This is a genomic window from Streptomyces sp. H27-D2 (genome assembly GCF_035828615.1).
Classification (GTDB): Bacteria; Actinomycetota; Actinomycetes; order Streptomycetales; family Streptomycetaceae; genus Streptomyces.
In genome coordinates this window covers 14,233-71,903 of record NZ_JAYMZR010000022.1, presented here as the reverse complement: position 1 = coordinate 71,903, position 57,671 = coordinate 14,233, and the positions used below count along the sequence as shown (strand labels likewise).

Annotated in this window: 45 protein-coding genes and 3 pseudogenes (1 of these 48 running past the window's edge); 21 read left to right on the top strand and 27 right to left on the bottom strand. The window is 72.8% G+C overall.

Annotated elements, in window-relative coordinates; genetic code table 11:
- From QMK28_RS11740 to QMK28_RS11725, 4 genes are all read left to right on the top strand, one after another.
- A protein-coding gene (locus tag QMK28_RS11740) for a CBS domain-containing protein (protein WP_326437026.1) crosses the window boundary here: on the top strand, positions 1-275 show its 3' portion. It extends 175 nt beyond the left edge of the window; the window shows 275 of its 450 coding nt (coding positions 176-450); the start codon falls outside the window, past its left edge; it ends in the stop codon at positions 273-275.
- A 393-nt stretch (positions 276-668) separates the two neighbouring features.
- On the top strand, positions 669-2,189 hold the full coding sequence (locus tag QMK28_RS11735) for a bifunctional phosphatase PAP2/diacylglycerol kinase family protein (protein ID WP_326437025.1): 1,521 nt from the start codon (positions 669-671) through the stop codon (positions 2,187-2,189).
- A gap of 111 nt (positions 2,190-2,300) precedes the next feature.
- Positions 2,301-3,110: a class I SAM-dependent methyltransferase gene (locus QMK28_RS11730; RefSeq protein ID WP_326437024.1), complete on the top strand. Its 810-nt coding sequence runs from the start codon at positions 2,301-2,303 to the stop codon at positions 3,108-3,110.
- 24 nt (positions 3,111-3,134) lie between these two features.
- Entirely contained in the window at positions 3,135-3,488 is a 354-nt protein-coding gene (locus QMK28_RS11725) for a VOC family protein (RefSeq protein ID WP_326437023.1), read from the top strand.
- Positions 3,489-3,535: 47 nt separating this feature from the next.
- Here the strand turns inward: QMK28_RS11725 and QMK28_RS11720 are convergent, their stop codons facing one another.
- Positions 3,536-5,671, bottom strand: a complete 2,136-nt coding sequence (locus QMK28_RS11720; protein WP_326437022.1) for a DUF5107 domain-containing protein — start codon at positions 5,669-5,671, stop codon at positions 3,536-3,538.
- A 100-nt stretch (positions 5,672-5,771) separates the two neighbouring features.
- On the opposite strand from QMK28_RS11720, the gene QMK28_RS11715 reads away from it, so the two are divergent.
- Both QMK28_RS11715 and fes read left to right on the top strand, forming a co-directional pair.
- Entirely contained in the window at positions 5,772-5,903 is a 132-nt protein-coding gene (locus QMK28_RS11715) for a hypothetical protein (RefSeq protein ID WP_326437021.1), read from the top strand.
- Positions 5,904-5,956: 53 nt separating this feature from the next.
- Positions 5,957-7,264 (top strand): enterochelin esterase, encoded by a 1,308-nt coding sequence (gene fes, locus QMK28_RS11710; protein WP_326437020.1) that lies wholly within the window; start codon positions 5,957-5,959, stop codon positions 7,262-7,264.
- Between the two features lie 42 nt (positions 7,265-7,306).
- Here fes and QMK28_RS11705 read toward each other — a convergent pair whose 3' ends face one another.
- The 12 genes from QMK28_RS11705 to QMK28_RS11650 all read right to left on the bottom strand — a co-directional run bounded on the left by QMK28_RS11705 (position 7,307) and on the right by QMK28_RS11650 (position 22,455).
- The gene (locus tag QMK28_RS11705) at positions 7,307-7,891 is read right to left on the bottom strand and encodes a GNAT family N-acetyltransferase (RefSeq protein WP_326437019.1); all 585 of its coding nucleotides are present in this window, start codon (positions 7,889-7,891) and stop codon (positions 7,307-7,309) included.
- 17 nt (positions 7,892-7,908) lie between these two features.
- Positions 7,909-9,609 (bottom strand): CoA transferase, encoded by a 1,701-nt coding sequence (locus tag QMK28_RS11700; RefSeq protein WP_326437038.1) that lies wholly within the window; start codon positions 9,607-9,609, stop codon positions 7,909-7,911.
- Positions 9,610-9,749: 140 nt separating this feature from the next.
- A complete protein-coding gene (locus tag QMK28_RS11695) occupies positions 9,750-10,739 on the bottom strand; it encodes a sigma-70 family RNA polymerase sigma factor (protein ID WP_326437018.1) in 990 nt (329 codons plus the stop codon).
- A gap of 102 nt (positions 10,740-10,841) precedes the next feature.
- On the bottom strand, positions 10,842-11,660 hold the full coding sequence (locus tag QMK28_RS11690) for a 4'-phosphopantetheinyl transferase family protein (RefSeq protein ID WP_326437017.1): 819 nt from the start codon (positions 11,658-11,660) through the stop codon (positions 10,842-10,844).
- Positions 11,661-11,713: 53 nt separating this feature from the next.
- Positions 11,714-11,902, bottom strand: coding sequence for an MbtH family NRPS accessory protein (locus QMK28_RS11685; protein WP_326437016.1), 189 nt, complete (start codon positions 11,900-11,902; stop codon positions 11,714-11,716).
- A complete protein-coding gene (locus tag QMK28_RS11680; protein ID WP_326437015.1) occupies positions 11,899-16,161 on the bottom strand; it encodes an amino acid adenylation domain-containing protein in 4,263 nt (1,420 codons plus the stop codon). Before QMK28_RS11680 ends, QMK28_RS11685 begins: the two co-directional genes overlap by 4 nt.
- Positions 16,158-16,388 (bottom strand): phosphopantetheine-binding protein, encoded by a 231-nt coding sequence (locus QMK28_RS11675; protein ID WP_326437014.1) that lies wholly within the window; start codon positions 16,386-16,388, stop codon positions 16,158-16,160. Before QMK28_RS11675 ends, QMK28_RS11680 begins: the two co-directional genes overlap by 4 nt.
- 5 nt (positions 16,389-16,393) lie before the next feature.
- On the bottom strand, positions 16,394-17,026 hold the full coding sequence (locus tag QMK28_RS11670; RefSeq protein ID WP_326437013.1) for an isochorismatase family protein: 633 nt from the start codon (positions 17,024-17,026) through the stop codon (positions 16,394-16,396).
- A 187-nt stretch (positions 17,027-17,213) separates the two neighbouring features.
- Positions 17,214-18,971 carry a (2,3-dihydroxybenzoyl)adenylate synthase gene (locus QMK28_RS11665; RefSeq protein WP_326437012.1) on the bottom strand — a complete coding sequence of 586 codons (1,758 nt, stop codon included), beginning with the start codon at positions 18,969-18,971 and terminating at the stop codon, positions 17,214-17,216.
- Entirely contained in the window at positions 18,968-20,176 is a 1,209-nt protein-coding gene (gene dhbC, locus QMK28_RS11660; RefSeq protein WP_326437011.1) for an isochorismate synthase DhbC, read from the bottom strand. The genes QMK28_RS11665 and dhbC overlap by 4 nt, the downstream gene beginning before the upstream one ends.
- A gap of 341 nt (positions 20,177-20,517) precedes the next feature.
- On the bottom strand, positions 20,518-21,318 hold the full coding sequence (locus tag QMK28_RS11655) for a 2,3-dihydro-2,3-dihydroxybenzoate dehydrogenase (protein ID WP_326437010.1): 801 nt from the start codon (positions 21,316-21,318) through the stop codon (positions 20,518-20,520).
- A gap of 156 nt (positions 21,319-21,474) precedes the next feature.
- Positions 21,475-22,455 carry an ABC transporter substrate-binding protein gene (locus tag QMK28_RS11650; RefSeq protein ID WP_326437009.1) on the bottom strand — a complete coding sequence of 327 codons (981 nt, stop codon included), beginning with the start codon at positions 22,453-22,455 and terminating at the stop codon, positions 21,475-21,477.
- A gap of 144 nt (positions 22,456-22,599) precedes the next feature.
- On the opposite strand from QMK28_RS11650, the gene QMK28_RS11645 reads away from it, so the two are divergent.
- Genes QMK28_RS11645 through QMK28_RS11635 form a run of 3 tightly spaced genes read left to right on the top strand, consistent with a single transcriptional unit; the run spans position 22,600 to position 25,939 of the window.
- Positions 22,600-23,727 (top strand): FecCD family ABC transporter permease, encoded by a 1,128-nt coding sequence (locus QMK28_RS11645; RefSeq protein WP_326437008.1) that lies wholly within the window; start codon positions 22,600-22,602, stop codon positions 23,725-23,727.
- Positions 23,724-25,091, top strand: a complete 1,368-nt coding sequence (locus tag QMK28_RS11640; RefSeq protein ID WP_443050680.1) for a FecCD family ABC transporter permease — start codon at positions 23,724-23,726, stop codon at positions 25,089-25,091. The genes QMK28_RS11645 and QMK28_RS11640 overlap by 4 nt, the downstream gene beginning before the upstream one ends.
- A gap of 5 nt (positions 25,092-25,096) precedes the next feature.
- Positions 25,097-25,939, top strand: coding sequence for an ABC transporter ATP-binding protein (locus QMK28_RS11635; RefSeq protein ID WP_326437007.1), 843 nt, complete (start codon positions 25,097-25,099; stop codon positions 25,937-25,939).
- Here the strand turns inward: QMK28_RS11635 and QMK28_RS11630 are convergent.
- The 8 genes from QMK28_RS11630 to QMK28_RS11595 all read right to left on the bottom strand — a co-directional run bounded on the left by QMK28_RS11630 (position 25,915) and on the right by QMK28_RS11595 (position 38,610).
- Positions 25,915-26,847, bottom strand: coding sequence for a S66 peptidase family protein (locus QMK28_RS11630; protein WP_326437006.1), 933 nt, complete (start codon positions 26,845-26,847; stop codon positions 25,915-25,917). The genes QMK28_RS11635 and QMK28_RS11630 overlap by 25 nt on opposite strands.
- Positions 26,844-28,841 carry a S9 family peptidase gene (locus tag QMK28_RS11625; protein WP_326437005.1) on the bottom strand — a complete coding sequence of 666 codons (1,998 nt, stop codon included), beginning with the start codon at positions 28,839-28,841 and terminating at the stop codon, positions 26,844-26,846. The genes QMK28_RS11630 and QMK28_RS11625 overlap by 4 nt, the downstream gene beginning before the upstream one ends.
- A 13-nt stretch (positions 28,842-28,854) precedes the next feature.
- Complete coding sequence (locus tag QMK28_RS11620) at positions 28,855-30,213, bottom strand: M20/M25/M40 family metallo-hydrolase (RefSeq protein WP_326437004.1); 1,359 nt, start codon at positions 30,211-30,213, stop codon at positions 28,855-28,857.
- Complete coding sequence (locus tag QMK28_RS11615) at positions 30,206-31,042, bottom strand: M55 family metallopeptidase (protein WP_326437003.1); 837 nt, start codon at positions 31,040-31,042, stop codon at positions 30,206-30,208. Before QMK28_RS11615 ends, QMK28_RS11620 begins: the two co-directional genes overlap by 8 nt.
- A 257-nt stretch (positions 31,043-31,299) precedes the next feature.
- Positions 31,300-32,022, bottom strand: a complete 723-nt coding sequence (locus QMK28_RS11610) for a class I SAM-dependent methyltransferase (RefSeq protein WP_326437002.1) — start codon at positions 32,020-32,022, stop codon at positions 31,300-31,302.
- A gap of 177 nt (positions 32,023-32,199) precedes the next feature.
- A complete protein-coding gene (locus tag QMK28_RS11605) occupies positions 32,200-34,914 on the bottom strand; it encodes a SpoIIE family protein phosphatase (protein WP_326437036.1) in 2,715 nt (904 codons plus the stop codon).
- 314 nt (positions 34,915-35,228) lie between these two features.
- Positions 35,229-37,823, bottom strand: a complete 2,595-nt coding sequence (locus QMK28_RS11600; protein WP_326437001.1) for a DHA2 family efflux MFS transporter permease subunit — start codon at positions 37,821-37,823, stop codon at positions 35,229-35,231.
- A 334-nt stretch (positions 37,824-38,157) separates the two neighbouring features.
- The gene (locus QMK28_RS11595) at positions 38,158-38,610 is read right to left on the bottom strand and encodes an SRPBCC family protein (RefSeq protein WP_326437000.1); all 453 of its coding nucleotides are present in this window, start codon (positions 38,608-38,610) and stop codon (positions 38,158-38,160) included.
- A gap of 606 nt (positions 38,611-39,216) precedes the next feature.
- Here QMK28_RS11595 and QMK28_RS11590 point away from each other — a divergent pair.
- Positions 39,217-39,660: pseudogene (locus tag QMK28_RS11590) on the top strand (GNAT family N-acetyltransferase); the annotation flags it as partial.
- Between the two features lie 92 nt (positions 39,661-39,752).
- Here the strand turns inward: QMK28_RS11590 and QMK28_RS11585 are convergent.
- The gene (locus tag QMK28_RS11585) at positions 39,753-40,334 is read right to left on the bottom strand and encodes a HEAT repeat domain-containing protein (RefSeq protein WP_443050683.1); all 582 of its coding nucleotides are present in this window, start codon (positions 40,332-40,334) and stop codon (positions 39,753-39,755) included.
- Between the two features lie 813 nt (positions 40,335-41,147).
- On the opposite strand from QMK28_RS11585, the gene QMK28_RS11580 reads away from it, so the two are divergent.
- From QMK28_RS11580 to pssA, 9 genes are all read left to right on the top strand, one after another.
- A complete protein-coding gene (locus QMK28_RS11580; protein ID WP_326436999.1) occupies positions 41,148-43,010 on the top strand; it encodes a 3-hydroxyacyl-CoA dehydrogenase family protein in 1,863 nt (620 codons plus the stop codon).
- A gap of 160 nt (positions 43,011-43,170) precedes the next feature.
- Positions 43,171-44,016 (top strand): TetR family transcriptional regulator, encoded by an 846-nt coding sequence (locus QMK28_RS11575; protein ID WP_326436998.1) that lies wholly within the window; start codon positions 43,171-43,173, stop codon positions 44,014-44,016.
- Positions 44,017-44,371: 355 nt separating this feature from the next.
- On the top strand, positions 44,372-45,745 hold the full coding sequence (gene ccrA, locus QMK28_RS11570; protein ID WP_326436997.1) for a crotonyl-CoA carboxylase/reductase: 1,374 nt from the start codon (positions 44,372-44,374) through the stop codon (positions 45,743-45,745).
- A gap of 12 nt (positions 45,746-45,757) precedes the next feature.
- A complete protein-coding gene (locus tag QMK28_RS11565; protein WP_326436996.1) occupies positions 45,758-47,770 on the top strand; it encodes a protein meaA in 2,013 nt (670 codons plus the stop codon).
- Positions 47,767-48,759, top strand: coding sequence for an HpcH/HpaI aldolase/citrate lyase family protein (locus tag QMK28_RS11560; RefSeq protein WP_326436995.1), 993 nt, complete (start codon positions 47,767-47,769; stop codon positions 48,757-48,759). The genes QMK28_RS11565 and QMK28_RS11560 overlap by 4 nt, the downstream gene beginning before the upstream one ends.
- A 5-nt stretch (positions 48,760-48,764) precedes the next feature.
- Positions 48,765-49,277 (top strand): MaoC family dehydratase, encoded by a 513-nt coding sequence (locus QMK28_RS11555; RefSeq protein ID WP_326436994.1) that lies wholly within the window; start codon positions 48,765-48,767, stop codon positions 49,275-49,277.
- Positions 49,277-50,482 carry an acyl-CoA dehydrogenase family protein gene (locus QMK28_RS11550; protein ID WP_326436993.1) on the top strand — a complete coding sequence of 402 codons (1,206 nt, stop codon included), beginning with the start codon at positions 49,277-49,279 and terminating at the stop codon, positions 50,480-50,482. Before QMK28_RS11555 ends, QMK28_RS11550 begins: the two co-directional genes overlap by 1 nt.
- A gap of 168 nt (positions 50,483-50,650) precedes the next feature.
- Entirely contained in the window at positions 50,651-51,301 is a 651-nt protein-coding gene (locus QMK28_RS11545) for a phosphatidylserine decarboxylase (protein WP_326436992.1), read from the top strand.
- A complete protein-coding gene (pssA, locus tag QMK28_RS11540; protein WP_326436991.1) occupies positions 51,288-52,142 on the top strand; it encodes a CDP-diacylglycerol--serine O-phosphatidyltransferase in 855 nt (284 codons plus the stop codon). The genes QMK28_RS11545 and pssA overlap by 14 nt, the downstream gene beginning before the upstream one ends.
- 281 nt (positions 52,143-52,423) lie before the next feature.
- On the opposite strand, the gene QMK28_RS11535 is transcribed toward pssA, so the two are convergent.
- Complete coding sequence (locus QMK28_RS11535) at positions 52,424-53,566, bottom strand: glycerate kinase (RefSeq protein WP_326436990.1); 1,143 nt, start codon at positions 53,564-53,566, stop codon at positions 52,424-52,426.
- 383 nt (positions 53,567-53,949) lie between these two features.
- On the opposite strand from QMK28_RS11535, the gene QMK28_RS11530 reads away from it, so the two are divergent.
- Together QMK28_RS11530 and tnpA are read left to right on the top strand one after the other, a co-directional pair.
- Positions 53,950-54,204, top strand: coding sequence for a hypothetical protein (locus tag QMK28_RS11530; RefSeq protein WP_326436989.1), 255 nt, complete (start codon positions 53,950-53,952; stop codon positions 54,202-54,204).
- 112 nt (positions 54,205-54,316) lie between these two features.
- Positions 54,317-54,734, top strand: a pseudogene (gene tnpA, locus QMK28_RS11525) (IS200/IS605 family transposase).
- A 70-nt stretch (positions 54,735-54,804) separates the two neighbouring features.
- On the opposite strand, the pseudogene QMK28_RS11520 reads toward tnpA, so the two are convergent.
- From QMK28_RS11520 to QMK28_RS11505, 4 genes and pseudogenes are all read right to left on the bottom strand, one after another.
- A pseudogene (locus tag QMK28_RS11520) lies at positions 54,805-55,203 on the bottom strand (O-acetyl-ADP-ribose deacetylase); the annotation flags it as partial.
- Entirely contained in the window at positions 55,200-56,621 is a 1,422-nt protein-coding gene (locus QMK28_RS11515) for a phytoene desaturase family protein (protein ID WP_326436988.1), read from the bottom strand. The pseudogene QMK28_RS11520 and the gene QMK28_RS11515, both read right to left, overlap by 4 nt.
- Positions 56,622-56,660: 39 nt before the next feature.
- On the bottom strand, positions 56,661-57,488 hold the full coding sequence (locus tag QMK28_RS11510) for an inositol monophosphatase family protein (protein ID WP_326436987.1): 828 nt from the start codon (positions 57,486-57,488) through the stop codon (positions 56,661-56,663).
- Positions 57,485-57,671, bottom strand: a 187-nt coding sequence (locus QMK28_RS11505) for a hypothetical protein (protein WP_326436986.1), incomplete at its 5' end; no start/stop codon positions are given. The genes QMK28_RS11505 and QMK28_RS11510, both read right to left, overlap by 4 nt.

Sequence of the window (57,671 nt, the reverse complement as noted above, 5' to 3'; positions counted from 1 at the left end):
TCGCCGACGGAGCGGACCCGCTGACGGTCAGCTGCCAGTCGGTGTGCACCCCGGAACCGGTCTGCGTCGGACCGGACGACGACCTCGCCACGGCGGCCACGCTGATGCGGCTGAACGCCGTGCGACGGCTGCCGGTCGTCGAGGGCGGCCATCCAGTGGGGGTGGTGAGCATCAGCGATGTGGCGCAGGCGCAGGACCCCGACTCGGTGCCGGCCCGGATCGGCGAGGCCGCGCCGGACGGCTGGCCGGAGGCCGACGACGGCTCGCGGCGGTGACGGCTCGCGGCGGTGACGCGGTACGGAGGATGCGCGGTACGGAGGCGGCGCGGCGGTGACAAAGCCGGTGCTGTACGGAGCCGCCGGAGCCGTACGGAAGTGACGCGGCCCGGAGGTGACGCCGTACGGAGGTGACGCGGCCCGGCCCTCGACGACCGGGCCCGGACGCGCGGAATCCCGCACCCCGAGCCGGGTCCGAGGCTCATGACCAGGGCGAAGACCGGGCCCCCGGGCACCCGCCCACGGACCGGAGCCCCTCCTCCCGCAGGGGCCTCGGCCGACAGCGCCGGCACGGCCGCACCCCCCGTGCCCGGGGCCCGGCGGACCCCCGCCGCCCGCAGCGCGCCGCATCGGCTCGCAGCCGCCGGGTAGGTGGTTGGCATGATGACCGACATGAGACAACAGCTCAGCAATTGGGACCGGACGATTTTCCAGCAAGTGGCATCCCGCCGATGGCCCGGAGCCGAACGGGTACTGCCGAGGCTCAGCCACAGCGCCAACCACGGCCTGCTGTGGTTCGGCGTGGCAGCCGGCGCGGCGGCGCTCGGCGGCCGGCCGGCGCGGCGCGCGGCCCTGCGCGGTGTGGCTTCCCTCGCGGTGGCGTCCGCGACGGTGAACACGCTCGGCAAGCGCTCGGTGCGGCGCGCCAGGCCGCTGCTCGACGCGGTGCCGGCCATCCGGCAGGTGAAGCGGCAGCCTTTCACCACCTCCTTCCCGTCCGGGCACGCCGCCTCGGCCGCGGCCTTCACCGCCGGGGTCGCCTTCGAGAACCGCTGGTGGGGCCTGGCGCTGCTGCCGCTGGCCGGATCGGTCGCGTTCTCCCGGATCTATACGGGCGTGCACTACCCGGGCGACGTCCTCGCCGGGGCCGCTCTCGGGGTGGGCGCGGCGCTCGCGGTGCGCGGCCTCGCGCCGACCCGCTCGCAGCTCGCGCCCCCGGCGCGCCCGCAGGCCGACGCGCCCGCGCTGCCGGGTGGGCGCGGGCTGGTGCTGGTGGCGAACGCGTCGTCCGGCCAGCGGACCTCGGCGCGCGCCGAACCGGCCGCGGAGGTGCGCAGGGCGCTGCCGATGGCGGAGATCGTGGAGTGCGGCACGGAGGGCTGCGAGCCGCTGGACAAGGCGCTGGAGACAGCGGCGGCGCGGGCCGTGGAACTCGGCGGCGCGCTCGGCGTGCTGGGCGGCGACGGCACGGTCAACGCCGCCGCTTCGGTCGCCGTCCGCCACGGCCTGCCGCTCGCGGTGCTGCCCGGCGGGACGCACAACCACTTCGCGTACGACCTGGACATCGAGTCGATCGCCGACGCCTGCCGGGCGGTGGAGAGCGGCGAAGCCGTCTCGGTCGACATGGCCCGCTTCCAGCCGTGGTCGGGCGGCGCTGCCGGGGCCGGCACCGCGACCGAGTCGGGTGAGAGCGGCGCTTCCTACTTTCTGAACACCTTCAGCCTCGGTTCCTACCCCGAACTGGTGCGGGTGCGGGAGCGGTGGGCCGGCCGGATCGGCGCGTGGCCCGCCGGGCTGCTCGCCGCCGTGCAGGTGCTGCGCACCTCCGAGCCGGTCAATGTCATGGTCAACGGCCGGCGGCGCTCGCTGTGGCTGCTCTTCGTCGGCAACTGCACCTACCGGGGCGTGGGTCTCGCGCCGGTGCGCCGGCACGATCTGGCCGACGGGGTGCTGGACGTCCGCGTCGTGCACGGTGGCCGGCTGGCCCGTACCCGGCTGCTGACAGCGGCCCTGACCGGAGCCCTGCGGCACTCCCCCGTGCACGGCAGGGCGCGACTGCGCAGGCTCACCATCGCCGGCATAGAGCCCGGGACGCATCTCGCCTTCGACGGGGAAGTGGCTCTGTCCGACGGCGAGTTGGTTATCGACAAGCTGAACGAGGCGTTGACCGTGTACCGCCTGCTGCCCGAATAATGAGATGGAACTCTCGCCATCCGAGACAAGCGCGTACCGTCGGCGGCACGTCCCGAGTGCCCCCGCACTCCCGACGTGCTCGCCGCTCGCTCCGGATCGAGGGAATCTCCCGTGCCCGAACACCCTGCCGTCTACACCCACGGACACCATGAGTCCGTCCTGCGCTCGCACCGCTGGCGCACCGCCGCGAACTCCGCGGCCTACCTGCTGGACGAGCTGCGGCCGGGCCACTCGCTCCTCGATGTGGGCTGCGGGCCCGGCACCGTCACCGCCGACCTCGCCGAACTCGTCGCGCCGGGCCCGGTGACGGCCGTCGACGCCGCGCCGGACGTCCTGGAGACGGCCCGCGCGAGCGCGGACCGGCGCGGCCTGGACACCGTCCGCTTCGCGGTCGCGGACGCGCAGGACCTGGACTTCCCGGACGACTCCTTCGACGTCGTCCACGCCCACCAGGTGCTCCAGCACCTCGGCGACCCGGTCAGAGCGCTGGCCGAGATGCGGCGGGTGTGCAAGCCGGGCGGAATCGTCGCCGCCCGCGACGCGGACTACAGCGCCATGGCCTGGTACCCGGAGCCCCCCGCACTCGAGGAATGGCTGGAGCTCTACGGACGGGTCGCCCGGTCCAACGGAGGCCAGCCCGACGCCGGGCGCCGGATGCTGGCCTGGGCGCGGGAAGCGGGCTTCACCGACATCACCCCGACGGCCGGGGTCTGGTGCTACGCGACCCCCGAGGACCGCGCCTGGTGGAGCGGCCTGTGGGCGGACCGTACGACCAAATCGGCCTACGCCGCACTCGCGGTCGACGGCGGCCACGCCACCGGCGACACGCTGCGCCGCATCGCCGACGCGTGGCGGGAGTGGGGCGACGAGCCGTCAGGATGGTTCAGCGTGCTGCACGGCGAGATCCTCTGCCGCGCCTGAGTTGGTCCAACTAGGCTGCTCCGTATGGACATCTTGGGGACTTCGCTACGGGTGTGCGTCGACGATCTGGACGCCGCGATCAGTGTCTACGAACGGCTGACCGGGACCGAGGCGCTGCGCTTCCAGCGGGGCAGCGTCTCGGTCGCGGCGGTCTGCTGCTTCTTCCTCATGAGCGGTCCGGAACGTGAACTGTCCGTCCTGCGCAGGATCGTGGCGACCCTCGCGGTGAAGGACGTGGACGAGGCCGCGGCCGATCTGCGGGCCGTCGGCGCGCAGATCATCGCCGGGCCGCTGCCCACCCCCATCGGCCGCAATCTGGTCGCCCGGCACCCGGACGGCGCGGTCTTCGAATACGTCGACCGGCGCCAGGAGGTGTAGCGGCGGCACGGGCGCGACGCGGCGGCGCTCCACCTCGCCACCCCTCGTCAGCTCTGCCGGCCGATCGCGGGCCGTATCCGGTACTCGTACCGCGCGGGCAGCGGGTGTTCGGCGCGCGCCCTGGCCCGTACGTCCTCGGTGAGCGGCCCGTCGCCCGCCGTCAGCCGCTCGGCGATGGCGTGCCAGGTCGCGTCGAGCGACTCGTCGCCCTCGCGCAGGTCGTCCACCTCGAAGCCGCGGTCGAAGACCGCGCGGGCACTCGCCGCATCGCCCTGCGCCAACAGCACTTGCGCGTGCAGGAGTTGGAATCGGCCGCGCTCACGGACGTCCGGGCGCAGCCGCGCGAGCACCGCCGCCGCGTCCTCGGTGCGCCCGTCGGCGAGCAGCGCGGGGACCGCTTCGCGGGCGAGGGCGATGCGCAGGAGTTCCCACGCGCCGCCGACCGCTCCCCCGTCGCCGGTCTGCTCGCCGCGCCCATCCCCGGCTCCCTCCCCGCCCGCTCCGGACTCCGTACCCGGCCCGGTTCCGGCCGGACAGCCGAGCGCCTCCAGATAGCGGTCCGCCGCGCGGCTCGTCTCGCCCGCTTCGGTCTCGGCCACCGCGAGGCAGCGCAGCGCCCAGGGCGTCGGGCCCACCCGCAGCGACCGTTCCCAGCTGCGGACCGCCTGCGCTCGGTCGCCCGCGTGCCATTGGGCCACGCCCAAGTGGTAGTCGACGTCCCCGTCCCCGCCGCCCTGAACGTCCGACGGCGCGGCCTCCAGCAGGTCCCGCCAGTGCGGACCGACCAGCGACGGACCGGCCGGGGGCGGGGTCGCGGGCAGCGCTCCGGTATGCAGCAGGTTCAGCCACGGTTGCTGCTCCGCGCCCAGCGTCGCCGCTTCGAAGGGCGTGCCCGGCAGTTCGTAGCCGCCGCGCTCGACCTCCAGCGCGCCCCAGCCGGAGCCGGTCGCGAGGCTTTCCTTGGGTTCGGCGTCGGCGTACGGGCGCCAGGCGGCGTAGACGGCGTCCAGGCCGGCGCGCGGCAGCGCCGTTTCGAGCCGGCCGGCGGCCTCGGCGCACGCCGCCGTCCAGTCGTCGCCGTGCACGGCCGCCGGGTCGGCCGCGAGCGGGCCGTACGCCTCCAGCCAGGCGAACTCCTCGCCCGCCGCGAGCGGTACGTGTTCCAGCTGAGTGCGGGCGAGTCCGGCCTGAATCTCGGCGTAGCCGCCGGTGCCGGGCTCGGTGAGCCACTCCTGCCAGCGCCGGCCGCCCGCGCCGCTGCCCCACAGGAACAGCTTGCGCCCGCGCAGCAGATCGGTCGAGGTCTGGACGAGCCCCTGGCCGTCCTCGTCGAGCGAGGCGATCCAGCGGCGCTCGCCGTCGGGTACGTCGTAGAAGTAGTCGGCCGGGAAGTCGCCGCGCAGCGGGTAGCTGCGGTCGACGCCGTCGGACTCGGGGACGGGGACGCGGCGCAGGCTGCGCTCGTAGCCGTAGTGCCAGGCCGCGTCGGCGGGCGCGAGGACGCGGGTGCGCTCGCCCTCCGGGACGGCGATGTTGGACCACCAGTAGACCGGCACGGTGCGGTCGTGCGGATTGCGCACGCGGACGCCGACGTACAGGAAGTCGGAGCCGTCGGGCAGCCACAGGTCGACCTGGAAGGGCAGGTCGCGCAGCCGTTCCCACTCCCACAGGCGCAGCATCTCGCCGCCGTCGGGGGCGGGCACCCGGGCGGCGTGCATCGGGGCGCAGGAGAGTGTGGTGTGGCCGGTCGCGCCGATGTTCCACTCGATGCCGCCGGAGAACCAGGCGCCGTTGAGGGCGAAGGCGGCGGGCTGGAGGACGGGGTTGCGGTAGAGGAGTTCGCGGCCGGTGGGCTTGTGCAGCAGGGAGTGCACGCGACCGCCGAGGCCGGGCAGCACGGTGGCGCGCAGCCGGTCGTTCTCGATCACGATGGCGTCGAGGTCGGTCGGGGTGCGCTCGCGCCGGTAGCCGTCGCGCAGCCGGACGGGCAGCACGGAGCGCAGCGGCTCGTAGCCGATCTGCCGGGCCATGGCGGAGGGGAGTCCGGCGCGGGCCCGGTCGTCGATGCTGTGCGTCTCGTCCAGCGGGCACAGCGCCGGCAGCGGGTTGTCCGGGCCGATCTGCGCGGCGGGAAGGGTGAGGGTGGTGCGTCGCACGCTCGTGGCCACGGTGTCCTCGCTCATTCGTTTACCTGGGCCACCTCGGCTGCGGTGACCGCCCGATGACCATGGAACAGCGTCGGGTGGCCGCTGAACAGGGGGTCTTCCGGTCAGCCTGTTCGGGGTGGCGCCGGGACTGCTGTTCGGGCTGCTGCTCGGGTCGCTGCCGGGGCTGCTGGTCGGGTCGCTGGTCGGGTCGCTGGTGGGCCGTGCGCGGCCGTGCGCGGAGACGCTTCGCGGGCAGCAGGTAAGGTAGCCCTAACCTTAAGTTGATCTTTGCCTGTAGCCGCCAACCGGAAGCTGTGCCGCATGCCCGTGTCCGCCCTGCCGACCGCCACCGCCAACCGGCCGCCGAGCGTGCCGCGTCCCGCCCCGGTCGAGCGCGCCGAAAGCCCCGTGATCACCGCGCTCGCGGCCAGGCCCCAGAGAGCCGGCGACTTCTGGCGGACGGCCGAGGCGCAGGGCGCCCCCCTTGTCGAGCCGGACCCGGACGGCGACCCCGCGTACGCGGTCGTCACCTTCCTCTGGCGGGGTACGGACGCGACGCGCGCCGTCCTCGCGATGCCCAACAAGGTCTTCGACCCGCGCGATCCAGCGGCGAATCTGCTGACCCGGCTGCCGGGCACCGATGTGTGGCACTGGTCGCTGCGGATGCGGACCGACTGGCGGGCGACGTACACGCTGTGTGTGGACGAGGGCAGCGGCAGCGGTGACGCTCCGGCGGAACGCGACTCAGCCGCCTACTGGCAGTGGCTGCGCGGCCAGAACCGACGCGACCCGCTCAACCCCGTTACTCTTGCCCGCCGCTGGGGCGGCGACCCGCTCTCGGTCGTGGAGCTCCCCGATTCCCCCGACCGCTCCGCCTGGGAGCCGCGCACCGGTACGTACGCCGGCTCGGCAGCCGCCACCGACGCCGCCGCCGGCGCGGTCTCCGTCCACACGGTCCGCAGCGCCGCCCTCGGCAACGAACGCCGGGTCTGGGCGTACACCCCGCCCGGCCATGATCCCTCGCACGAGGCCGAGTTGCCGGTCCTGGTCCTCTTCGACGGCGAGATGTGGCAGCCCGGCCTCGGCGTGTCCGTCCTCCTCGACAACCTGATCGCGGACGGCCGCATCCCGCCGCTGATCGCGCTGCTCCCCGAGTCTCTCGACAGCGCCACCCGCTGGTCCGAACTCGCCTGCAACGACAGCTTCGTCCGCTTCCTCAGCGACGAACTGCTGCCCTGGGCCGCCGAGCACTGGCCGGTCACCGCCGACCCGGCCCGTACGGTCCTGGCGGGCCAGAGCCTCGGCGGCCTGATGGCGGCGCACGCCGCGCTGCGCGCGCCGCACCGGTTCGGGAACGCGCTGTCCCAGTCGGGCTCTTTCTGGTGGCCGGACGGCCCGGACGCCCAGTGGCTGTCCGGCCTGGTGGAGAGCTCACCGAAGGTCCCGGTCCGGTTCCATCTGTCGGCGGGCGAACAGGAGTGGGTGCTGCTCCCTGCCAACCGCCGACTGCGGGACGTACTGGCCGCCAAGGGTTACGAGTTCAGCTACGGCGAGTTCAATGGCGGCCACGACTACCTGTGCTGGCGCACGGAGTTGGCGGACGGACTGATCGCCCTGCTCGGCCGCTGAGTGAGGGGGCGGGCGGGGAACCGTCGGGAGAGGGAGTCCGGCTCACCGAGAGGCGGCGTCTCCCGCCGCGCCGCTCCCCGCCGCGCCGGGCATATCGCTGGTGAGGGCCCAGCGTTCATGGTCGCGCCAAGCGCCGTCGATATGGAGGAAGTCGGGCGAGTAGCCCTCCAGCCGGAAGCCGTGCCGCTTGGCGACCTTCACCGACGACTCATTGGCGGGCTGGATGTTCACCTCCAGCCGGTGCAGGCCCAACTCGCCGAAGGCGTAGCGCAGAACGAGCCCGAACCCCTCGCCGAACAGGCCCCGCCCGGCCGCGTGCGCGAACGCGCCGTAGCCCATCGAGCCGCACTGGAAGGCGCCCTGGACGATGTTGCTGAGGGAGATGAAGCCCGCGAGCCCGCCCGTCTCCAGCTCGACGATGACAAAACCCTCACGGCTCGGCTCCTCCAGCTTCGAGACGTAGGCGCCGAAGCCACCGGCGTCCGTCGGCGGGAACAGCCACGGGTGGTGCAGCCGCACGCTCTCCCGGGCGCGCCGGGTGAACTCCTCCCGGTCCTGACGCCGGAAGTGCCGGATGGCCACGCGGGTCCCGGTGGCCAGGTACGCGTCAGCGGGGTCGGTAGGCATCCGCCGATGGTACGAAGTCACTCGTGCCGGTGCCACTCGGGGGAGTCCGTGCCCAACAGACCGGGGGCGCGCCACCAGTCGGCGGCACTGCGGTCGAAGGTCGCGGGCGGCAGCGCGTGCCGGACACGGCCCTGCGGCCCCGGAATCTCCCGCAGCCAGCGCTCGGCGGCGTACGGCTCGGTCTCCCGTTCCTTCCGCCCCCAGAGAGCCCCGCGCGCGGGCCCTACGGGCTTGATGCCGTCGAGCAGCCAGGAAGCGGTCTGCGCCAGGGCCAGCCGGGCCACCCGCGTGCCGCCCGAGTGCAGTTGCTCGGTGACCGAGCGCAGCACGGCGGCGGCGAGCAGATAGCCGGTGCCGTGGTCGAGCACCTGGGCGGGCAGTACGCCGGGGCTGTCGTCCTCACTGGCCCGACCGGCCCCGCTGTCCCGGCTGGCCCCGCTGGCCCGGCTGGCCCCGCTGGCCCGGCGCTCCCGGTCGGTGTCCCCGTTGCCGGCCGTGCCGTCCCGGTCGCGGTCGGGGGCGCTGCCTCGGCCGCTCTCCCGATCGCTCTCCCGGTCAACGTCCCGGTCAATGTCCCCGTCCCGGTCGGCGTCCGGGTCGCCGTCGCTGACCGTGCCCCGGGCGCTCTCGGTCACGGCGATGCCGGAGGCGGCCTGCACCAGGCTGTCGAAGCCGCGTCGCCCGGCCCAGGGTCCGTCCGTGCCCCAGGCGCTCAATTGCGCGATGACCAGGCCCGGGCGGCGTTCGGCGAGGGCTTCCGCCGAGAGGCCGTACTGGTCCAGCGCGCCCGGCCGGTAGCCGGTCACCACCACGTCGGCCGAGGCCAGCAGCTCCTCGAAGGTGGCCCGGCCGGAGCGAGAGCCCAGATCCAGTTGCGCGGAGTGCTTGTTGAACCCGGTGTCGTTGTACGCGTCCTGGCTCTCCGGCAGTTGAGGCGCGTCGAGCCGCAGCACATCAGCCCCGTACAGCCCGAGCATGCGGGTGGCCACCGGCCCGGCGATCACCCGGGTCAGGTCCAGCACGCGCAGCCCGGCGGCCGGCATCAACGGGCCGTCGGACGGCAGGTCCACGCCGTCGGACCGCATCGTCACACCATCGACCGGCTCCGACGACGGCCAGCGGGGCGGCGCTTCGTCGACCCGGTCCAGCGACAGCAGCGGAGCCGCCGCCGCGGCCTTGCCCTGCGGGTGGGCCGCCCACTGCTCGCGGCTGCGGACGGCGATCGCCAGCCCGCCCGCCGCGTACACCGCGACCTCGACCTCTTCGGCCGTGCGTCCGGCGAGTACGGCGGCCACCCGCTCGGTCAGCGCGGCTTCGTCGTCACTGTCCGGGATGCCGAGGGCGGCGAGCAGCCTGGTCCGGTGGTGCGGATAGTTGGCGTGGGTGCGGACCCAGCCGTCGGCGCTGCGCCAGAAGCGCGACAGCGGCGCGAAGGTCTCGCCCGCGCGCCCTTCGACACGCAGCAGGCGCTCGCTGACGAACGCGGTCGCCACCGCACGGTCGTCCACGGCCACCTTCGGCAGCGGCAGCCCGGCACGGGTCGCCGCCAGCTCGGCGGCGGCCAGCGCGCACACCGCGACGGTGGACCTGGCCAGCTCCATCACGGGCAGCCGCGCGGGCAGCAGCCCCGGCGGTCCGGTAGAGGCGATCGCCCGGGTCAACGTGCGGTGGCCGCCGAGCACTGCCCAGGCGTGGGCGGTTCCGTCCTTGGATCGCATCACCACCGCATTCTGGCACTCCGTGCCACGACAGCGCGCCAGCGAGCCCTGCGATTCGGCGCTTCGGGCTCGCGGGAGCACTCGCACACCTCGCCCGCCCACGGAACGTACGGCGCACCCGCGCACAGCGGCGCGGGGAGCTACGCCTCCAAGCGCTCGGGCAGCCCGAACGCGGGGAACAGCCGCTCCGTGTCCAGGAACGAATTGATCCCGGCTATCCCGCGCCCCGACACCTCGATGACCTGGAGTGCCCACGGCACGAAGCCGCCTTCCGCGCCCGCCGACCGGTACTGGCCGAAGGCCGGCGCGCCGTTCGCGACGGTCGGCAGCAGTCGCGACCCCCGGCAGCCGGCGCCGATGCCGAGCAGCCACCAGCGGATGTCGGCGTGGCCGCGCAGCCACAGGTCGTACGGCGGCATGGACAGCACCGCGTCCTCCCGCAGCAGCGAGGTCAGCGAGTCGAGGTCGTAGCGCTCGAACGCGTCCACGTAGCGCGAGAGGAGGGCCTGCTGCGCCTTGTCCATGGGCAGGATCGGGTCGGTGGCGGCCGGCTCGCCCGCGGCCAGCGTGGCGCGCGCCCGCTGGAGGGCGCTGTTGACGGACGCGACCGTGGTGCCGAGCAGCTCCGCGACCTCGCCGGCCTTCCACGCCAGCACCTCCCGCAGGATCAACACCGCCCGCTGCCGGGGCGCGAGGTGCTGCAAGGCGGCGATGAACGCCAGCCGGACCGTGTCCCGCAACGCGGCCACGTCGGCCGGGTCGCCGCCCTCGGGCACCACCCGGTCGTCCGGCACCGGGCCGATCCAGACCGCCTCCGGCAGCGCGGGGCCCAGGGTCGAGGAGGACGAGGCCGCGCCCCCGAGGTCCATCGGGCGCGCCCGGCGCGCCCGGCCGCTCGCCATGTCCAGACAGACGTTGGTCGCGATCCGGTAGAGCCAGGAGCGCAGCGACGAGCGGCCCTCGAAGCGGTCGTGGCCGCGCCAGGCCCGTACCAGGGTGTCCTGGACGGCGTCCTCCGCCTCGAACAGCGACCCCAGCATCCGGTAGCAGTAACCGGTCAGCTCCACCCGGTACCGCTCCAACTGCGTCTCCAGCGCCTCCGGCTCGGACGGTGCTGTCGGTTCACTCATCGAGGCCCCCCTGGCGGCCTTGGACGCGGCAACCGCGCGGTGCGACCCGCGCCGAAGAGTCGCGGAACGGCCTCCCGCGACCCGATACGACCCGCTACGAATCTACGCCCCGGCTCTGACATCGGCCGCTGGAGAGGGCCGCCGCTCGGCGCAGGCCGCCGTGTAGCCGGCGTCCACCCGTACATCGGTCAGCGTCCACTCCGGCAGCGCGGCGGGCGTCGCCCCCGCGCCGACGTAGGTGATCGAGGGGTCCTCGGCGAGGCCGGTGCCGGTGCCCTTGAGGTACGCCTCCTTGCGCGTCCAGCAGCGGGAGAAGGCGGCCGGGCGGCTGGGGGCGGGCAGCGCGGAGAGCTCGGTCCGCTCCGTCGGGTGCAGGGTCGCGGCGACGTCCGTCGCGGTCCGGGGAGAGGGGACCTCCTCCACATCAACGCCGACCGGGACGCCCGCGAGGCCGATCAGCACCAGTTCGCGTGCGTGCGAGAGGGAGAAGTGCAGCGGAGTCCCCTCCACCGCGGGGCGGCCGTGCGGGGCGCCGCAGCATGGGCACGGCTCGCGGATGAAGGCGATCCGCGCCGGGTCCGCGCCGAGGTAGGCGCCCAGGATCCGGCGCAGCGCGACATGCGCGGTCACATAGCGGTCGCGGTCGACGTCACGGACGAACGCCGCCGCCCGCGCACGCTCCGTCGTGTCGAGAATCCCCGTGTCCCGGGCGAAGTCCAGGGCCTGGCCCTGCTGCTGGCCGCGGTCCGGGAGCGGGCCGTGGTCCGGCCTCGGAGCTCGATCGCGGTCCTGCCGCTGCGGCTGCTCGGGCGCGCGCACCAGCCACAGATGCGGGCCCCGCGCTTCCCACCGACGCATCGGGGTCGGGAGCGGGTCGCTGCCGAGCAGGCGCGGGACGAGGCCAGGAGCAGTGCGATTCACCGGGCCCATCCTTCCAGAACGGCACGGAAGGCCACAGTCCGCACCATGGCCGGCTACAACTCCTTCCGCTCCACGAACCTCACGCACTCGTCATAGGCCGCCGGCCCCAGCAAGCGGGTCCATCCCGAGGGCGCCGCCGCGAAGGCGGGCCACAAGGAATGCTCGCCCGCCGCGTTGGCCAGCACCAGGTGCGTGGGGTCGTCCGGGCGGTCCGGATCGGGGTCGAAGGGGCTGCGGATCATCGGGCTCCCTCGGGTGCCTGTGCTGCCGGCCGGGCCGCCGCATGACCGGGACCGCGATCGTGGCCGGTGCCGGTGCCGGTGCCGGAATCGGGAGCGGAATCGGCGTCGGGAGCGGCATCGTGCTCCGCCAGCCGCTCCGCCAGCACCGTCGCGATCCGCGCGATCTGCTCGGGCTGCGTCATCTGCGGGTGCAGACAGTCGATGTCGTGGTTGGTGAGCGTGCCGGTGATGTACGGACGCCAGGCGTCGCGGGTCAGCCAGTCCTCCGGACGGGGAGCCGACGCGGTGAAGAAGAGCACGTCGCCGTCGAAGGCCCGGTGCTGGTGGGCGCGCATCAAGCGGGCGTTGTTCAGCACGATGTTGACCACCGCCGAGACCGTGTAGTCCGCGAGATTGGCGAGCGCGCTGCCTTCGCGGTGCAGCGTCTGGAGCACCTGTTCGCGGGTGAGCGTCTCCCCCGGCTCGTAACCGGCCATCCGCAGCAGCGCGCCCAGCGCGTCGGCCTCGGCCGGGACGGCCTGGTCGCGCCACTGGTCGGACGGGTAGGCGTCCATCAGGGCGAGCAGTTCGACCCGCTCCCCCGCTTCCTGGAGCCGCACCGCGATGGTGTGCGCGACGACGCCGCCGACCGACCAGCCGAGCAGCCGGTACGGGCCGTGCGGCTGGATCTCGCGCAGTTGGCTGACGTAGTCCTCAGCCATCTGCTCCATGTCGGGCGGGAGTTGCTCGGGGCGGGTGAGGCCGCGCGCCTGCAAGCCGTAGACGGGCTGGTCGGGACCGAGCCGGGCCAGCAGCCCGGAGTAGCACCAACTGATGCCGCCGGCCGGGTGGACGACGAACAGCGGGGTCCGGCTCCCGGCGGTGCGCAGCGGCAGCAGGACGCGCAGCGCGCCCTCGTTGTCGTCGCCCTGATCGCCTTCGGTGGCGACCAGCCGGGCGGCGAGCGCGGCCGGGGTGGAGGCCTGGAACAGCGCGCCGATCGCGAGGTCCGTGCCCAGCGCGTCCCGCACCTCGGCGACCAGCCGGGCGGCGAGCAGCGAATTGCCGCCGAGGTCGAAGAAGCTGTCCTCGACGCCTACTTTGGGCAGGCCCAGGACTGCCGCGAAGAGTCGGGTGAGGATCTCCTCGCGGTGGTCGCGCGGGGCGCGGCCGTCGGTCGAGCCGGCCGTGTCGGGGGCGGGCAGCGCCTTGCGGTCCAGCTTGCCGTTGGGGCTGAGCGGGAGGTCGTCGAGGACCAGCAGGGCGCTGGGCACCATGTAGTCCGGCAGCCGCGAGGCCAGCCGGGCCCGCAGCGCGTCGGTGTCGAGGCGCGGGTCGGTGTCGAGGCCGGGACCGGTGTCGAGGCCGGGGTCGGTCCGGGCGTCCGTATCGGAGTGACCGGTCCCAGCGGCGGCATCCGCCGGGACCGGCTTTCCGGCCGGCTGCGCGTCGCGCGCCGGAGTGATGTAGCCGACCAGGCGCTGGTCGCCGGGCCGGTCTTCGCGGACCAGGACGCATGCCGTCCCGACCGTGTCGTCGGCCGCCAACGCGGCCTCGATCTCGCCGAGTTCGATGCGCAGGCCGCGCAGTTTCACCTGGTGGTCGGTACGGCCGAGGTAGTCGACCGAGCCGTCCGCGAGCCACCGTACGAGGTCCCCGGTGCGGTACATCCGGCTGCCGGACGGGCCGAAGGGGTCGGCGACGAAGCGTGCGGCGGTGAGGGAGGGGCGGCCGAGGTAGCCGGTGGCGAGCTGGGTTCCGGCGAGGTAGAGCTCGCCGCAGACGCCGGGCGGGCAGGGCTGGAGGGCCGCGTCGAGGACGTACAGCCGGGTGTTCCAGACCGGCTTGCCGATCGGCACCGGGCCGGATTCGCCCGGCTCGCAGGGGTGGTGGGTGACGTCGACCGCTGCCTCGGTCGGCCCGTACAGATTGTGCAGCGGAACGCCCGGCAGCAGGCGGTGGAACGCTTCGGCGGTCTCGCGCGCCAGCGCCTCCCCGCTGCAGAAGACCCGGCGCAGACCGTTGCCGGGAACCCCGGCCGCGCTCGCCCCGGCGCCCGGCTCGGCCAGGAAGACCTGGAGCATCGAGGGGACGAAGTGCAGGGTGGTGATGCGGTGTTCGCGGATCGTACGGGCGAGGTAGCCGGGGTCCTTGTGGCCGCCGGGCGCGGCGACGACGAGGGTCGCGCCCTCGCGCAGCGCCCAGAAGAACTCCCAGACGGACACATCGAAGCCGGACGGCGTCTTCTGCAGCACCCGGTCGTCGGCGGCGAGCCGGTAAGCAGCCTGCATCCAGCGCAGCCGGTTGTCGATGGCCGAGTGCGGGACGACGACGCCCTTGGGGCGGCCGGTGGAACCGGAGGTGTAGATGACGTAGGCGGGGTGCTGGGGGGTGAGCGCGCGGGGCGGGTTGGTGGTGCCGTGCGCCGCCAGCTCGCGCCGTAGCGCCGGGTCGTCCAGGACGAGCACCGGCAGTTCGGTGTCCGGCAGCTCGGGGCCGGTCGCGGTGTCGGTGAGGACGCAGACGGGGCCGGCGTCGTCGAGCATGTACGCGAGGCGGTCGGCCGGGTAGTCCGGGTCGAGCGGGAGGTAGGCGCCGCCCGCCTTGAGGACGGCCAGCAGGGCGACGACGAGGTTCACGGAGCGCGGCAGCGCGACGGCGACGAGCGCGCCGGGGCGTACGCCGAGCGTCGCGAGCCGGCGCGCGAGCCGGTTGGCGCGGGCGTTCAACTCGCCGTACGTCAGGGCGCTCACGCCGGAGCCGGCCGGGGAGCCGGCCGGGGAACCGGCCGCGAGGCCCGCGCCGTCGAAGACGACGGCGGTCGCGTCGGGCGTGCGGAGCGCCTGCGCCTCGATCGGGCCGATGAGGGTGGTCGGCCGCACCGGCCGCTCGGTGTCGTTGAACTCGGTGTCGACCTGGTGGCGCTCCTCGGCGGTGAGCACGCCGAGGCCGCCGAGCGGGGCGTGCGGGTCCTGGGCGAGGAGCCGGCTGACCAGGTCCAGGAAGCGGCTCTGGTGGACGGCGAGTTCGTCCTGGCCGTACAGCGCCGGATTGCCGTCGTAGTCGATGCGCAGGCCGGAGCCGTCCGCGCGGTCGTAGATGTTGACGGTGAGGTCGTCCACAGGGCCCGCGGACAGGTTGTGCGCGTCGGAGGGCGCGCCGGCGAAGGTCAGCCCGTAGTCGAACGGCATGACGTTGACGAGCGGCCCGACCAGGGCGCGGCCCTCGCCGAGCAGGCCGAGGTCGCGGCGGATGTCCTCGTAGCGGTAGCGCTGGTGGCGGCGGGCGTCGCGGATGCCCAGGACGACCTGCCGGGTCAGCTCGGCGAAGGTCGCCTCGGGTGCGACGGTGAGCCGCAGCGGGAGCACATTCATGACCATGCCGGGCACCCGCAGCGCGGCGGAGCCCATCCGGCCCATCATCGGCAGGCCGAGGACGACCTCGGCCGAGCCGGTGGCGCGGGAGAGGTAGAGCGCCTGCGCGGCGATCAGCAGATCGGGCCAGCTCGCGCGCACGGAGGCCGCCAGCTCCTTGAGGCGGGTGCTCTCCTCGGGTCCGATGCGGTCGGTCCGGCGCAGGAAGGTACGGGAGGGCAGTGCGTCGCGGCCGGCCAGCGAGGGAGCTTCGGGGCGGTCCGCGAAGCGCCGCGTCCAGTGGTCGCGGTCGCTCGCCCAGGCTTCGGAGACCCGGTAGGCGCTGTCCTCGGCGACGAGTGCGCAGAGCCGCCCGAAGGGGCTCGATCCGGGCGTCCGCCCGGCGGCCAGCGCGGTGTACAGCTCGGCGACGCGGCGGGCGAGCAGCGAGTAGCCGAATCCGTCCATCACGGCGTGGTGCACCCGCTGGTACCAGAGCCAGCGCTCGTCGCCGACCCGGAACAGGCCGTGCACGAACAGCGGGCCCTCGGCCAGGTCGAAGGGCTCGGCGAGGTCGGCGCGCATCCAGGCGCGGGCGGTCGCGTCCGGGTCGCCCTGGTCGCGCAGGTCGGCCGCGTGCAGCGGGAAGCCGTGGCCGGGCGGCTCGATGGCGATGGGCAGCTGGCGCGGTCCCTGCGGGCTCTCCACGATCCGCACCCGCAGCGCGTCCGCCTCACCGGCGGTGCGGTGCAGTGCCTCGGCGAACAGCACCGGATCCACCGGGCCGTGGATCTCGATGCACTCGGCGGTGTTCTGCGCCGGGCTGTCCGGGTCGAGCGCCTGGGCGTACCACATGCCCGACTGGGCGGCGGTCAGCGGCATTCCGGCCGTGCCGACGTCGAGGGCCGGTTCGAGGACTGCGGTCATGCCACGACTCCGAGCAGCGGCGCCCACGCTTCGATGGCGGGCTGCTCGGCGAGGTCGACGAAGGTCACCTCGACGGCGTGCTCGCGCCGCCAGCGCTCGACGAGCGCCATGATGCGGACCGAGTCGAGGCCGTAGTCGACGAGGCTCTCGTCGACCGGGATGTCGGCCGGGTCCTCGCCGAGCACGTCGGCGATGTCCGCGCGTATCAGTTCCACGGTGAGTGCCACGGTGATCAGTTCCCTTCGAGGACGGCGTCGGTGGTGGTGACGACGGCGCACTTGGCGGCGGCCCAGCTCAGCGCCATCCGGTGGTCCGCCTCGGAGAAGTCGGCGACGGCGTCGGCGACCAGGAACGCCTGGGTGTCGCGCATCCACGCGTCGCAGGCGGTCATCAGGACGCCGATGTGGGCGTAGACGCCGACGATGACGAGCTGGTCGCGGCCCTGCGCGGCCATCCGCTCGGCGAGGTCGGTGCGGACGTACGCGCTGTACTTCCACTTGGTCAGGACCGTGTCGCCGTCGGTCGGGGCGACGGCCTCGGCGATGGCCTCGGCGTGCTCGTCGTCGGGCAGACCCGGTCCCCAGAAGTCCTGCTGGAGGCCGCGCTCCTCGGCGCTCTGGCCGCCGGGCTGGGCGGAGTAGACGACAGGTATGCCCAGCCGCTCGCAGTCCTTCTTCAGCCGGGCGACGTTGGCGAGGAGGTCGGTGACGGGCGACGTACCCGCGGTGAAGGCCCCGAGGAAGTAGTTCTGCAGGTCGTGGACGAGCAGGACGGCCCGCTCCGGGTCCACGGTCCAGTCGACGCGGTTCGCCGGCAGCTCGGCCGCCGTCGGCATGGCGTAGGGGGGAATCGCGGGCAGTGCCATGGGTGGGGCCTTTCGGGGGCTTATCGGCGGTGCTGACAGGCGGTCGGGCTGACAGGACTGAGGACTTGCTGCGGGCTTGCTGCGGGCTTGCTGGGCGGCCTACTGCGGACTGGCTGCGAACTGCTGAGGACTCAAGGACTACTACGGGGCGTGCGGCGCTCGCGAGCCGGGGGGGCGCTCGCCGGGGTCAGCCTTGCCCGGCGGTCTCCCGCAGCCGGGCGGCGATCGCGGCGCGCAGGTCCTTCTTGCTGACCTTGCCGATGCCCGTCTGCGGGAAGGCGTCGATGAACTCGACCCGGTCGGGCACCTTGTAGGCGGCCAGGCCGCGCTCGCGGACGAACTTCTTGACGGCCATCGAACGGATCGGCTCGGCGTCCTCGCGCAGGATGACGTAGGCGCAGGTGCGCTCGCCCAGGTAGTCGTCCGGCACGGCCACGATCGCCACGTCGTGCACCGACGGGTGGGCGAGGATGTGGTTCTCGATCTCCTCGGCGGCGACCTTCTCGCCGCCCCGGTTGATCTGGTCCTTGGCCCGCCCCTCGACCACCAGATGGCCGGTCCCGGTCATCCGGACCACGTCGCCGGTGCGGTAGAAGCCGTCCGGCGTGAAGGACCTGGCGTTGTGCTCGGGCGCGCGCCAATAGCCGCGGATGGTGTACGGGCCGCGGGTCAGCAGGTGGCCGGTCGCGCCGGCCGGCAGCTCGTCGTCCTCGTCGTCGACGATGAGGATCTCGTCGTCCGCCGAGATCGGCCGGCCCTGGGTGCTGACGATGACGTCCTCGTCGTCGTCCAGCCGGGTGTAGTTGACGAGCCCCTCGGCCATGCCGAAGACCTGCTGGAGCGTGCAGCCGAGCGCCGCGCGGACGCGTCCGGCGGCCTCCTCACTGAACTTCGCGCCGCCGACGAGCAGCACTTCGAGGCTCTCCAGGTCGTACGTGGCGCTCGGCGGGGCCGAACCGTCATGGGTCACCGCGTCGCTGCGCGTCGCCGAGTTGTTCCGGGCCGCTTCCACCCAGACCAGCGCGAGCGGCGGCACCAGGCCGGTGATGGTCACGCCCTCGCGCTCGATGAGCGGGAAGGCGACGTCCGGGCTGGGCTGCGGGCAGAGCACGACGCGCCCGCCCGCGTAGAGCGCGCCGAGGGTGCCCGGCGAGCTCAGCGGGAAGTTGTGGGCGGCGGGCAGGACGCACAGGTAGACGCTGTCCTCGTCGACCCGGCAGATCTCGTTCGAGCCCCACAGCGAGTACAGGTAGTCGTCGTGGGTGCGCGGGATGAGCTTGGGCACGCCCGTGCTGCCGCCGGAGAGCTGGAGGAAGGCGAGGTCGCCCGGCGCGGGCGGGTCCTCGACTGCGACCGGCTCCGTGTGCACCTCGGCCAGCGGTGTGTGGGTGTGCTCCGCCACCTCGCCGGCCACGAACACATGGCGCAGCGTGGGCAGTTCGGCGCTCAGTTTGGCCGCCAGCTCGCGGTGGTCGAAGCCGCCGTGGACGTCGGGGATGACGTACGCGACGGCCTCGGTGAACTCGCAGAAGTAGCGGATCTCGCTCTCGCGGTGCGCGGGCAGCGCGAAGATCGGCAGCGCGCCGATCCGGAACAGCCCGAAGACGACCTCGAAGAACTCGGCGACGTTGGGGAGTTGCAGGACGACCCGGTCGCCCTTCTTGATGCCCCGCGCCAGGAATCCGGCGGCGAGCCGGTCGGCGCGCTCGTCCAGCTCGCGGTAGGTCCACCGGCGCTCCGGCGCACCGCCGCCGGCGGGACCGGCGGGGCTTTTGGGGCCTGCTGGGCCTCCCGGGTCGACGATCGCGATCGCGTCGGGGGTGGCCTCGGCGCGCTCGCGCAGCATGCCGCCGAAGGTCTCGCCGCGCCAGTAGCCCGCGGCGCGGTAACGCTCGGCGAACTCGGCGGGCCAGGTGGGCGCGTCGGTTCCGGCGGCGCTGCTCACTGGTCCACCCCGACGGCGTGCAGGAAGGTCTGGAACTTCGCGCCGGTCTCGGCGGTCTCGGACTCCGGCGAGGACGCCTCGACGATTCCGGCGCCCGCGTACAGCCGCAGGGTGCGCTCATCGGCCTCGGCGCAGCGGATGGTGACCACCCACTCGCCGTCGCCGTCCGCGTCGCCCCAGCCGACGATGCCGGTGTAGAGGCCGCGGTCGAAGGGCTCCAGTTCGCCTATGACGTCGCGCGCGACGGCGGTGGGAGTGCCGCAGACGGCGGGGGTCGGATGCAGGGCGCAGGCCAACTCCAGCGCGGAGGCGTCCGCTTCGGCGAGTTCGCCGGTGATGCTGGTGGACAGATGCCACATCGCGGCGGTCCGTACCAGGGTGGGCCGCTCGGGCACGTCGAGGGTGCGGCAGTACGGGGCGAGGCCCTCGCGTACGGCGGCCACCACGACGGCGTGCTCGTGCAGGTCCTTGGCCGACTCCAGCAGCGCGGCGGCCCGGCGTACGTCCTCGGCGAGGTCGGCGCTGCGCGGCGCGGACCCGGCGAGCGGGTTGGCGACGAGCCGGCCGCCCTGCCGGGAGACGAGCAGTTCGGGGCTGGCGCCGAGCAGGGTGCGGCCGGGTCCGGAGGGCACGGCGAAGGTGTAGCCGGAGGGGTCGCGGCGGGCGAGGCGTTGCAGCATCGCCGGTATGTCGAGGGCCTGCGGCGACTCCAGCTCCAGCGTCCGGGCGAGGACGACCTTGCTGAACTCCGCGCGCTCCATGCGGCGTACGGCCTCGGCGACCGAGGCGCCGTAGGCGCGCGGGGCGGGCACCTGCCGGATGTCCCAGGCGGTGGCGGCGGGCGCCGGGGCGCGCAGCGCGATCAGCGGGTCCTCGGCGAGCGCGGGCGCCCAGCGGACGGTCTCGGGGACGGCGAGGGCGGCGGGCGCGGTGTGGTCGAAGGGGATCGCCCCGACGACGACCGGCGCGGGCCGGCCCGCGCGCCGCTGTGCGTCGAGCGTCTCGGCGACGCGCTGGTGCAGCGGTCGTTCGTCGTGCGGCACTGCTGCGCGGGTGCCGCGCGCGAGGAGGGTGCGGGCCGGTGACGCGAAGAACCGGGTGTCGCCCGGACGGTACGCGTCGAGCAGCGCGGTCGCCGCGCCGATGGCCTGGTCGGTTGTCGGCCCGGACGTGACGCGGGGGGCGACATCGGGTGCGGTCGTCACCAGGGGCTCCAATTTCTACGGCGGGACGGAAGGTCCGGGACGGGTCGGCGGGACCGGCCCGCCGGATGGACGGTGCGTAAGGAAGAACCGGTCGTACGGAAGGTCGGGGCGTGCGGGTCGTGCGGAGCGTGCGGGTCGTGCGGAGCGTGCGGGTCGTGCGGAGCGTGCGGGTCGTGCGGAATGCGCGGGTCGTGCGGGGCGCGCGCGGCGTACGGGCGGATCGGGCACGCCGGAGTGCGCCGGGCGGGCCGACGGGGCGCGTAGGCCGCGTGCGACAGGGTGCGCCGGGCGCGGGACGGGCGCGCGCTGTGCGCCGTCCGCCGGTCCGCGCGCGGCGCGCGCTAGGCGCGCAAGGTCGCGCCGCCGTCCACGTACAGGTCGTGCATCGTGATGTGCCGGGCCCGGTCCGAGACGAGGAAGGCCACGGCGTCGGCGACGTCGGACGGCTCGGCGATGCGGCCGAGCGGTATGCCGACGCGGTAGGTGTCGGGGTCTCCGTCGATGACGCGCAGCGGCGCCTGCGCGTCGGTCCAGAGCTGACGCTGCATCGGGGTGTCGGTGGAGCCGGGCGAGACGACGTTGCAGCGGATGCCGCTGCGGGCCAGCTCCAGGCCGAGGCACTTGGTGAACATGGTCGCGGCGGCCTTGGAGGCGGCGTACGCGGCCATGCCGGTGCGGGGCACCCCGGCGGCGTTGGAGCCGACGGTGACGATGCAGCCCGCGCGGCGCTCGGCCATCCGGCGGGAGACGGCGCGCGCGGCGTGGAAGACCCCGGTGGTGTTCACGGCGAAGGTGTCCGCCCAGTCGGCGTCGGTGAGGTCGATGACGGGCGAAGTGCGCAGCACTCCGGCGACGTTGACCAGAATGCCGATGGGGCCCATGGTGCGTTCGATCTGCTCGACGGTCTCTTCGACGGCGGCGCTGTCGGTGACGTCGACGGTGTGGGCGACCACCCGGGCGTGACCGTACTCGGCCTCAAGCGTCTTGACCCCGTCGGGGCTTCGGTCCAGGGCCGCGACACGGGCGCCCTGGTCGGCGAGAGCGCGGGCCACGGCTTCCCCTATGCCCTGGCCCGCACCGGTGACCAGCGCGATCCTTCCGGCCAGCTCAGACTCCTGCACTGTGATTTCCCCTCGCCGCATGTGAACTTAGGTGAACCTAACCTAACAGGCCGTGGCGAGCGCCGGAACCGGCACCCGCCACGTTCAAGCCACCCGGGCGAGGCGCTGCTTCGCCGGACTCGGCCGAACTCCGCCGGGGTCCATCGGACCCCGCCGAACTCCGCCGGACCCCGTCGACTACTTCGCCATCGCCTTCTCGACGTCGTCCAGCACCGACATCGCGGCGACCGAGCCGCCGAGGCTGGTCCACTTCGAGCCGTCGATCTCCGTGACGTGACCGTCCTTCACCGCGCCGAGCTGCTTGTACGCGGGCTTGGTCTTCAACTCGCCGAAGAGGTCGGCGTCCTTGCCCTTGGAGGCCAGCGTGCCGATGAACAGCCAGTCACCGTCGATCTGCTTGATGTCCTCGTCGCTGATCGGCGTCGAGTGGCCCGCGCCCTTCTCGTTCTGGAGGCCGGGACGCTTGAAGCCGAGGTCCTTGAGCACGTCGCTGATGAACACGCCCTGCTGCATGACCGCGGTGCCCTTGCCGGAGTAGCGGGCGACGCTGGCGGTCGAGCCGGCCTTCCCGCCGATGGCCTTCTTCACCGCGGCCGCGCGCTTGTCGTAGCCCGCGAGGAACTTCTTCGCCTCGGCGTCCTTGCCGAGTACGTCGCCGGTGAGGGCGAGGGCCGACTTCCAGGACTTGTCCTTGCCGATCGTCACCACGGTGGGGGCGATGTGCTGGAGCTGCTTGAGCACCTGACTGTCCGTCGTCTGCCCTGCCAGGATGACGTCCGGGTCCGCGACCGCGACCTTCTCCAGGTCCGGACCGGTGACCGCGCCGATGACCGGGATGCCCTTCGCCTTGTCACCGAGGTACTCCGGAGCGCCCTGCTGGCCGCGGCCCGCGGTCAGGCCGATCGGCTTCACGCCGAGGGCGAGCGAGGTGTCGAGGTCCATCTCGCTGAGCACGACGACCTTCTTCGGCGCGGCGGGGATCTTCACGCCCTTGCCGGTCGCGTCCTTGACCGTGCGGATTTCCGCTCCCTTGCCCTCGACCTTGCTGTCTCCGCTGTCGGACTTCCCCGAACCGCAGGCGGTCAGGGCGAGCGCCGAGGCGACGACCGCGACGGCGGCAGCGGTGAGCCGGGCGCGAGAGGAACGGTTCGAGGACATGCGGTTCTCCGAGTGTGTAGGACGTCGGGCAAACGTGGTTACGGGGCGGGAGATCACCCCCCGACCCCAGGACATGACGGACGTCCGGACAGAGTCGTTCGACCCATCCGGAGCCCGAGCAGAACCTTAGGTTAGGCTAACCTCATGCTTGTTGCGCAACAGGGCGGCCCGCAAGGTGGCCCCACCACCGACGCGGACCCGGCCACCGCCCCCGCGGAAGCGGACCCGGCGCCAGCCCCGCACCGCCACCGCCCCACCCTGTGGGCGGCAGCGGGGCTCACCGCGCTGCTGCTCGTCCTCGCACTGTTCTCGCTGCTGATCGGCAGCGGCAGTCACCCGATGGGCCGCGCCCTGGACTTCCTGCTCGGCGACCCCGGCGCCCGCGCCGATCCCCAACTCCGGCTCGCCGTCATGGACGTACGCGTCCCGCGCACCATCGCGGCCGTCCTGGTCGGCGTGGCGCTCGGCACCGCGGGCGCGCTGTTGCAGGCCGTCACCCGCAACCCGCTCGCCGAGACCGGGCTGCTCGGCGTCAACTCCGGTGCGGCGCTGGGCGTCGTCATCGGCCTCACCTACTTCGGCGTCAGCTCGCCCGCCGGCATCCTGGTCTGGGCCCTCGTCGGCGGCATGGCCGCGAGCGCCGTGGTGCTGCTGCTCGCCGCCTCAGGCCGGGCCGCGGGATCGCCGCTGCGGCTGGTCCTCGCGGGGTCCGCGCTGGGCGCGACCTTCCACGGCATGACCTCGTACGTCCTGCTCGGCACCCAGTCCACCTTCGACGTGTACCGCTACTGGACGATCGGCTCGCTGGCCGGGATCAAGACCTCCACCACGCTCACCATGCTGCCGATCGTCGCCGTCGGCCTGCTCATCGCGCTGGGCGCCGGACGTCCGCTGTCCGCGCTCGCGCTCGGCGACGACAGCGCCCGCTCACTCGGCCACCGCCCGGCGCGCATCCGGATCGTCGTCGCCGGAGCCGTCACCCTGCTGGCCGGCGCGGCCGTCGCGCTCGCCGGGCCGATCGCCTTCCTCGGGCTGCTGGCCCCGTACGCCGCGCGCACCGTCACCGGACCGCGGATGAGCGCCCAACTGCTGCTCTCCGCCCTGGTGGCGGCCGATGTCATGATCGCCGCCGACATTCTGGCCCGGGTGATCATCCGGCCCTGGGAAACCCCGGTCAGCGTGCTGCTCGCGCTGGTCGGCGGCCCGCTGCTGATCTGGATCGCCCGGACCAACCGGATGACGGGCCTGGGCGCTTCGGGAGCGAACGCATGACGGCCGCACGGACCACCTCCGAACCGGACGGCACGGGCGGCACGGGCGGCACGGGCGGCACGGGCGGCACGGGCGGCACGGGCGGCACGGGCGGCACGGGCGGCACGGGCGGCACGAACAACGTAGACAATGTGGATAACGTGGACGACATGGACAGCGCGGCCGAGCACAAGCCCGTACCCGCCGAACAGCCGGAGCAACCTCCGGAGCTGACTCCCCCGGACAGCCTCCTCATCCGCACCGGCGCCCTCTCCTGGCTCTTCCCGCGCCGCACCGCCGCGGTCGCCGTCGGGCTCGCCGTCGTCATCGCGGCCGTCGTCGTCTTCGGCACCCTCGTCAGCTCCTCCGGGATGAGCCTCGCCGACTCGGTGGGCGGACTGCTCGGCACCGGCGATCCGACGAGCGTCCTGCTCGTCCAGGACTTCCGGCTGCCGCGGATCATCGTCGGCCTACTGGTCGGCGCGGCGCTCGGCATCTCCGGCTGCCTCACCCAGACCCTCGCGGGCAACCGGCTCGCCACCCCCGACATCATCGGCGTCAACGCGGGCGCCACCGCGGCCGTGGTGGCCACCGTCGTCGGCAGCTCCACCGCGATGGTGGGCTCCTGGTGGCTCGGCCCGCTGGGCGCGATCGGCGCGGCGGTGCTCGTCGTGCTGTTCGCGGGCGGCGCGGGCACCCGCGGCTACCGCGTGCTGGTCGTCGGCATCGGCGTCTCCACCGTCATCGGCGCCGTCAGCGACCTGCTGATGTCCCGGCAGAACGACAACACCGCCGGCGGCATCTTCCTGTGGAGCATCGGCAGCCTCAGCGGGCGCGACTACGGCGTCGGCGCGCCGCTGACGCTCTGCCTGGTCGTCCTGGTGCCGCTCGCGCTGGTCGCCGGCCGCCGGCTGGACCTGATGCGCTTCGACGACGACATGGCCAGCGCGCTCGGGCTGAACGTCCGGCTCGTACGCGCCCTCACGCTCGCCCTCGCCGTGGTCCTGGCGGGCGTCGCGGTCGGCGTCGGCGGCCCGATCGCCTTCGTCGCGCTCGCCTCGCCCATCCTGGCCGCCCGGCTGTGCGGGCCCACCCGGGTCCCCGTACTGGCCTCGGCCCTGGTCGGCGCGGCCCTCATCGCGGGGGCGGACGCGCTCGGCCGGGTCATCGCCCCGGTGGAGATCCCGGTCGGTGTGGTGACGAGCGTCCTGGGCGGCCCGTTCCTGCTCTGGGTCCTGTTCGGCAACGACACCAAGCCCGCCGGCAAACGGGGCGCCGCCCCCGCGAAGAGCACGGTGCGAACCACCGCGCAGAAGACCGCCGCGCGGAAGACAACCGAGCAGACCCCCGAGCCGACCTCCGTCAAGAAGACCGGAAGGGCCTGAGCCCCGTGGAACTCTCCGTCGAACAGCTCACGGCCGGCTATCCGGGCCACCTCGCCGTCGACAGCGTGGACCTGACGGTCCCGGCCGGCCAGGTCGTCGCGATCGTCGGCCCCAACGGCTGCGGCAAGTCCACCCTGCTGCGGGCCATCGCCCGGCTGCACCGGCCCGACGGCGGGACCGTACGGGTCGGCGACGCGGACGTCTGGCAGCTCAAGCAGCGCCAGGCCGCCCACCGCATCGCGCTGCTGCCGCAGTCCCCGCAGGCGCCTGAGGCGGTCACCGTCGCCGGGCTGGTGCGCTACGGCCGCCACCCGCACCAGGGCCTCTTCCGGCAGTGGTCGCGCGAGGACGAGCGCGCGGTGCGCGAGGCACTGGAGGCCACCGGGGTCATGGAGTTGGCGGACCGCCGCCTCGACCAGCTGTCCGGCGGCCAGCGGCAGCGCTGCTGGCTGGCCATGGTGCTCGCCCAGCAGACCCCCGTGCTGCTGCTCGACGAGCCGACCAGCGCGCTCGACCTGGGCCACGCGGTCGAGGTGCTCGGACTCGTACGGGAGGTGGCCGCGGCGGGCCGCACCGTCGTCATGGTGCTGCACGACCTGGGCAGTGCCGCGCGCTACGCCGATGTGATCGTCGCGATGCGCGACGGCGCGGTGCTCGCCAACGGCCCCGCCCGCGAGGTCGTGAACGCCGCCCTGGTCAGGGAGTTGTACGGGATCGAGGCCGACATCCTCGAAGCGCCGGGGGACGGCTCCCCCGTGGTGGTACCGGTAGTGGCCGGGCCGTTCACAGCCTCCCCGGCCACCGGATTCCCACTCCCCCGGCCTCACAGCAACGCCGGCACCGCGTAGGTGAGTGTGCGGGCGCCCGCGTCCAGTACGGCCGGTACGCCGAGCGGCAGGGTCAGCGTCGAGGGGCCGTGGCCGAAGCCGAACTCTTCCACCACCGGCACCCCGAGCCCGCCCAGCCGGTCCAGCAGCACCGCCCGCACCTCCTCGTACGGTCCGCACTTCGCCCAGGACCCGAGCACGATGCCCGCGACGCCGGCCAGCCAGCCGGAGCGCAGCAGTTGGGTCAGGTTGCGGTCCAGCTGGTAGGGCGACTGCTCGGTGTCCTCTAGCAGCAGCAGGCCGCCCGCAGCTCCCCGCCGGGCGTGCGGCGTCCCGAGGTCGGCGGCGAGCATGGTCACACAGCCGCCGAGGGTCACCCCGCGGGCCGTGCCGGGCACGAGCGTGCGGGCCGTCGCCGGGCGCAGGGTGCGGGCCGCTTCGGGCGCGAAGAGCGTCTGCCGTAAGTGCTCCCTGGTCGGGGCGTCGTCGAGGAAGGACGCCGTCGCGGTCATCGGCCCGTGCACGGTCGCCAGGCCCAGCCGGGTCGCGAACGCCTCCTGGAGCGCGGTGGTGTCGCTGTACCCGACGAAGATCTTCGGTCCGGCGGCGTGCATCGCGTCCCAGTCGAGCTCATCGACCATCCGCTGCGCGCCGTAGCCCCCTCGGGCGCCCAGCACGGCCGTCACGGACGGGTCGCACCACGCGTCCTGGAGGTCGCGGGCGCGGTCCTCGTCCGTACCCGCGAGGTAGCCGAAGTCGGGATGCCGGTCCGCGGTGTGCGGGGCGGCGACCGGATCGAGGCCCCAGCCGCGCAGCACGTCAAGGCCCGCGGCGAGGCGCTCGGGCGGGACCGGACCGCTGGTGGCGACCACCGCGACCCGGTCGCCCGGTCGCAGCCGGCGCGGCCGGGTCAGCGCGGGGGCCGTCACTTCTTGAATTCCAGGACCGGTACGTCCTCGCGGCTGATGCCGAAGGTCTGGGCGTAGAGGGAGAGTTCGGCCTCCAGAGCGCGGACGATGGTGCTCTCACGGCGGAAGCCGTGCCCCTCGCCCTCGAAGGCGAGGTAGGCGTGCGGCACGCCGCGGCCGGCCATCGCCGCCATGAACCGCTCGCACTGCGCGGGCGGGCAGATCACGTCGTCGAGTCCCTGGAGCAGCAGGAAGGACGCCGAGATACGGTCCGTCCGGTTGGCCGGGGAGCGGTCGCGGTAGCGGTCGGGGACCGCGCCGAGCGAGCCGATCAGGCTCTCCAGATACCGCGATTCGAAGTCGTGGGTCTCGCCGGTGGCCCAGCCGGAGAGGTCGAGGATCGGATAGCTGATGGTGCCGCACGCGTAGACGTCGGTGGAGGTGAGCGAGGCGCCCGTGGTCCAGCCGCCGGCGCTGCCGCCGCGGATCGCGAGCCGCGCCCGGTCGGCGGTGCCCTCGTCGGCGAGCGCGGTGGCGACCGCCGCGCAGTCCTCGACGTCCACCACGCCCCACTGCTCGCGCAGCCGGTCGCGGTACTCCCGGCCGTAGCCCGTCGAGCCGCCGTAGTTGACCTCGGCGACGCCGATGCCGCGCGAGGTGAAGTAGGCGACCTCCAGGTCCAGCACGAGCGGGGCCCGGCTGGTCGGGCCGCCGTGCACCCACACCACGTACGGCGGGAGTTCGCCGTCCGGCGCGGTGTGGTCGGGGCTGTGCGGCGGGTAGAGGTGCGCGTGGATGTCGCGGCCTTTGGGGCCGGTGAACGTCCGGGCGTGGGGCTCGGGGTAGTACGCGGGGTCCAGCGCGTCGGTGTGCGCCGCGCCGATGACCCGGGTGCGGCCGGTGCTGGTGTCCAGCTCCACGATCTCGTACGAGCTGTGCGGTCCGGCTGCGACGCCGATCACCCGGGTGGCGCTCGCGGCGAGCGCGGGCGCCCATTCGGTCCAGGGGCCCGGCGCGTCGACGAGTTCGCCCGTCTCCGGGTCGAGTATGCCCAGCGCGGTCGCGCCCCGGCCGTGCACCACCGCGATCAGGCCGGTGCTCAGCGGCACGAACCAGCGCTGCCCCAGTTTCCACAGCGGCCCGGCGAACTCCTCCTCGCGCGGGCACAGGCTGCGCGCCGAGCCGTCCGCCGGGTCGACCCGGTAGAGGTTCCACCAGCCGTCACGGTCGCTCGCGGCCAACAGCGTCCCGTTCGCGGCCCATTCGACCTGGGCCACCGATTCCTCCGGGCCGCCCAGCAGGGTGCGCGGGCCGCCGAAGGTGCCGTCCTCGGCGATGTCGGAGAGCAGCACGACCGTGCCGTCCCAGGGCATCCGCGGATGGTCCCAGGCGATCCAGGCCGCGCTCAGGCCGTCCGGGGAGACCCGCGGGCCGGTGACGAACCGATGGCTGTCGTCGGTCAGTTCACGGATCGCGCCGCGGTCCCGCGCGGCCGAGCCGTCCAGCGGCACGGCCGCCAGCACCCGTCGCACGTCGGTCCGCGAGCCGCCGGTGAACTCCTCCAGCACGCACCAGACTTCACCCTTGGCGCCCCGTTCCAGGTGGACTTCCGGGTCGGCCCAGCGCCGGCCGCCGCCGACCGTGGACAGCGGGGTGAGGGGGCGCGGCGGGGCGGCGTTCGGGCTGTCCGGCTCGTACGCGTAGAGCCGCTGGTCGGCGAAGTTCACGAAGACGACGAGCGGGCCGCCGCTGGGCCGCGCCGCTCCGGCCCAGGGCCGGCCGCCGTACTCGATCACCCGGCTGCGGACGTTCCACGGCGCGGGCAGCACCGACTGTTCGGCGCCGTCGGCCGGCCGCCGGACCAGCGCCCGCCGCCCGCCTTCGGCCGGGCGCGGTTCGGTCCACCAGACCTCGTCGCCGATCGTTCCGAGGAATTCGGGACGCCCGTCGTGGGACGCGACGAGCCGCGCGTCGACAGGGGACTGCCAGGCTCCGTACGGTGCCGTGGACACCATGGGTTCCAGCCTCCTAGGCGGATTTCAGGAAGTTGTCGAGGACCCGCACCCCGAAGTGCAGGGCCTCGACCGGCACACGCTCGTCCACCCCGTGGAAGAGCGCCTGGTAGTCGAAGTCCTCCGGGAGTTTGAGCGGCGAGAAGCCGTAGCCCGTGATGCCGAGCCGGGAGAACTGCTTGGCGTCCGTGCCGCCGGACATGCAGTAGGGCACCACGTGCCCGTCCGGGTCGAAGCGCTCGACGGCCGCGCGCATCAGCGCGAACGTCGGTGAGTCCACCGGGGCTTGCAGGGCGACCTCGCGGTGGTGGAACTCCCAGTTCACGTCGGGCCCGGTGAGCCGGTCCAGCGTGCTGCGGAACTCCGCCTCACCACCGGGCAGCATCCGTCCGTCGACGTAGGCGGTGGCGCTGCCCGGGATCACATTGACCTTGTACCCGGCTTCCAGCATCGTCGGGTTGGCGCTGTTGCGCACGGTCGGCTCGACCAGCTCGGCCGCGCCGCCCAGTTGGCCGAGCAGCCGGTCGACCTCGCGCGCCAGCTCGGCCGGGCCGGCCGCGTCCAGCCGCGCCTCGACGCCGTACAGCGCGGCGAGTTCGCTCAGCGCGGCCCGTACCGTCGGGGTGAGCCGGACCGGCCATTCGTGCTCGCCGATCCGGGCGATGGCGGCGGCGAGTCTGCTCACCGCGTTGGCCGGGTTGACCTTGGAGCCGTGCCCGGCCTTGCCGTGTGCGGTGAGCTTCAGCCAGCCCGTGCCGCGCTCGCCCGCCGCCACCGGGTAGAGCCGCAGGCCGTCGCCGGTGTGGAAGGTGAAGGCGCCGGACTCGCTGACGCCCTCCGTACAGCCCTCGAACAGCTCGGGGTGCTGGTCGGCGAGGAAGCCGGAACCGACGGCGGCGCTGTCCTCCTCGTCCGCGGTGAAGGCGAGCACGATGTCGCGGCGCGGGCGCACGCCGGTGCGGGACCAGGCCCGGACGACCGCGAGGATCATCGCGTCCATGTTCTTCATGTCGACCGCGCCGCGGCCCCACACGACTCCGTCGCGGATCTCGCCGGAGAAGGGGTGCACGCTCCAGTCGGCGGGCTCGGCCGGCACCACGTCGAGGTGACCGTGCACGAGCAGCGCGTCCGCCTCGGGGTCCGTCCCCGCGATGCGCGCGACGACGTTCGTGCGCCCCGGGGCGCACTCCAGCAGCGTCGGCTCGATGCCGACCTCCGCGAGCCGCTCCGCGACGTACTCGGCGGCGGGCCGCTCCAGGCAGTCGCCGCCGCCGCGGTTGGTGGTGTCGATGCGGATCAGCTCCGAGGTGTACCGGACGACCTCGTCCAGAGCCACGGAGTCGATGGAAGTGTCGAGGGAAAGTGTGTCAGCCATACTGCTCCTCCACGGCGGCCGAGACGACGGTGGTGACCGCTTTGAAGCAGCGGATCCCCGCGTACATGGTGTCGGTGGTGTAAGCGACCCTGCGCTCCCCGGTGCTCTCCACACCCGGGACCACGGTCGCCGCCCCCACCAGGTGCTCGGCGTCGAACTCCAGCTCCACGGTGAACGGCGTTTCGAGTGCCGGTTCATGGCGCACCGCGAGTGCCGTCGCCTCCTTGGCTCCCGCCCGGATCGCCGCGGCCGTCACGGCCGGGGTGCGGCAGACCGCCGCATACCGGGAAACATAGTCCTTGACCGCGACACCGTGTGCGCGGGGCGCGTATCCGCGGGCGTCCACGCAGGTCCGGTCGTCGCCGGTCACCAGGACCACGGGGACGCCGTACTCGGCGACCACCCGGGCGTTGAGCAGGCCCTCGCTGGCGCGTACCCCGTTGACCCACACTCCGGTGATCGAGTTGGCGAGGTAGGTGTGCGCGAGCACGCCCTCGGTCCCCGCCCCTGTGTGATAGCCCACGAACGCGATGCCGTCCACGTCGCCGTGCTGCACGCCCTCGACCATGCTGAGCGACTTGTGCCGGCCGGTGAGCAGCTGGGCCCGGTCGTCGAGTTTCTCCAGCAGCAGATTGCGCATGGTCCAGTGCGCCTCATTGACGAGCACCTCGTCAGCGCCGCCGTCGAAGAATCCCGCGATCGCCGCGTTCACATCGGAGGTGAACAGATGACGGCAGCGCTCCCACTGCGGAGTGCCCGGCAGCACGTCGGCGGGCCAGGTCACGCCGGTGGCGCCCTCCATGTCCGCGGAGATGAGGATCTTAACCATGCACCAGTTCTATCCCAGGCGGGAGGCTGTATGCACGGCTCCTGAGCAGTCCTTGACATCATTTAACAGGAGTGTCGATCCGGTTCCCGATTGTGTCCGGGAACTCACGCCCCGCCGGGAGGGGCGCGACGCCGTGCCCTGGCGGGCGGCAGCCCCGAATGGGCCAGCCGCCGGCGGACCGGCCGCCGCCCGCGATCCGGGGAGACCGGGCTGCGCGCCGGGGCGTGCGGCCTCCGCGCGTCGCCGGCCTCCGGATCTCACCCCGGCCGCCCCGCCACCAGCCACTTCGAGGGCAGCACGATGCGTACGCCGTCCGGCCCGTACTCCGAGGTCGTCAGTGGCAGTTCCCCGCTCGCCAGCACCTCCAGACCCGCCGCCCGCAGCAGCGCGGGGACCATCGAGTCGGCGGCCTCGGCCGGCGCGATGCCGTGCGCGAAGACGGCCGCGAGTTTGGGCGGCGGGCCGGCCGGGCCCTGGGCCAGCCCCAGCAGGACGCTCTTCGCCGCCTCGGCCGGTTCGACCACGAACGCCCTGCCGCGCACACCGAGCAGGGTGGCGATGCCCTCCGCGATGGCCGGCCGGTCGTCCGGTTCGCACTGGTGCAGCACACCGCGCATATAGACGTCACTGTCGCCGAGTTCGGCGTGCAACGCCTGCTCGGCCGCCCAGTCGGAGGCGTTCAGCCGACGGTAGTCGGCGCGGCCGTCCGGATCGGCGGTCCGCGCGCGCTCGACGGCTGTCGGCGACAGGTCGGCCCCGATGACCCGCTCGTAGCTGACGGCCAGGAACCGGGTCTGCGTGCCGTTGCCGCAGCCGAGGTCCACCAGCGGCAGCCCCGCGTCGAAGTGCGGCGCGAACAGCGGCAGGTGTGCGGCGGCGGCCAGCTCGGGCTCCACGTCCCAGAAGACCTCCCCGGTCCCGGGCGACGCGTCGCGCCAGAACCCTTCCCACGCTTCCAGATACCGGGGTGATGCGTTCATGACCCATGGCTACTGCCACGGACGGCGCAACCGCAAGAGCGGGGCGCGAAACTTCACTCGCCGTACGAGCCCGGCGCACGCCCGCAGCGCTCGACGGCTCCCCCCACGCCCCAGCGCTCGCCGACTCCCGCGCGTCCAACCTCCGCCCGCGCACGCCGACTCCCGCACGCCCCCTGCCTACCGCTGCGCGCCTGCCGCTCCCGGAGCTCTCCCTACAGGGGGCAGCGACTGCTCGAACCACACCGTCTTGCCCTGTTGAGTGCGGCTCACTCCCCACTCCCGCGCGAGCCTGCTGACCACGCGCAGCCCGCGTCCCGACTCGTCCCGCTCGCCCGCGCTCATCAGCACCGGCAGCGCGTGATCGTCATCGGTCACCTCGCACAGCAGCGCGTCCGTACGCACCAGCCGCAGTTCCACCCGCCGGGTGTGCGCATGCCGCACGGCATTGGTCACCACCTCGCTGACCAGCAGTTCCGCCGTCTCGACCGCCTCCGGCAGCCCCCAGTCGAGGAGCTGCGCGCGCACCCGCCGGCGCGCCCGCCCCACCTCGCGCGGGTCCAGGGCGAGCCGGTACTCGGCCACGTCCTCGCGGGCGATGCCGTTGAGCCGTGCCATCAGCAGGGCGACGTCGTCCTTGCGCCCGCCCCCGCCGCCGGAGAACGGCGCCGCGAAGGCCCGGATGATGGCGTCGCAGGCCGCGTCCATCGACGCCGCCGGATGGGCCGCCGACTCGCACAGCGCGGCCAGGCCCACCCCGATGTCCTCGCCGCGCACCTCGACCAGGCCGTCGGTGCAGAGCACCAGCCGGTCCCCCGGCTCCACTCGCAGCCGCACCGTCTCGAACGGCACCCCGCCGACCCCGATCGGCGCCCCGGTCGGCAGCTCCAGCAGTTCGCTGCGGCCGTCGGCGGCCCGTACCAGCACCGGCGGGATATGGCCCGCGTTGGCGATGAGCAGCTCGGAGCCGATCGGGTCGTAGACCGCGTACACGCAGGTCGCGAGGTAGTGCTCGCCCAGCCGCTGAGCCAGGTCGTCGAGGTTGCGCAGCAGTTGCGCGGGCGGCAGGTCCAGCCCGGCCATCGTCTGCACGGCGGTGCGCAACTGGCCCATCATGGCGGCCGAGTTGAGCCCGTGGCCCATCACGTCGCCGACGACCAGCGCGGTGCGCGACCCGGGCAGCTTGATGGTGTCGAACCAGTCGCCGCCGACCCGCCCCAGCCGCGTCCCGGGAAGGTAGCGGGTCGCCGTGTCGCAGCCGGGCAGCCGCGGTGTGATCTGCGGGAGCATGCTGTCCTGGAGCGCGTCCGCGACGTTCTCCTGGTAGGTGTACATGCGGGCGTTGTCGAGTACGAGGCCGGCGCGGGCGGCGAGTTCCGCGCCGGTCACCCGGTCCATGTCGTTGAAGACCGGCCGCTCCCGGTGCCGCAGCAGGATCATGAAGCCCAGCACCACGTTGCGCGCCTTCAGCGGCACGACGAGCATCGACCGGTTGTTGATCAGCGGGCTGATGTCCCGCTTCTCGAACTGCGCGGCGATCGCGTTGCCCATCTCCTCCGAGATGCGGGGCACCAGCACCGGCTGCCCGGTGGTCATGCACTGGAAGAAGGGCGTCCGGGCGGGGAAGGGCATGGACTCGCCCACCGGCACCACGTCGTCCCAACGGCCCGGTTCGTCGTCGTGCTCGACGCACACCCGGTGCCACAGCGTCGTGACGTCGGGCGGTCCGTCCGGGAAACCCTCGCCCGCGACGACCTGTTCGCGCAGATACGTCCCGGCGACGTCGGTGAAGCGCGGCACCACGGCCGCGCTGACTTCCTGGATGGTGCGGGCGAGGTCGAGCGAGGTGCCGATGCGGCCGCTGACCTCGTTGAGGAATTCGAGGTGCTCCCGTACGGCGGCGTACTCCAGGTCCGGCGCGAGATCGGGGTCCGGGTCCGGTGCGCGATCGGGGTCCGGGCCGCCCGGCACAGGACCGGCGGTCCGGTCGGCTGCCGCTCCGGCTGTCGCTCCGGCCGCTGCGGCGGCGACCGCGCGGCGCTGCCGGTCCCGGCGTTCAGCCCGCTGCGGAACGCCCCAGTCAGGGGTGACCGGCACCCGGTCGTGCCGGCTGATCTCCAGCACCGGGTAGCCGAGTTCGAGCACCTGCGCGGCGATCCGGCCGCTCTCCCGCGGGCTCATACTCGGCAGGATCTCGGGCAGCCGCCGGGCCAGGTCGTCGGCCTCGGCGAATTCGGTGTGCCGGGCGAAGCCGGGTGCGATCCGCTCGAACTCCGCGCCGGAGGCGGCCGGCCCCGCGACCCGTTCGCTCCGCTCGTCCGCCGGGCCCGGCTCCGCGTACGAGTGCGCGCGCGAGTCCCGCTCCGCGTACAGCTGGGCGGCGTCCGCCGCCACCACCAGCAGCCGGCCGGTGCCCGGTCCGGCCAGCGGGTAGGCCCACCAGAGGACGTCCGCGGGCCCGCTCCCCGGATCGGCCGTCCGGGCCCATCCCGCCGTGGGGTAGGAGGTCTCGCGGCGGAGCGAGGTGTCGAGACCGGGACCGAAGTCCTCGAAATACTCGGGTTCGTCATGGGCGGGCGGCGCGTACTCGGGTTCGCCGTAGGCGGGCTCGCCGTACTCGGGGCCGCCGTACCCGGGCACCCGGTACTCGGGCGGGCCGTACCGGGGTTCGGCGGCGCGCTCCTCCGCCCGCTCGACCGTCGCCAGCGGGCCGGACACCGGCAGCAGGTCGACGGCGGGAGCGCCCACCGCCTCCGCACGCGTACGCCCGAAGAGCTTGCGGGCGCCCGTGCTCCAGTGCGACACCAGGCCGTCGTCGTCGATCACGATCACCGCAAGCGGAATGCGGCCGGGCACGGGCGCGCGCGGCCCGGCGGTCTCTGTCGCCGGGGGCATCGTGCCGCCGGCGCGCGACGCGCCCTCGTGAGGCGATGTGCCCGCGCTGTGCGACGTGTCCTCGTGAGGCGATGTCCCGTCGCCGTGCGATGTGCCGTGGTCCATGAGCGGAAGGCCCCTTCGTACGCAACGATCTGCGCCACCGTCACCACGGTAGGGGCAACACGGCGGGTCGCGCGGGGCAACGACCGAATACGTTGCGCGCCGGGGGCGTGCGCCGGTGCGAACGGCGCTGCGCACGCCGCCGGTCGCCTCCCCCGTACCGGCCGCACCAAGCGCACCACCACCCGGGCCCGCCCGCCCCACTCGAAGGGCTAGTCCGCGTGGCCGAGTTGCAGGTCCCGCTCCGTACGACCGCCGCCGGCGACCTGGAGCACCGTCGCCACCGGCGGATAGCCCGCCGTGATCACGGTGTACTCGCCCGCCGACAGATCGACGAACCGGAACAGCCCGTCCGCGCCCGTCGTGGCCGTGTCCACCACATTGCCCGCCGCGTCCAGCAGCGTCACCCTGGCGTCCTCGACCAGCCGGCCGCCGCCCGCCCTGACCGTCCCGCGCAGCACCGCGCCGCCCGCCAACTCGACGTCCTGCCGGGTCTCCCGCGACGCCTGCACCGTTACGGGGAGCGCGGCGGGGCGGAAGGCGGGGGCGCTCGACGCGAGGGTGTACTCCCCCGAGACCAGCTCGGCGATCACATAGCCGCCCTCGCGCCCGCTGCGGGTCGAGGCGACGACGTCTCCGCGTACGTCGGTCAGCGTCACCATCGCGTCCCGCACCGGAGTGCCGTCCGCGGTCAGCACGCTCCCGGCCAGCCGTCCGGCGCCGCCCAGCACCACGTCCAGCTCGACCGGCCGCTCGCCGACCGTGATGGTGACGGCCTGCGGCTGATGACCGCCGGCCGCGGCGATCAGGACGTACGCGCCGGTACCGGGCGTGCTCAGCGCGTACCGCCCGTCCTCGCCGGTCGCGCCGCGGCCGATCTGCCGGCCCGCGATGTCGATGAGGGTGAGCGCGGCGCGCGGCACCGTGCTGCCGTCGTGGTGCTGGACGGTGCCGCAGACCGGGATGCCGGCCGAGGCCCCGGCCCCCGGCCCATACGGCCCGTGCGGCGAGGAGGTGCGCGCGCGTGCGGATGCCGGTGACGACGCCGGGTATCCGGCCCGGGCCCCGCCTGCCGGAGCCTGCTCCGTCGCGGAGCCCGGCGCCGATCCCGTCGCAGCGCCCGTCGCCGGCCCGGGCGCCGATCCGCTCGCGGGGTGCCGCGCGGCCGGGACCGTGGGGCCTTGCTGGTCGGTGTGGGACACCAGGGGTTTCTCCTTCAGCAGGAAGGCGAGCAGGAAGCCCAGGACGAGCACCGGCACGAGGTAGAGGAAGATCCGCGGCATGGCGTCGGCGTACGCCTGTAGGTAGCCGTCGCGCAGCGCCGCCGGCAGCGCGTGGACCAGTTCCGGGGTGATCGAGTCCGGATCGGGCAGCCGGGCGCCGGGCGCGGCTTTCCAGCCGGCGCTGTCGTCGGCCAGGTTGTCCGTCAGCCGGTCGGCGAAGAGCGTGCCGAAGACGGCAGCGCCGACCGAGCCGCCGATCTGACGGAAGTAGCTGCCGGCGCTGGTGGCGGTGCCGAGGTCGGACGGCCGTACGGAGTTCTGGACGGCCAGCACCGGCACCGGCAGCACCAGCCCGATGCCGAGACCGAGGACCGCCATCCAGAGGCTGTAGACGCCCCGGCCGGTGTCCGCTTCCAGCCGGGAGAGCAGGTACATGCCCTCGGCGGCCAGCGCGCAGCCGAGGATCGGGAAGATTTTGTAGCGGCCGGTGTGACTGATGAGTTGGCCGGAAACAACGGACGCCAGGACGATGCCGCCCATCATGGGCAGCATCAGCAGCCCGGACCCGGTGGCGCTCGCGCCGTCGACCATCTGGAGGAAGGTCGGCAGATAGCTGGCCGCGCCGACCAGCGCGACGCCGACGACCGCGCCGAGCAGGCCCGTCACATTGAAGACGCCGTCCCGGAACAGCCGCAGCGGCATGATCGGTTCGGCGGCGAAGTACTCGACGGCGGCGAAGAGCAGCGCGGAGCCCAGCGCGCCCAGGGCGAGCCCGAGGATGACCCGCGACTGCCAGGCGTACTCCGTGCCGCCCCAACTCGTGAGCAGCACCAGGCAGCTGGAGAAGGCGGCGAGCAGCAGTGCGCCGAAGAGGTCGAGCTTCGGGCGGCCGGCGGGCTTGGGCAGTTTGAGGACGACCGCGATGACGGCCAGGGTGACCAGGCCGAACGGGATGTTGAGGTAGAAGCACCAGCGCCAGGAAGCGTGGTCGGTGAAGAAACCGCCGAGCAGCGGCCCGGCGACGCAGGCGAGGCCGTACGCGGCGCCGATGAGGCCCAGGTAGCGGCCTCGTTCGCGGGGCGGCACGATGTCCGCCATGATCGCCTGGACGCCGATCAGGAGTCCGCCGCCGCCGATGCCCTGGACGGCCCGGAAGGCGATCAGTTCGTTCATCGTGCGCGACCAGCCGGCCAGCGCGGAGCCGATGACGAAGACGAGGATCGCGAAGATGAAGACGCTCTTGCGGCCGAAGAGGTCGCCCAGCTTGCCGTAGAGCGGCAGTGCGATGGTCGAGGCCAGCAGATAGGCCGTCACCGCCCAGGACATCCGGTCCAGGCCGTGCAGCTCGCCGACGATCTTGGGCAGCGCGGTGGCGACGATGGTCTGGTCGAGCGCCGAGAGCAGCAGCGTGAGCATCAGGCCGACGAAGACCATCCGCACCCGGCGCGGCGGCAGTTCGACGGCCGCGCCGCTCGACGGGGCCGGGCCGGTGGACGCGGGATCGCGCTCCGCGGCCGCGCCGCCGGGTGCCGGGGCGGCGCCGATGCGCGGCTCGCCCCTCTTCAGCAAGGTGGTCACGCCCACGTCCCGCTCCCCTCGTCGCGCCGGCACCGCCGCCCATTTCTCGCACTGGGCGATCACAATGAGCAAACGAGGGGATGCGCTGCGTGAGGATGCGGGAGGGGGGAGAGCGACCACCCGGTCTGTTGCCCGGGGTGTCTACCGGTCGCTCATCAGGGGATTCGTCAAGGCCGCGGCACGCCGGACCCGCCCGGCCGACCGGGACGCGCCGCGGCGGAAACCACTCGAACCGGTGAGCGGCGGGAGCTGCATTCCGGCTCCGCCGAGGTGCCCGGCTACCGCTTCACAGCCTCGCCCGACCGCTTCCGACCGCTTCTCGGCCACCGCCGCTACGCGACTACTTCTCGACGTCCTCGACGTCCTCGGCGAGCTTGGCGAGCACCGCGTCATAGATGCGGCCGAGGCCCTTGGGCGCGAAGGTGCGCTCGAAGAAGCCGCCGACGCCGCCCGCGCCGTTCCACACCGTGCTGATGACGGCCCGCGCCTTGCCTTCTCCCGCAGGGGTGACGGTCCAGGTGGTGACCATGGACGAATTCCGGTCCGTCTCGACGAGCTGACCCGTCGTCGGCTCGGTGACGTCCAGCAGGCAGTCGCGCACCCGCTTGCTGGTGGCCTGCAACTTCCAGTGCACGACGGTGCCGGCGCCACTGCCGCCCTCAAGCACCTCGTACTCGCTGAAGTGCTCGGGCAGCAACTTGGCGCGCGTGTCGGTGTAGTCGGCGAGCGCGTCGATCACCTCCTCCGGCTCCGCTGCGATGATCCGCTCCGTGGTGGCCTCGACCTGCGCCATTGCTTCCTCCGGTCGTTGTCCGTCGCTTTGCGGCAACCCAACCACCAACGCGCCCCCCGCCCAAATCCGGCGGTGGCGGGAATGCGCCGCGCTCGCGCCCCCGCCCGCCGCGCGCGCCGGGCGGGGGGCCCGGTGGTGCGCGCAGGGGCGGCCACACCGCCATGTGCGCGCCGACCCCGGCTACCCGCCGCGCCCGGCCGCCGGTCTCGGCGCTGGTCTCGGCGCTGGCCTCGTTCAGGCAGGTGACAGTGCCGCGCCTGCCGCGCCTGCCGCGCTGCGCGTCTTCGCGTCTTCGCGTCTTCGCGTCATCGCGTCATCGCGTCATCGCGTCATCGCGTCCAGCACGGCGCCCGAGGAAACATCCCAGACCTGAGGCTGGAGAGGCCGCTGCCCACCAAGGACCGGGACCGGCTCCGCACCCGGCCGCACGGCTACGATGACGCTGCCGAGCAGCGCTGCGACGGGCCCCGCGAACAACCGGCGACAGCCGAGGAGTCGCGGACGCGCTGCCCGCCAGGCTGACCGCAGGCAGCCCCGCGCCCAGCCCGCCCGGCGGCTGAGGCCGGTCTGAGAGGGACACGCCGTCCCGACGCGCTCATACGGGAGATGACCGAAGCCGACATCGACGCGGTGTCCGCGGTACGGGTACGCGGCTGGCAGGCGGCGTACGCCGGACTGATGCCCCAGTCGTACCTGGACGCGCTGAGCGTCGGCGAGGACGCCGACCGGCGACGCCGCTCCTTCGCCGCGCGCGAGGCCGCCGGCCTGGTCAATCTGGTCGCGGAGCGGGACGGCGAGGTGGTGGGCTGGGCCTGCTTCGGCCCGTGCCGCGACGACGGTCCGCCGTCCGGCGACGGCGAGTCGGCCCGCGAGACGCCCGGGGAGTTGTCCGGCGAGTCGTACGCCATCGCCGGTGAGTTGTACGCCATCTACGTACGGCCCGACCTCATCGGCACCGGTATCGGGCGCGCCCTGCTGGACGCCGTCCTCGTGCGGGCCGCGCAACGCCCCTTCCGCCGACTGCTGTTGTGGGTTGTCCGGGGCAACGCCCGTGCCCGGCGCTTCTACGAGCGCGCGGGCTTCGCGGCCGACGGCGCCGAGGAGTCGTCCGACACGGGCGGCGTCGCCGTGCCCGAGCTGCGCTACGCGCTGGACCTCGGACCGGCCGCGGGCTGGCCCGTGCAGAGCGCGAGCGCGCGATCGGCCGCCTTCCGCAGCCGTGCGTCGTCACGGGCCGCCGTCAGAACCGGCACCGCCCGGCTGTCGCCGAGGACGCCCAGCCCCTCGACGCAGGCCAGCGCGATCGGCAGATGGCGGTCCTGGGCGGCCAGCAGCCGCTCCAGGGTCGACAGCAGCGCCGGTACGGACTCCGGGGCGCGGAGTTCCGCCAGCAGCCGCACCGGGTGGAGGGCGTACGCCGTCCGCAGCCGGTTGGTGGCGAGCGCCGCCGCCGCGCGGGCGGTGCGCGGGTCGCGGAGCCGGGCGAGGGCGTACGCGGCGGTGGCGCAGCGCGCCGGGTCGCGGTAGTTGAGGAGCAGCACCAGGGCCTCGAAGGCGCGCCGGTCACCCGCACAGCCCAGCGCGAAGGCGGCGATCTCCCGGACCCACAGCGGCTGTTCCGCCGCGACCAGCACCAGGGCCAGCTCCTCGCGGGCGGTGGGGCCGGCCGGGGCGGCGTACGGCGCCTGATCGTGCCGCTTGGGGTCTCTCTGCTCGGGCAGCATGCCGTGCGGGCCGCCGCGCGCCCGGCCACCCGGGTCGGCGTCGCCGCGCTCCGGGCCTGCGGGCTCTGAACCGTCGGGCCCCCGGCCACTCCGTTCCGAACCCTCGGGTCCCCGGCCGCCCCGCTCCGGACCGTCGGCCTCCGGACCGGCAAGCCCCGGACCGGCAAGCCCCGGGCCGTCAGCCTCCGGACCGTCGGCCTCCGGGCCTGCGAGCTCCGGGCCGTCGGCCTCCGGGCCCGAGGGCTCCCCGCCGCCGCGCACCGGACCGTCCGGCCTCCGGCCACCCGCCTCCGGGCCGCCCCGCCCCGAGGCAGTCGCCCGGCCGCCGCCCGCCCCCGGCCCACCCGGCACGCGGAGCTCCCGTACCAGCGCGAGGACCCGCTCGTACGCCGCGAACTCCGCGTAGGTGGCCAGTTCGGCCCGCACCCGCCCCAACAGCGTATGGAATTCGTCTTCCATTTTCCGCCCTCTTCCGCCAGTGGCCCGCGCCACAGCCTAGGACGCTCCGCTCCTCTGGCGCTCTTGGTTACTGGCGAGTTAAGCTCCGGGAACGAGCTCATCCGCTCGTGGCGGCCTGGTGACGCAGCCGCCGAAAGCGCAGTCGGTTCGGCACGCAGTACGGCACGGCCCCGGGACAGGGCCTGCCGCTTCTCCTCCTGGGCATCGACCCGCTGGGCACACCCGGCACGGGTCGCAACGCCCAGCGTGCGCCGCAGCACGCAACTCCTTTTCCGCTCGCGCTCTTTCACGCGGCGGACACCCCTCAGTCGTCACTTCTCCCCGCGTTCGGGGAAGACATTCTGGAGTCCCGCGATGGACCGTAAGTCCACCCCTCCCTCCGCTCCTCCCGCCGCCGCCTCCGCCGTGCCCGAATCCGCCGCTCCGGCCGGCGTCCCCGCTTCTGGGCGCACCGTCGCCGTCGTCGGCCTGGGCACCATGGGCACCGGCATCGCCGAGGTGCTGGCCCACGCCGGGCATGAGGTCATCGGCATCGACGTCAGCGACGCCGCGGCCCGCCAGGCGGTCGCCGCGCTGGAGAGCAGCACCGCCCGCGCGGTGCGCCGCGAGCGCATCACCGAGGAGGAGCGGCGCGACGCCCTGGCGCGCTTCCGCACCTTCCCCGACCTGCAGGCGGCGGCCGACGCCGAGCTGGTGATCGAAGTGGTGCCCGAGGACTACGACCTCAAGCACCTGGTCATCACCGCGCTCGACGCCATCGTCAGCCCCGAGACCATCATCGCGACCGGCACCAACGCGCTGTCGGTGACCCGGCTCGCCGCCGAGTCCGCGCACCCCGAGCGGGTGCTGGGCCTGCACTTCTTCAACCCGGCGCCCGCCATGAAGCTGGTCGAGGTCGTCTCGTCGGTGCTGACCGCGCCGCGCGCCGTCGAGGCGGTCACCGCGCTCGCCCGCGAGCTCGGCAAGGAGCCGGTCGCGGTCGGCGACCGGCCGGGCTTCGTCGCCGACGGACTGCTGTTCGGCTACCTCAACCAGGCCGCCGCGATGTACGAGGCGAAGTACGCGACCCGCGAGGACATCGACGCCGCGATGAAGCTCGGCTGCGGCCTGCCGATGGGCCCGCTGGCGCTGCTCGACCTGATCGGCGTGGACACCGCGCGCACCGTTCTGGAGGCCATGTACGCGGCCTCCCAGGACCGGTTGCAGGCCCCGGCGCCGATCCTCAAGCAGCTCACCGAGGCCGGGCTAACCGGCCGCAAGACCGGCCGCGGTTTCTACACGTACGAGACCGCGGGCAGCGACGCGGTGGTGCCCGACGCCGAGACCCCGGCGGCCGACGACGCGGGAGCGGCCGGCATCCGCACCGTCCGCGCCGTGGGCGTCGCGGGCTCCGGCACGATGGCGAGCGGCATCGCGGAGGTCTTCGCGAAGGCCGGCTACGACGTGGTGATCGCCGCCCGCGGGTTGGAAAAGGCCGAGACCGCGAAGGCCCGGATCGCCAAGTCGCTCGCGCGCTCGGTGGAGAAGGGGCGGCTGACGGGCGAGGCCCGGGACGCGGCGCTCGCCCGCGTCACCCCGGCCGGGACGCTCGACGCCTTCGCCGACGTGGACCTAGCGGTCGAGGCGGTCGCCGAGGACCTGGCGGTCAAGCAGGAGCTGTTCGCGACCCTCGACAAGGTCTGCAAGCCGGGCGCGGTGCTGGCCACCACCACCTCCTCGCTGCCCGTCGTCGCGTGCGCCCGCGCCACCTCGCGCCCGCAGGACGTCATCGGGATGCACTTCTTCAACCCGGCGCCCGCGATGAAGCTGGTCGAGGTGGTCCGCACCGTGCTGACCGCCGACGACGTGCACGCCACCGTCCGCGCGGTGTGCGCCAAGATCCGCAAGCACCCGGTGGACTGCGCGGACCGGGCCGGCTTCATCGTGAACGCGCTGCTGTTCCCGTACCTCAACAACGCGGTGAAGATGGTGCAGGAGCACTACGCGACGCTGGACGACATCGACGCCGCGATGAAGCTGGGCGGCGGCTACCCGATGGGGCCGTTCGAACTGCTCGACGTAGTCGGCCTGGACGTCTCGCTCGCGATCGAGAAGGTGCTCTTCCGCGAGTTCCGCGACCCGAGCCTGGCCCCCGCGCCGCTGCTGGAACACCTGGTCGCGGCCGGCTGCCTGGGCCGCAAGACGGGCCGCGGCTTCCGCGAGTATGCCCGCCGCTGAGCGGACCGGTCCGGACACCAGGAGCACCGGGGTCGGATGGGGCGGGCTGCTGGAGCCGTACGGCGGCCCGCCAGGCGTGCGGGGGCCGCCCGCGCCGCCGGGGCGCGTACCGGTCCCGGTGCCTCCCCCACCAGGGGTTCGGGAGCCGCCCCCGACGCGAATGCAGTACGTTCGGCCCATGTCCCAGCCCGTGAGGTCCGCCCGTACGCTGCAATCGACTCCGAACCGGACCACGGACGGCGCGGAGACCCCCGGCAGCCGCCGGGCCGCCGCGCAGCGCCTCAAGATGCGCCGGGAACTGGCGGCGGCGGCGATGGAGCTGTTCGCGGCCAAGGGCTACGAGGCCACCACGGTCGACGAGATCGCGGCGCGGGCCGGAGTCGCGCGCCGGACCTTCTTCCGTCACTTCCGTTCCAAGGAAGAGGCGATCTTCCCCGACCACGACGACACCCTGGTGCGCGCCGAGGCGGTCCTCGACGCCGCCCCGCCGCACGAGCACCCGCTGGACACCGTCTGCCGGGGCATCCGCGAGGTCATGCGGATGTACGCGGCCTCCCCGGCCGTGTCCGTGGAGCGCTACCGGCTGACCCGCGAGGTGACCACCCTGCGGGAGCGCGAGATCGCCTCGGTGGCCCGTTACGAGCGGCTCTTCACCCGCTATCTGCTGGGCCACTTCGACGAGACCGCGCACCACGACGGCGACGACGACCCGCTGCTCGCCGAGGTCGCCGCCTCCGCGGTGGTCACCGCGCACAACCACGTGCTGCGGCGCTGGCTGCGCGCGGGCGGCCAGGGTGACGTGGAGAGCCAGTTGGACCACGCCTTCGCGATCGTCCGGGACACCTTCGGCAGCGGGATAGGCGCGGGCAGATCGGCGGCCGGCGAGCAGGAGCCGCCGGCCGCGACCGTCTCCCGGCAGGGCGAGGTGCTGGTCGCGGTGGCCCGTACCGACGCACCGCTCGGCGAGGTCATGCGCACCATCGAGCGCGCGCTGCGCCGCGACTGAACGCACACAAAGCAACACACACAGTGAAAGCCGTCCCGCTATGGGGCGGCTTTTCCTGCTAAGCACTGCTCATGCGTGCACAGCGGATGACAACTGCGCGAAATTGTTGGCACCCAGTGTCTTGTCGAGTGGCACGCGGTGCCATACCTTGAAGGTGTCCGGGCGGCCGGCGCGCAGACATACCCGTCGTGCGCCGGCTGTCCCCGCAATCCGATTGCGGCCCGGACGCCTGCGTCACAGGCACCTCCCGCGCTACCCGCGCTGCCGAGCACCATCCGCCGAACCGACGGCACCCACCCACCAAATCCCCAGCGTTCCCTCAAGCGTCCCCGAACGCTTCGCCGGAGGCCCCACTGTGAACGAAATCCTGGACGCGATCCTCTCGCCCGACAGCACCAAGGCCGACTTCGCCGCCCTGCCGCTCCCCGAGTCCTACCGCGCGGTCACCGTGCACAAGGACGAGCAGGAGATGTTCGCGGGCGTCGAGAGCCGGGACAAGGACCCTCGCAAGTCCCTGCACCTGGACGACGTGCCGCTGCCCGAGCTCGGCCCCGGCGAGGCACTCGTCGCCGTGATGGCCAGCTCGGTGAACTACAACTCGGTCTGGAGCTCGATCTTCGAGCCGGTCTCCACCTTCAGCTTCCTGGAGCGGTACGGGAAGCTCTCGCCGCTCAGCAAGCGGCACGACCTGCCGTACCACGTGCTCGGCTCCGACCTGTCCGGCGTCGTGCTCCGCACCGGCCCCGGCGTCAACGCCTGGGGCCCGGGCGACGAGGTCGTGGCGCACTGTCTGTCGGTGGAACTGGAATCCTCCGACGGCCACAACGACACGATGCTCGACCCCGAGCAGCGGATCTGGGGCTTCGAGACGAACTTCGGCGGCCTCGCCGAGATCGCGCTCGTCAAGTCCAACCAGCTGATGCCCAAGCCCAAGCACCTGAGCTGGGAGGAGTCCGCGGCCCCGGGCCTGGTGAACTCCACCGCCTACCGGCAGCTGGTCTCGCGCAACGGCGCCGGCATGAAGCAGGGCGACAACGTCCTGATCTGGGGCGCGAGCGGCGGACTCGGCTCCTACGCGACCCAGTTCGCGCTGGCCGGCGGCGCCAACCCGATCTGCGTGGTCTCCAGCGACCAGAAGGCCGACATCTGCCGCCGGATGGGCGCCGACGCGATCATCGACCGCAACGCCGAGGGCTACAAGTTCTGGAAGGACGAGCACACCCAGGACCCGCGCGAGTGGAAGCGGCTGGGCAAGCGCATCCGTGAACTCACCGGCGGCGAGGACGTCGACATCGTCTTCGAGCACCCGGGCCGCGAGACCTTTGGCGCGTCGGTCTACGTGACCCGCAAGGGCGGCACGATCGTCACCTGCGCCTCGACCTCCGGCTACACCCACGAGTACGACAACCGCTACCTGTGGATGAGCCTCAAGAAGATCGTCGGCTCGCACTTCGCCAACTACCGCGAAGCCTGGGAGGCCAACCGCCTCGTCGCCAAGGGCAAGATCCACCCGACGCTGTCGAAGGTCTACTCGCTGGAGGACACCGGCCAGGCGGCGTACGACGTGCACCGCAACCTCCACCAGGGCAAGGTCGGCGTCCTGGCGCTGGCCCCCGAAGAGGGACTGGGCGTGCGCGACCACGAACTGCGCGAGCAGCACGTCCACTCCATCAACCTGTTCCGGGACGACGCGCCGGCACCGGCCGCCCCGAACCACCGGAACGTCTGAGAGACGCACCATATGACTGAGCGTCAGAAGGATCGTCCGTGGCTGATGCGGACCTACGCGGGCCACTCCACCGCCGAGGCGTCCAACGAGCTGTACCGCAACAACCTCGCCAAGGGCCAGACCGGACTGTCGGTCGCGTTCGACCTCCCGACGCAGACCGGTTATGACCCCGACCACGTCCTGGCCCGCGGCGAGGTCGGCCGGGTCGGGGTTCCGGTGTCCCACCTCGGCGACATGCGGCGGCTGTTCCAGGACATCCCGCTGGACCGGATGAACACCTCGATGACCATCAACGCCACCGCGATGTGGCTGCTGGCCATGTACCAGGTGGTCGCCGAGGAGCAGGGCCTCGACATCACCAAGCTCTCCGGGACGACGCAGAACGACATCGTCAAGGAGTACCTGTCGCGCGGGACGCACGTCTTCCCGCCCGGCCCCTCGCTCCGGCTGACCACCGACATGATCACGTACGCGGTGGCCAACCTGCCCAAGTGGAACCCGATCAACATCTGCAGCTACCACCTCCAGGAGGCCGGGGCGACCCCGGTCCAGGAGATCTCGTACGCGATGGCGACGGCGATCGCCGTGCTCGACGCGGTACGCGACTCCGGCCAGGTGCCGGCCGACAAGTTCGGCGACGTCGTCGCCCGGATCTCCTTCTTCGTCAACGCGGGCGTCCGCTTCGTCGAGGAGATGTGCAAGATGCGCGCCTTCAGCCGCATCTGGGACCAGGTCACCCGCGAGCGCTACGGCATCGAGAACGACAAGCAGCGCCGCTTCCGCTACGGCGTCCAGGTCAACTCGCTCGGCCTGACCGAGGCCCAGCCGGAGAACAACGTCCAGCGCATCGTGCTCGAAATGCTGGCCGTCACGCTCTCCAAGGACGCTCGCGCCCGCGCCGTCCAACTCCCCGCCTGGAACGAGGCGCTGGGGCTGCCCCGGCCCTGGGACCAGCAGTGGTCGCTGCGCATCCAGCAGGTGCTCGCGCACGAGAGCGACCTGCTCGAATACGCCGACATCTTCGACGGCAGCCATGTCATCGAGGCCAAGGTCCAGGAGATCGTCGAAGCGACGCTCGCCGAGATGGCCGTGGTGGAGAAGATGGGCGGCGCCGTCGCGGCCGTCGAGTCCGGCTACCTCAAGTCCCAGCTCGTCTCCTCGCACGCCGAGCGGCGGGCCAGGATCGAGTCGGGCGAGGAGAAGATCGTCGGCGTCAACTGCTACGAGACCACCGCCCCCAGCCCGCTCACCGCGGACCTCGGCACCTCGATCATGACCGTGGACCCGGCCAACGAGGCCCGCGTCGTCGCCGCGCTGCACATCTGGCGCGACGACCGCGACGAGCACCGCGCCCAGGAGGCCCTCGCGGTCCTCAAGGCGGGCGCGGCAGGCGACGTCAACCTGATGGAAGCCACCCTGGAGTGCGTACGCGCCGGTGTGACGACCGGCGAGTGGTCCTGGGCGCTGCGGGACGTCTTCGGCGAGTTCCGCGCCCCCACGGGCGTCAGCAGCGCTCCGGTGGCCGTCACCGCCGAGGCCGGCACCCCGCTCGCGCAGGTGCGCGAAAAGGTCACCGCGACCGCCCGCGACCTGGGCGCCGGCCGCCTGCGGCTGCTCGTCGGCAAGCCGGGCCTGGACGGGCACAGCAACGGCGCCGAGCAGATCGCCGTACGGGCCCGCGACGCCGGCTTCGAAGTGGTCTACCAGGGCATCCGGCTCACCCCGGAACAGATCGTCTCGGCGGCCGTCGCCGAGGACGTGCACTGCGTGGGCCTGTCGATCCTGTCCGGCTCGCACGCCGAACTGGTCCCCGACGTCCTGAACCGGCTGCGCCGGGCCGGCGTGGACGACGTCCCGGTGATCGTCGGCGGCATCATCCCGTCCGGCGACGCCGAGGACCTGCGCGCGGCCGGAGTAGCGGCCGTGTTCACCCCGAAGGACTTCGGCATCACCGAGATCATCGGCCGTATCGTCGACGAGATCCGCAGAGCGAACAAGCTCGAACCACTGGAGGTCCCCGTATGAGCGCCCCCGTCACCGCCCCCGCCACCGCCGACGGCTTCACCCGGCTGCGCCCGCGCCGCTCCTGCCTGGCCGTGCCGGGCAGCAACCCGCGCTTCCTGGAGAAGGCCCAGGGACTCCCCGCGGACCAGGTGTTCCTGGACCTGGAGGACGCCTGCGCGCCGCTCGCCAAGGAGGGCGCCCGGCACACCATCGTCGACGCGCTCAACAACGGTGACTGGACGGGCAAGACCCGGGTCGTGCGGGTCAACGACTGGACCACGCACTGGACCTACCGCGACGTCGTGACGGTCGTCGAGGGCGCGGGCCCCAACCTCGACTGCATCATGCTGCCGAAGGTCCAGGACGCCACCCAGATCAAGGCGCTCGACCTGCTGCTGACCCAGATCGAGAAGACGATGGGCTTCGAGGTCGGCAAGATCGGCATCGAGGCGCAGATCGAGAACGCCAAGGGCCTGGTGAACGTCGACGAGATCGCCGGCGCCTCGCAGCGCATGGAGACCATCGTCTTCGGCCCGGCGGACTTCATGGCCTCGATCAACATGAAGACCCTGGTGGTCGGCCAGCAGCCGCCCGGCTACGGCGCGGACGCCTACCACTACATCCTGATGCGCATCCTGATGGCGGCCCGTACGCACGACCTCCAGGCCATCGACGGACCGTTCCTGCAGATCCGCGACGTGGACGCCTACCGCGAGGTGGCGGGCCGCGCGGCGGCCCTCGGCTTCGACGGCAAGTGGGTGCTGCACCCCGGTCAGGTGGCCGCCGCCAACGAGATCTTCTCCCCTGGCCAGGAGGACTACGACCACGCCGAGCTGATCCTCGACGCGTACGACTACTGCACCTCCGAGGCGGGCGGCGCGAAGGGCTCCGCGATGCTCGGCGACGAGATGATCGACGAGGCCAGCCGCAAGATGGCGCTCGTCATCGCGGGCAAGGGCCGCGCCGCCGGCATGACGCGCACATCCAAGTTCGAAGCCCCGGAGGCCTGAGCGCGATGCAGTTCGGACGCACATACGAGGAGTTCGAGGTCGGTGCTGTCTACAAGCACTGGCCTGGAAAGACCGTCACCGAGTACGACGATCACCTTTTCTGCCTGCTCACCATGAACCACCACCCGCTGCACCTCGACACCAACTACGCGGGGAAGACCACCGACTTCGGGCAGAACGTCGTGGTCGGCAACTACGTCTACTCGCTGCTGCTCGGCATGTCGGTGCCGGACGTCTCCGGCAAGGCCATCGCCAACCTGGAGGTCGAGTCGCTCAAGCACATCGCGCCGACCTTCCACGGCGACACGATCTACGGCGAGACGACCGTGCTCGACAAGACCCCCTCGCGCTCCAAGTCGGACCGCGGCGTGGTGTACGTCGAGACCACCGGCTACAAGCAGGACGGCACCGTCGTCTGCGTCTTCCGGCGCAAGGTGATGGTTCCCACGGAGAGTTACATCAAGGAGCGCGGCGGCGAGCAGCCCGGCCGCCCCGAACCGATTCGCCGGGAGAAGTGATGGGACGCCTCGCGCAGACCGATGGATTGACCGATATTCAGCGGGAAATCCTGTCCACCGTCCGCGACTTCGTCGACAAGGAGATCATTCCGGTTGCGACCGGACTGGAGCACCGCGACGAATACCCGGTGCAGATCGTCGAGGGCCTCAAGGAACTCGGTCTGTTCGGGCTGATGATCCCGGAGGAGTACGGCGGCCTCGGTGAGTCACTTCTCACATACGCGCTGTGCGTGGAGGAGATCGCCCGCGGCTGGATGAGCGTGTCGGGGATCATCAACACCCATTTCATCGTGGCATACATGCTCAAGCAGCACGGAACGCAGGAACAGCGGGACTACTTCCTGCCCCGGATGGCGACCGGCGAAGTCCGCGGCGCGTTCTCGATGTCGGAGCCGGCGCTGGGCTCGGATGTCGCCGCGATCAGCTCCAGGGGCGTCAGGGACGGCGACGAGTACATCCTCAACGGCCAGAAGATGTGGCTGACGAACGGCGGTACGGCCAATCTGGTCGCGGTGCTGTGCAAGACCGACGAGGGCCACCCCGAGGGCACCGCCCCGCACAAGTCGATGACCACCTTCCTGATCGAGAAGGAGCCGGGATTCGGCGAGGTCAAGCCGGGTCTCACCATTCCCGGCAAGATCGACAAGATGGGCTACAAGGGGGTCGACACCACCGAACTGATCATGGACGGGGTGCGCATTCCGGCCAATCGCGTACTCGGCGGACAGACCGGGCGCGGTTTTTACCAAATGATGGACGGTGTCGAGGTCGGCCGGGTGAATGTGGCCGCCCGTGGTTGCGGTGTCGCACAACGTGCCTTCGAGTTGGGTGTCTCCTACGCGCAGCAGCGCCATACCTTCGGCAAAGCCATCGCGGAACACCAGGCAATTCAGTTCAAACTCGCCGAGATGGCCACCAAGGTCGAGGCGGCCCATGCGATGATGGTAAATGCAGCTCGCAAAAAGGACTCGGGACAACGCAATGACCTAGAGGCCGGGATGGCCAAGTACCTGGCTTCCGAGTACTGCAAGGAGGTCGTCGAGGACGCGTTCCGCATCCACGGCGGCTACGGCTTCTCCAAGGAGTATGAGATCGAGCGGCTCTACCGCGAGGCTCCCATGCTCCTGATTGGTGAAGGTACCGCCGAGATCCAGAAAATGATCATTGGCCGCCGGCTACTCGAGGACTATCGAATCCAGGGGTGATTGTCGCTTTTGGTACATTTTGACCGAGAAGAAGATCACACCCTGTCATCGCGAACCGGCCATCGACTGGCCTTGGCGCTTGCTCAGTTGCCGCTCGCAACCGATACCATCCCCGGAAAGCCGCCGTCCCCCTCTTATACGCGGCATCCTCCGCTACGAAGGTCATCCATGCCCGACAGTCAATCCTCTGCAGCACCACGCGGCCGCGTCCGCCTCGCGCGCGGAGCGTCGCCGTGGCTCCTCCCGACCGTCGCCACGGCTGCGGTCAGCCTCGTCCGAGCGCGTCGCTCCGGGCGCTGGGCTGCCCTCGCCGTGCCCTCCACCGTGCTCGCGGCCGGCATGCTGTGGTTCTTCCGTGACCCGGAGCGCGAGATCACCCAGGGTCGCGTCATCTCTCCGGCCGACGGCGTGGTGCAGAGCATCATGCCGTGGAAGGACGGGCGCACCCGCGTCGCGATCTTCATGAGCCCGCTGAACGTCCACGTCAACCGCGCGCCCCTCGCGGGCACGGTGACCTCGGTCGAGCACATCCCCGGTGGATACGTTCCGGCGTTCAACAAGGAGAGCGAGAACAACGAGCGCGTCGTCTGGCACTTCGACACCGAGCTCGGCGACATCGAGCTGGTGCAGATCGCCGGCGCCGTCGCCCGCCGCATCGTGCCGTACGTGCCGCGTGGAGCGAAGCTGGAGCAGGGCGAGCGCATCGGCCTGATCCGGTTCGGCTCCCGCGTCGACGTGTACCTGCCGGAAGGTGTCGAGACCGCGGTCGAGGTCGGCCAGGTCACACAGGCTGGGGTGACTCGTCTTGACCGTGGTTGATCCCGACACCCAGGCAGCCTGGGTCCCCGAAGCCGACGTCGACGAGGACGAGGAGAGCATGCCGCTGTCCACTCGCCTGTCGATAGCGGACACCCTCACTCTCGGTAACGCGACCTGCGGCTTCATGGCCGTGTACTTCACCACCACCGGCGTCCTCATCCCGCACCTCACGGGCAGCGAGGTCGGCGGAATGGCCCGGCACAGCGCCGCGACCGCGGTGATACTGATGCTGCTGGCGTCGGTCTTCGACCTGTTCGACGGGCTCGTGGCGCGCAAGCTGCGCAGCTCGGCGATGGGCGCCGAGCTGGACAATCTCTCCGACCTGATCAGCTTCGGTCTCGCTCCCGCCTACTTCGTGGTGGTCTGGGGCATGGTCACCGAGGGCGCGCACCAGCGCGTCTCGGCGGTGGCCGCGATCGTGGTGCTGCTGGCGGTGGTCCTGCGGCTTGCGAGATTCTCCTGCGTGACGCTGAAGGACGGCGTCTTCCAGGGCATGCCGAGCCCCTTCGGCGCGCTGACGGTCGTCTCGATCGTGCTGCTGGAGCTGCCCTTCATCCCGACGCTGCTGGCGATCATCGGGGTGGCCTGGCTGATGGTGAGCCGGGTCGAGTACCCGAAGCCACAGGGTGTGCTGGCGGTGGCGATGCTGAGCTGGATCGTGATCTCCATGGGCATGCTGGCCGCGTGGGCCTTCGACGCGCCGGGCGGCACGCTGCTGCTGCAGACCGCCTGTGCGCTCCAGGTCGTGCTGGGCGCGGTGATCCCGCTCTTCGCCACGGCCCGCAGAGTGAACACCTTCCGCGGCAACCGCCGCGAGGCGCGGACGGCACAGATGCCGTAGCGCCGGACCGTACGACATGCCGAGGGCCCCCGAGCGATACAGCTCGGGGGCCCTCGCCGTGCCGGGCCCTCGCCGTGCGGGCGGTGACCGCGAAACGGTTGACCGGGTCCGTCCGGTGGCCGGATTGTCCTCAGGCTCCCCCCAGCCCTTCCCACACCCCCCAGCCTTCGGCCGGGAGGTGCCCCCGGGCGCTTGAGGACAGCGCGGCCGAACGGACACGGGCGGCTGCGGCCCGGCGTCCGCGCACCGCCGCGCACCGCCGCGCGCGGATCGGTCGCGCGTCAGCTCAGGAAGTCGTGTGCGATGTTCTCCGCCACGCGTTCCAGGATCGGGCCCGCCTGGGCCATGCAGACCGCCGGGTCCGGCTCCAGCTCCGTGAGCGCGTACGCACGCCGTATTCCGGCGCGGCCCAGCACCTCGGGGGCCAGTGTGAGACGCCCGCAGACGGCGATCACCTCGATGTTCTGGGCGCGGGCCGCCGCGGCCACCCCGGCCGGGGCCTTGCCGTGCAGGGTCTGCTCGTCCAGCGAGCCCTCGCCGGTGATCACGAGGTCCGCGCGGTCCAGGGCGTCCGCGAAGCCGAGCACGTCGAGCATCACGTCGATACCGGGCCGGAAGGTCGCGCCCAGGCCGACCAGCGCCCCGTAGCCGATGCCGCCGGCCGCTCCCGCGCCGGGCGACTGGGCGACCGTGGGCATGGCCGTCTTCTCCAGCACCCGGGCGTAGTGCGAGAGCGCCGCGTCCAGGGTCGCGACGTCCTGCTCGTCCGCCCCCTTCTGCGGCCCGTAGACGGCCGGTGCGCCCTTCGGGCCGGTGAGGGGGTTGTCCACATCGCTGGCGAGCACGATGCTCACCCGCGCGAGGCGCGGGTCGAGGCCGGAGAGATCGGCCGTGGCGAGGTCGCCGAGCGAGCCGCCGCCCGGCGCGATCGGCTCGTCGTTCTTGTCGAGGAACCGGGCGCCCAGCGCGGCCAGCATGCCCGCGCCGCCATCGGTTGTGGCGCTGCCGCCGACGCCGAAGACGATGGTGCGCGCTCCCGCGTCCAGCGCGCTGCGGAGCAGCTCACCGGTGCCGTACGTGGAGGCGGTGAGCGGCTCGAAGACGCCCTCGGGAAGGTGGCGCAGCCCCGATGCCTCGGCCATCTCGACGACCGCGGTGTCCCCGCGCAGGGCGTAGGTCGCTGTCACCAGGTCGCCGAGCGGGCCGCTCACCCGTGCCTCGCGGCGTTCGAAGCCCGCGGCGATCGCGGCGTCGACGGTGCCGTCGCCCCCGTCGGCGACGGGCAGCGCTTCCACCTCGACACCGGGTGCGACCCGGCGCAGCCCGGCCGTGACGTGCTCGGCGACCTGCACGGCGGTGAGCGAACCCTTGAACTTGTCCGCGGCGATCAGTACATGTCTCGTGGGCCTTGCGGCGTCCGCCACGTGGCATCCCCTTACTTTCCGGGCCTTGCTTTCGCACAGGCAGTCGCGCCGCTGCGACCTTATCCGCCGGACCCCCGCGTTGCCCATGGCGGTCCGCGGTGCGCCGGGTCCGGACAAAGGGAGATTCGGCCGACCGGCGGAGCGGCGCATTCCCGGATGCCCTCCGATCCCGGGTTTCCCGGTCCCGCTCCGCGCTATTCGCGGCACGCCTTCCCGGAGAATCCGCCAGAAGGCGGTAGAAGGCGGCAGAAGCCGATGAAAAGCGGCGGAAAGCTGATCCGGCTCTCGGAAACGGGCTTCGAGCCGGCGGCTTGGAAGGATGGACATGGGGCCGAGGCCCCGGCCCGTGGCCGGTCCGCGCGGCAGTGCGCTGACTGGACGGCATGGCAACGGAATCAGTGAATGACCAGGTGTCGGTGCTCGGCGCGACGGGCAAGACCGGACGGCGCGTGGTCTCCCGGCTGCGAGCCGCGGGACGGTCGGTGCGGGCAGCCTCCCGGTCAGCGAGCCAGGGGATCTCCTTGCGGGCCTGGCGGATCGCCGCGTCGGCGTCGGACAGGGACGGCCGTCGGCACGCGGGGGCCATCGTCCACCAGTCGTGCAGCAGATTCCACAACGCCCGCGCGGCGTGCGCCTGATCCTCCAACCTGGCTTCCTGCACCGCAGACAGCACGAGCAGCGCGCGATGACCACGCTGCCGCCTCACCAGCCCCCGCTCCAGCCCCATACCAGTGATCGTATCGTCGCCCTATGTCACCGCGCTCGGAAACCGATCCCACCGTGCGCACAAGTCGTCACGTCGTCCACCACCTTCATGCCCACGTGGTTTCGTCACCAAGTACCGCCGGAAGGCGTTCACCGACGCCATGCTGACCCGCTGTGAAGAGATCGCGCGCGAGGTCCGCACAGGCTTCGAGGCCGAGCTGCGCGAGTTCAACGGCGAACAAGATCACGTCCACCCGCTCGTCCAACTACCCGCCCAAGATCGCCCTGCCCAAACTGGCCAACAGCCTCAAGGGTGTCTCCTCCCGGAGGCTACGACAGCCACCTCCGCCGCCACCTGTGGCGCGGACACTTCTGGTCCCGCTCATACTTCGCCGGGTCCTGCGGCGGCACACCGCTCACCGTCGTCCGCCAGTACATCGAGAACCAGCAACGCCCCGCCTGAACCTGCCGGCCAGAGCACTTCTCAGAATCGCTTCACCCCCGCCCTAAAGGGCGGAGCACTGCGATTAGCTCCGGTAAATGCCGGTGGACACGGCGGGAAAGGCGACCGTGCGGGCCCCCAACTCCCTTGCGGCGCGCAGCGATTCGCGGTAGCAGGAGGCCAGCAGGTCCGAGCGGTCCTGCTCGGCGGACCAGACGGGGCCGACGGTGTGCACGACCCAGCGGGCGGGCAGCAGGCCGGCCGTGGTCGCGACGGCCTTGCCGGTGGCCAGCCCGCGGCCGTAGTGGGAGGCGCGCAGCTTGCGGCAGTCCGCGAGGATCTGCGGGCCGCCGCGCCGGTGGATCGCGCCGTCGACGCCTCCGCCGCCCAGCAGCGAGGAGTTGGCCGCGTTCACGATCGCGTCCACCGTCTGCTCGGTGATGTCGCCGCGTACGAGCGTCAGGGCGACCGGGGCCGAAGGGGCGGTCATCGGGACGTCTCCCGGAGCCGTCGCCAGACCGCCTTGGCCGCGTGGTGCCCGGACATGCCGTGGACTCCGGGGCCCGGCGGGGTGGCCGCGGAGCACAGGAAGACGGCCGGGTGGGCGGTGGCGTACGGGACGCGGGCGAGCTTGGGACGCAGCAGGCTCTGCATGCCCGCGAAGGCGCCGCAGGCGATGTCGCCTCCCACGTAGTTGGCGTTCTTCGCGGCCAGTTCGGGCGGGCCCGCGACCGCGCGGGCGAGCACCCGGTCGCGGAAGCCGGGGGCGAAGCGCTCGATCTGCCGCTCGACCAGGTCGGTGGCGTCGCCGGTCCAGCCGTGCGGGACGTGCCCGTAGGCCCAGAAGGTGTGCTTGCCCTGCGGGGCTCTGCTCGGGTCGACGATGCTCGGCTGGGCGGTGATCAGGAAGGGCACGGACGGTTCGCGGCCCGTGACGGCCGCGGTCAGCGCCGCGCCGATCTCCGTGCTGCTGGGGCCGATGTGGACGGTGCCGGCCCTGCGCGCGTCCTCGGCGGTCCAGGGGACCGGGCCGGCCAGCGCGTAGTCGACCTTGAACACGCTCGGGCCGTAACGGTAGTTGCGGTAGGCGTTGCCCAGCCCTGCGATCCGGGCGAGCGCGGTCGGCGAGGTGTCGAAGATGTACGCGCGGGCCGGCGGGAGGTCGTCCAGGCGCTTCACCTCGAATCCGGTGTGGATCGCGCCGCCCTGCTCGCGCAGGTAGGAGCCGAGCGCGTCCGAGATGGCCTGCGAGCCGCCGCGCGGCACCGGCCAGCCGTTGGCGTGGGCCGCGACGGCGAACATCAGCGCGATGCCCGCGGTCGCGAAACCGTTGAGCGGGGCGATGGCGTGCGCGCTGAGGCCTGCCATCAGCGCGCCCGCCTTCTCGCCCCGCCAGCGGCGGCCGAGCAGCGAGACGGGCTGCGCGGCGAGCAGGCCGAAGCGGGCGTACGTCAGCGGGTCGCGCGGCAGCCCGTCCCACTGGGTGCGCAGGTAGTCGGCGGCGAGGCTGTCCCACTTGCCGATGAAGGGCGCGACGAGCCGACGGTACGTACCGGCGTCGTACGGCCCCAGCGACATCGCGGTCTCGCCGACGGAGCGGGCGAGCGTCGCCGCCGTGCCGTCGGGGAAGGGGTGCGCCATGGCGAGTTCGGGTTGCAGCCACTCAAGGCCGTGCCGGGCGAGCGGCATCGCGTTGAAGGCGGGCGAGCCGATGCCGAGGGGGTGCACCGCGGAGCACGGGTCGTGCCGGAAGCCGGGGAGCGTGGACTCCTCGGTCCGCGCGCCGCCCCCGATCGTCTCCGCCGCCTCGTACACCTCGACCTTGAACCCACGGCGGGCGAGTTCGACGGCGGCGGTCAGCCCGTTGGGCCCGGCCCCCACGACGACCGCATCGAGCATGGACGGCACCTGGGCCTCCTCCTCGTCCTTGAGGATCAGCTGTGACGATCAGCCGGCGGCTGCCAGCAGGCCAAGGATATGCCGCGCGGTCGCGGCGTCCCGCGCCGCGGTGAAGGGCAGGGCGTTTCCGCCCGCGATCCGGAACGGCTCCCCCGCGACCGTGCCGCTGGAACCACCCGCCTCGGCGACGAGCAGCAGGCCGGCCGCGTGATCCCAGGCGTTCTCCCAGGAGAAGGCGATGGCGTCGATCTCGCCCCGCGCGACCTTGAGGTATTCGAGCCCCGCCGAGCCGCAGGGACGCGGGGCTATGCCGTCGGTCTCCAGTACGGCGAGGGCCCGCTTCTGGGCGTCATCGGTGAAGTCGAAGTGCGAGATGGCCACTTCGAGGGTCTTCGTGGGCGCGGGTGAGCCGGCCCGGATCGGCTCTCCGTTGAGCAGCGCTCCCGCACCGCGCCGCGCGATGGCCATCAGGCCGAGGGCCGGCGCGTACGTCCAGGAGGCGAGCAGCTCACCGCGGTGCGCGAGGGTGACGAGCGTCGCGAAGCCCGGCTCGCCGCGGACGAACTGACGGGTGCCGTCGACCGGGTCGACGATCCACACCGGGGCGTCCCCGCTCAGCGCGGCGAGGATGCCGGGATCGGCGTGCGCGGCTTCTTCGCCGACTACGACGGAGCCGGGCAGCAGGGCGGTGAGCGAGGCGGTGAGGTGCTCCTCGGCGAGCCGGTCGGCGATGGTCACGAGGTCGTGCGGGCCGTTCTTCTCGCTGATCTCATGATCCGCGAGCTGCCGGAATCGCGGCATGACCTCGTCGGCGGCCGCCTTGCGAACCGCCTCCTCGACGCCGGACAGATCCACGGTGGCGATGTCTTCGATCATGCCTCCATCGAACCACGCCCCACCGACAACGCGGGCTGCCGTGGGATGAACGGCAGGAAGGGGGCAGACGGCGGGGCGGGGGCGAACGCCTCGGCCGGGGCCGGAGCGGAAACCTCGGCCGGGGCCGGAGCGGAAACCTCGGCCGGGGCCGGAGCGGAAACCTCGGCCGGGGCCGGAGCGGAA

Excerpts from the sequence above, each read along its gene's own strand:
- QMK28_RS11735 (WP_326437025.1), top strand. The coding sequence starts at position 669 with ATGAGACAACAGCTCAGCAATTGGGACCGGACGATTTTCCAGCAAGTG.
- QMK28_RS11725 (WP_326437023.1), top strand. The coding sequence starts at position 3,135 with ATGGACATCTTGGGGACTTCGCTACGGGTGTGCGTCGACGATCTGGAC.
- QMK28_RS11720 (WP_326437022.1), bottom strand. The coding sequence starts at position 5,671 with ATGAGCGAGGACACCGTGGCCACGAGCGTGCGACGCACCACCCTCACC.
- fes (WP_326437020.1), top strand. The coding sequence starts at position 5,957 with ATGCCCGTGTCCGCCCTGCCGACCGCCACCGCCAACCGGCCGCCGAGC.
- QMK28_RS11705 (WP_326437019.1), bottom strand. The coding sequence starts at position 7,891 with ATGCCTACCGACCCCGCTGACGCGTACCTGGCCACCGGGACCCGCGTG.
- QMK28_RS11700 (WP_326437038.1), bottom strand. The coding sequence starts at position 9,609 with ATGCGATCCAAGGACGGAACCGCCCACGCCTGGGCAGTGCTCGGCGGC.
- QMK28_RS11695 (WP_326437018.1), bottom strand. The coding sequence starts at position 10,739 with ATGAGTGAACCGACAGCACCGTCCGAGCCGGAGGCGCTGGAGACGCAG.
- QMK28_RS11685 (WP_326437016.1), bottom strand. The coding sequence starts at position 11,902 with ATGATCCGCAGCCCCTTCGACCCCGATCCGGACCGCCCGGACGACCCC.
- QMK28_RS11680 (WP_326437015.1), bottom strand. The coding sequence starts at position 16,161 with ATGACCGCAGTCCTCGAACCGGCCCTCGACGTCGGCACGGCCGGAATG.
- QMK28_RS11670 (WP_326437013.1), bottom strand. The coding sequence starts at position 17,026 with ATGGCACTGCCCGCGATTCCCCCCTACGCCATGCCGACGGCGGCCGAG.
- QMK28_RS11655 (WP_326437010.1), bottom strand. The coding sequence starts at position 21,318 with ATGCGGCGAGGGGAAATCACAGTGCAGGAGTCTGAGCTGGCCGGAAGG.
- QMK28_RS11650 (WP_326437009.1), bottom strand. The coding sequence starts at position 22,455 with ATGTCCTCGAACCGTTCCTCTCGCGCCCGGCTCACCGCTGCCGCCGTC.
- QMK28_RS11645 (WP_326437008.1), top strand. The coding sequence starts at position 22,600 with ATGCTTGTTGCGCAACAGGGCGGCCCGCAAGGTGGCCCCACCACCGAC.
- QMK28_RS11640 (WP_443050680.1), top strand. The coding sequence starts at position 23,724 with ATGACGGCCGCACGGACCACCTCCGAACCGGACGGCACGGGCGGCACG.
- QMK28_RS11625 (WP_326437005.1), bottom strand. The coding sequence starts at position 28,841 with ATGGTGTCCACGGCACCGTACGGAGCCTGGCAGTCCCCTGTCGACGCG.
- QMK28_RS11620 (WP_326437004.1), bottom strand. The coding sequence starts at position 30,213 with ATGGCTGACACACTTTCCCTCGACACTTCCATCGACTCCGTGGCTCTG.
- QMK28_RS11615 (WP_326437003.1), bottom strand. The coding sequence starts at position 31,042 with ATGGTTAAGATCCTCATCTCCGCGGACATGGAGGGCGCCACCGGCGTG.
- QMK28_RS11610 (WP_326437002.1), bottom strand. The coding sequence starts at position 32,022 with ATGAACGCATCACCCCGGTATCTGGAAGCGTGGGAAGGGTTCTGGCGC.
- QMK28_RS11605 (WP_326437036.1), bottom strand. The coding sequence starts at position 34,914 with ATGCCCCCGGCGACAGAGACCGCCGGGCCGCGCGCGCCCGTGCCCGGC.
- QMK28_RS11595 (WP_326437000.1), bottom strand. The coding sequence starts at position 38,610 with ATGGCGCAGGTCGAGGCCACCACGGAGCGGATCATCGCAGCGGAGCCG.
- QMK28_RS11585 (WP_443050683.1), bottom strand. The coding sequence starts at position 40,334 with ATGCTGCCCGAGCAGAGAGACCCCAAGCGGCACGATCAGGCGCCGTAC.
- QMK28_RS11580 (WP_326436999.1), top strand. The coding sequence starts at position 41,148 with ATGGACCGTAAGTCCACCCCTCCCTCCGCTCCTCCCGCCGCCGCCTCC.
- QMK28_RS11575 (WP_326436998.1), top strand. The coding sequence starts at position 43,171 with ATGCAGTACGTTCGGCCCATGTCCCAGCCCGTGAGGTCCGCCCGTACG.
- QMK28_RS11565 (WP_326436996.1), top strand. The coding sequence starts at position 45,758 with ATGACTGAGCGTCAGAAGGATCGTCCGTGGCTGATGCGGACCTACGCG.
- QMK28_RS11560 (WP_326436995.1), top strand. The coding sequence starts at position 47,767 with ATGAGCGCCCCCGTCACCGCCCCCGCCACCGCCGACGGCTTCACCCGG.
- QMK28_RS11555 (WP_326436994.1), top strand. The coding sequence starts at position 48,765 with ATGCAGTTCGGACGCACATACGAGGAGTTCGAGGTCGGTGCTGTCTAC.
- QMK28_RS11550 (WP_326436993.1), top strand. The coding sequence starts at position 49,277 with ATGGGACGCCTCGCGCAGACCGATGGATTGACCGATATTCAGCGGGAA.
- QMK28_RS11545 (WP_326436992.1), top strand. The coding sequence starts at position 50,651 with ATGCCCGACAGTCAATCCTCTGCAGCACCACGCGGCCGCGTCCGCCTC.
- QMK28_RS11530 (WP_326436989.1), top strand. The coding sequence starts at position 53,950 with ATGGCAACGGAATCAGTGAATGACCAGGTGTCGGTGCTCGGCGCGACG.
- QMK28_RS11510 (WP_326436987.1), bottom strand. The coding sequence starts at position 57,488 with ATGATCGAAGACATCGCCACCGTGGATCTGTCCGGCGTCGAGGAGGCG.